The organism is Stenotrophomonas sp. TWI169 (assembly GCF_039674705.1).
Taxonomy (GTDB): Bacteria; Pseudomonadota; Gammaproteobacteria; order Xanthomonadales; family Xanthomonadaceae; genus Stenotrophomonas; species Stenotrophomonas maltophilia_P.
Genome location: NZ_JBDJOB010000030.1, coordinates 1 through 41,324, shown reverse-complemented (window position 1 = coordinate 41,324; position 41,324 = coordinate 1). Strand labels below are relative to the sequence as shown.

The 41,324-nt window shown below is 67.3% G+C and carries 32 protein-coding genes and 7 tRNA genes; 15 read left to right on the top strand and 24 right to left on the bottom strand.

From position 1 onward, the window contains the following. The first annotated feature begins 258 nt into the window (after window positions 1–258). From ABE543_RS17355 to ABE543_RS17340, 4 genes are all read left to right on the top strand, one after another. Window positions 259–474, top strand: a complete 216-nt coding sequence (locus ABE543_RS17355; protein ID WP_005410085.1) for a hypothetical protein — start codon at window positions 259–261, stop codon at window positions 472–474. A 205-nt stretch (window positions 475–679) separates the two neighbouring features. Beyond that, entirely contained in the window at window positions 680–3,067 is a 2,388-nt protein-coding gene (locus ABE543_RS17350) for a Tex family protein (protein WP_346475943.1), read from the top strand. A 208-nt stretch (window positions 3,068–3,275) separates the two neighbouring features. Continuing rightward, window positions 3,276–5,471 (top strand): PAS domain S-box protein, encoded by a 2,196-nt coding sequence (locus ABE543_RS17345; RefSeq protein WP_262219148.1) that lies wholly within the window; start codon window positions 3,276–3,278, stop codon window positions 5,469–5,471. Window positions 5,472–5,533: 62 nt separating this feature from the next. After that, complete coding sequence (locus ABE543_RS17340; protein WP_128990489.1) at window positions 5,534–5,773, top strand: hypothetical protein; 240 nt, start codon at window positions 5,534–5,536, stop codon at window positions 5,771–5,773. 9 nt (window positions 5,774–5,782) lie between these two features. Here the strand turns inward: ABE543_RS17340 and ABE543_RS17335 are convergent, their stop codons facing one another. Next, window positions 5,783–6,871 (bottom strand): DUF5694 domain-containing protein, encoded by a 1,089-nt coding sequence (locus ABE543_RS17335; protein WP_322523162.1) that lies wholly within the window; start codon window positions 6,869–6,871, stop codon window positions 5,783–5,785. A gap of 425 nt (window positions 6,872–7,296) precedes the next feature. Here ABE543_RS17335 and ABE543_RS17330 point away from each other — a divergent pair, with 425 nt between their 5' ends. After that, window positions 7,297–9,132, top strand: coding sequence for a methyl-accepting chemotaxis protein (locus ABE543_RS17330; protein ID WP_346475942.1), 1,836 nt, complete (start codon window positions 7,297–7,299; stop codon window positions 9,130–9,132). On the opposite strand, the gene ABE543_RS17325 is transcribed toward ABE543_RS17330, so the two are convergent. Continuing rightward, window positions 9,129–10,565 carry a GGDEF domain-containing protein gene (locus ABE543_RS17325; RefSeq protein WP_197601000.1) on the bottom strand — a complete coding sequence of 479 codons (1,437 nt, stop codon included), beginning with the start codon at window positions 10,563–10,565 and terminating at the stop codon, window positions 9,129–9,131. The two genes, ABE543_RS17330 and ABE543_RS17325, sit on opposite strands and share 4 nt — an antisense overlap. A 205-nt stretch (window positions 10,566–10,770) precedes the next feature. Continuing rightward, window positions 10,771–10,856, bottom strand: a tRNA-Leu gene (locus tag ABE543_RS17320). Between the two features lie 140 nt (window positions 10,857–10,996). On the opposite strand from ABE543_RS17320, the gene ABE543_RS17315 reads away from it, so the two are divergent. Further along, complete coding sequence (locus ABE543_RS17315; protein ID WP_053520434.1) at window positions 10,997–11,377, top strand: response regulator; 381 nt, start codon at window positions 10,997–10,999, stop codon at window positions 11,375–11,377. Between the two features lie 40 nt (window positions 11,378–11,417). Here the strand turns inward: ABE543_RS17315 and ABE543_RS17310 are convergent, their stop codons facing one another. After that, window positions 11,418–12,374 carry an SOS response-associated peptidase family protein gene (locus ABE543_RS17310; RefSeq protein WP_053520435.1) on the bottom strand — a complete coding sequence of 319 codons (957 nt, stop codon included), beginning with the start codon at window positions 12,372–12,374 and terminating at the stop codon, window positions 11,418–11,420. Window positions 12,375–12,451: 77 nt separating this feature from the next. On the opposite strand from ABE543_RS17310, the gene ABE543_RS17305 reads away from it, so the two are divergent. After that, window positions 12,452–12,868, top strand: a complete 417-nt coding sequence (locus ABE543_RS17305) for a GNAT family N-acetyltransferase (RefSeq protein ID WP_065182734.1) — start codon at window positions 12,452–12,454, stop codon at window positions 12,866–12,868. Window positions 12,869–12,906: 38 nt separating this feature from the next. On the opposite strand, the gene ABE543_RS17300 is transcribed toward ABE543_RS17305, so the two are convergent. The 7 genes from ABE543_RS17300 to ABE543_RS17270 form a co-directional block, all read right to left on the bottom strand. Further along, window positions 12,907–12,982, bottom strand: a tRNA-Glu gene (locus ABE543_RS17300). A 48-nt stretch (window positions 12,983–13,030) separates the two neighbouring features. After that, window positions 13,031–13,106, bottom strand: a tRNA-Ala gene (locus ABE543_RS17295). Between the two features lie 42 nt (window positions 13,107–13,148). Continuing rightward, a tRNA-Glu gene (locus ABE543_RS17290) sits at window positions 13,149–13,224 on the bottom strand. Window positions 13,225–13,273: 49 nt separating this feature from the next. After that, window positions 13,274–13,349, bottom strand: a tRNA-Ala gene (locus ABE543_RS17285). Between the two features lie 180 nt (window positions 13,350–13,529). After that, window positions 13,530–13,605 (bottom strand) — tRNA-Glu (locus ABE543_RS17280). A gap of 54 nt (window positions 13,606–13,659) precedes the next feature. Next, window positions 13,660–13,735, bottom strand: a tRNA-Ala gene (locus tag ABE543_RS17275). A 110-nt stretch (window positions 13,736–13,845) separates the two neighbouring features. After that, entirely contained in the window at window positions 13,846–14,244 is a 399-nt protein-coding gene (locus ABE543_RS17270; RefSeq protein WP_065175310.1) for a heavy metal-responsive transcriptional regulator, read from the bottom strand. Between the two features lie 181 nt (window positions 14,245–14,425). Between ABE543_RS17270 and ABE543_RS17265 the strand changes: the two genes are divergently transcribed. The 6 genes from ABE543_RS17265 (at window position 14,426) to ABE543_RS17240 (ending at window position 22,888) form a co-directional block, all read left to right on the top strand. Continuing rightward, window positions 14,426–15,499, top strand: a complete 1,074-nt coding sequence (locus tag ABE543_RS17265) for a helix-turn-helix domain-containing protein (RefSeq protein WP_065182735.1) — start codon at window positions 14,426–14,428, stop codon at window positions 15,497–15,499. 83 nt (window positions 15,500–15,582) lie between these two features. Then, the gene (locus tag ABE543_RS17260; RefSeq protein ID WP_346475944.1) at window positions 15,583–16,386 is read left to right on the top strand and encodes a TlpA disulfide reductase family protein; all 804 of its coding nucleotides are present in this window, start codon (window positions 15,583–15,585) and stop codon (window positions 16,384–16,386) included. A 30-nt stretch (window positions 16,387–16,416) separates the two neighbouring features. After that, complete coding sequence (gene dsbG / locus ABE543_RS17255; protein ID WP_065182736.1) at window positions 16,417–17,259, top strand: thiol:disulfide interchange protein DsbG; 843 nt, start codon at window positions 16,417–16,419, stop codon at window positions 17,257–17,259. 459 nt (window positions 17,260–17,718) lie between these two features. Continuing rightward, a complete protein-coding gene (locus ABE543_RS17250) occupies window positions 17,719–19,149 on the top strand; it encodes a DcaP family trimeric outer membrane transporter (RefSeq protein WP_253120162.1) in 1,431 nt (476 codons plus the stop codon). 77 nt (window positions 19,150–19,226) lie between these two features. After that, on the top strand, window positions 19,227–20,579 hold the full coding sequence (gene adiC / locus ABE543_RS17245; protein WP_053517667.1) for an arginine/agmatine antiporter: 1,353 nt from the start codon (window positions 19,227–19,229) through the stop codon (window positions 20,577–20,579). 20 nt (window positions 20,580–20,599) lie between these two features. Beyond that, entirely contained in the window at window positions 20,600–22,888 is a 2,289-nt protein-coding gene (locus ABE543_RS17240; protein ID WP_065175308.1) for an Orn/Lys/Arg decarboxylase N-terminal domain-containing protein, read from the top strand. A 132-nt stretch (window positions 22,889–23,020) separates the two neighbouring features. On the opposite strand, the gene ABE543_RS17235 is transcribed toward ABE543_RS17240, so the two are convergent. The 8 genes from ABE543_RS17235 to ABE543_RS17200 all read right to left on the bottom strand — a co-directional run bounded on the left by ABE543_RS17235 (window position 23,021) and on the right by ABE543_RS17200 (window position 30,309). Beyond that, a complete protein-coding gene (locus ABE543_RS17235; RefSeq protein ID WP_193396824.1) occupies window positions 23,021–23,734 on the bottom strand; it encodes an energy transducer TonB in 714 nt (237 codons plus the stop codon). Next, a complete protein-coding gene (locus tag ABE543_RS17230; protein ID WP_065182739.1) occupies window positions 23,727–24,503 on the bottom strand; it encodes a ChaN family lipoprotein in 777 nt (258 codons plus the stop codon). Before ABE543_RS17230 ends, ABE543_RS17235 begins: the two co-directional genes overlap by 8 nt. Window positions 24,504–24,513: 10 nt before the next feature. Continuing rightward, a complete protein-coding gene (locus tag ABE543_RS17225) occupies window positions 24,514–26,985 on the bottom strand; it encodes a TonB-dependent receptor (RefSeq protein WP_346475941.1) in 2,472 nt (823 codons plus the stop codon). A gap of 64 nt (window positions 26,986–27,049) precedes the next feature. Continuing rightward, a complete protein-coding gene (locus ABE543_RS17220; protein ID WP_346475940.1) occupies window positions 27,050–27,976 on the bottom strand; it encodes a FecR domain-containing protein in 927 nt (308 codons plus the stop codon). Beyond that, window positions 27,973–28,482 (bottom strand): RNA polymerase sigma factor, encoded by a 510-nt coding sequence (locus tag ABE543_RS17215; RefSeq protein WP_346475939.1) that lies wholly within the window; start codon window positions 28,480–28,482, stop codon window positions 27,973–27,975. Before ABE543_RS17215 ends, ABE543_RS17220 begins: the two co-directional genes overlap by 4 nt. Window positions 28,483–28,616: 134 nt before the next feature. Then, window positions 28,617–28,841 (bottom strand): hypothetical protein, encoded by a 225-nt coding sequence (locus ABE543_RS17210; protein ID WP_053517658.1) that lies wholly within the window; start codon window positions 28,839–28,841, stop codon window positions 28,617–28,619. After that, window positions 28,838–29,539 carry a glutamine amidotransferase gene (locus tag ABE543_RS17205; RefSeq protein WP_053517657.1) on the bottom strand — a complete coding sequence of 234 codons (702 nt, stop codon included), beginning with the start codon at window positions 29,537–29,539 and terminating at the stop codon, window positions 28,838–28,840. The genes ABE543_RS17210 and ABE543_RS17205 overlap by 4 nt, the downstream gene beginning before the upstream one ends. Next, window positions 29,536–30,309 (bottom strand): YggS family pyridoxal phosphate-dependent enzyme, encoded by a 774-nt coding sequence (locus ABE543_RS17200; protein WP_164151873.1) that lies wholly within the window; start codon window positions 30,307–30,309, stop codon window positions 29,536–29,538. The genes ABE543_RS17205 and ABE543_RS17200 overlap by 4 nt, the downstream gene beginning before the upstream one ends. Before the next feature lie 76 nt (window positions 30,310–30,385). On the opposite strand from ABE543_RS17200, the gene ptsJ reads away from it, so the two are divergent. Further along, window positions 30,386–31,669, top strand: coding sequence for a transcriptional regulator PtsJ (gene ptsJ, locus ABE543_RS17195; protein WP_111185973.1), 1,284 nt, complete (start codon window positions 30,386–30,388; stop codon window positions 31,667–31,669). Window positions 31,670–31,683: 14 nt separating this feature from the next. Here the strand turns inward: ptsJ and ABE543_RS17190 are convergent, their stop codons facing one another. The 5 genes from ABE543_RS17190 to ABE543_RS17170 form a co-directional block, all read right to left on the bottom strand. Beyond that, complete coding sequence (locus tag ABE543_RS17190; RefSeq protein WP_053517653.1) at window positions 31,684–32,190, bottom strand: hypothetical protein; 507 nt, start codon at window positions 32,188–32,190, stop codon at window positions 31,684–31,686. Window positions 32,191–32,271: 81 nt separating this feature from the next. After that, on the bottom strand, window positions 32,272–35,382 hold the full coding sequence (locus ABE543_RS17185; RefSeq protein ID WP_180876980.1) for an error-prone DNA polymerase: 3,111 nt from the start codon (window positions 35,380–35,382) through the stop codon (window positions 32,272–32,274). A gap of 6 nt (window positions 35,383–35,388) precedes the next feature. After that, entirely contained in the window at window positions 35,389–36,798 is a 1,410-nt protein-coding gene (locus tag ABE543_RS17180) for a DNA polymerase Y family protein (RefSeq protein ID WP_197572373.1), read from the bottom strand. Window positions 36,799–36,807: 9 nt separating this feature from the next. Further along, a complete protein-coding gene (gene imuA / locus ABE543_RS17175) occupies window positions 36,808–37,422 on the bottom strand; it encodes a translesion DNA synthesis-associated protein ImuA (RefSeq protein WP_164151867.1) in 615 nt (204 codons plus the stop codon). Between the two features lie 210 nt (window positions 37,423–37,632). Continuing rightward, window positions 37,633–38,067, bottom strand: coding sequence for a glyoxalase/bleomycin resistance/dioxygenase family protein (locus tag ABE543_RS17170; RefSeq protein WP_053517644.1), 435 nt, complete (start codon window positions 38,065–38,067; stop codon window positions 37,633–37,635). A gap of 334 nt (window positions 38,068–38,401) precedes the next feature. Here ABE543_RS17170 and ABE543_RS17165 point away from each other — a divergent pair, with 334 nt between their 5' ends. Continuing rightward, window positions 38,402–41,197, top strand: coding sequence for a glycoside hydrolase family 3 C-terminal domain-containing protein (locus ABE543_RS17165; protein ID WP_111185970.1), 2,796 nt, complete (start codon window positions 38,402–38,404; stop codon window positions 41,195–41,197). Window positions 41,198–41,324: the final 127 nt, after the last annotated feature.

The window sequence follows — 41,324 nt, the reverse complement described above, 5'->3', positions numbered from 1 at the left end:
GCCCAATCACATGAAACGCGTTACACGACCGCCCGCGAGGGGCTGCGCCGTTGGCGGGAATTCCCTTGGAATTCGTTAGCTGGAAGTTAAAGATCCGTAAGCATTCTGCTGCGATCCCGCCGTCATCTGCATGCAACCGATCGTCATTAGCCTGCGTGACGTTCCAGTCAGGTACGACGCGGTAAGCTCCTCTCCGATGGGCTCGCAGCATCGCTCATCGAGTGCAGTACGCAGTAGCAATTTGGAGGAATACATCACATGGCAATCGTTCTCTATGTCGGTGGTAGCAAGGATGGCGAGAAGGGCGTGGTGCCCTATGGCTTCAGCAAATCGCGCGCCGACACCGCGCTGGGGCCGGAGTTCTACACCGAGCGGTTCATGGAACTGCAGGGTGTCGGCAAGGTCAGGCTGATGGCACTGGAAGGCATGCGTGACGAAATCGTCATGCAGCGCGCCGCCCGCCACTACCGCTGACCCTCGCAACACGCGGCAGGGCGCGGCCACCATCGCGCGCCCGCGCCGGCATCCCAGCCCCGGGCCAGTCCGAGCCCCCCTTGCCAGGATGCCGGCGTCCAGACCGGCCACGCCGCTGAACCCCGTCTGCTGTCAATGCCTTGTCCGGCTCCGTCGCGGATTGCCAGAATGGGGTCTTCCCGTAACGCGGCACAGACCTGAAGCAATGCACGACGCCAAGAACGCCCAGAGCGCGCTCGCCCAGCAGATCGCCCAGACCATCGCCGAGGAAATCGGTGCCCAGCCCAGCCAGGTGCGCGCCGCGGTCGGCCTGCTTGACGAAGGTGCCAGCGTTCCGTTCATCGCCCGCTACCGCAAGGAAGTGACCGGTGGCCTGGACGACACCCAGCTGCGCAATCTCGAAGTGCGCCTGACCTACCTGCGCGAACTGGAAGACCGCCGTGCGGCGGTGCTGGCCAGCATCGACGAGCAGGGCAAGCTCACCGACGAACTGCGCAACGACATCCTCGCCGCCGATACCAAGAGCCGGCTGGAAGACCTGTACCTGCCCTACAAGCCCAAGCGCCGTACCCGCGCGCAGATTGCGCGCGAGGCCGGCCTGGAGCCGCTGGCCGATGGACTGCTCGCCGATCCGACGCAGGACCCGCAGGCCTTCGCGGCCAGCTTTGTCGATGCCGATAAGGGCGTGGCCGATGCCAAGTCGGCGCTGGAGGGCGCGCGGGCGATCCTGATGGAGCGCTGGGGGGAAGATGCCGCACTGGTGGGCGAGCTGCGCACCTGGCTGGGCGAACACGGCGTGATCCGCGCCCGCGTGGCCGAGGGCAAGGAGACCGAGGGCGCCAAGTACCGCGACTATTTCGAGCACGCCGAAGCCTTGGCGAAAATTCCCTCGCATCGCCTGCTGGCGCTGTTCCGCGCGCGTCGCGAGGAGATCCTGTACCTGGAGCTGGACCCGGCCAGCGATGCCGAGGCAGGCCATCAGTACGCAGAGGGGCGCGTGGCCCGCAAGGCCGGCATCGCCGACCAGGGCCGTGCCGCCGACCGCTGGCTGCTCGATGCCTGCCGCCTGACCTGGCGTGCCAAGCTGCACATGCACCTGCTGCTGGATCTGTTCAACCAGGCCCGCGAAAAGGCCGAAGCGGACGCGATCACCGTGTTCGGTGACAACCTGAAGGATCTGCTGCTGGCTGCGCCGGCGGGCCCGAAGACCGTGCTTGGGCTGGATCCAGGCATCCGCACCGGCTGCAAGATCGCAGTGGTCGATGCCACCGGCAAGCTGGTCGCCACCGAGACGATCTATCCGCACGAGCCCCGGCGCCAGTGGGAGCAGTCGCTGCAGACGATCAGGCAGCTGTGTACCCGGCACAACGTGGAACTGATCGCGATCGGCAACGGCACCGCCAGCCGCGAGACCGACAAGCTGGCCGGCGAAGCGATCAAGGCGGTCGGCAATCCGAAGCTGCAGAAGGTGGTGGTCAGTGAGGCCGGTGCTTCGGTGTACTCGGCTTCCGAGCTCGCAGCCAGGGAGTTCCCGGACCTGGACGTGTCGCTGCGCGGCGCGGTGTCGATCGCGCGCCGCCTGCAGGATCCGTTGGCCGAGCTGGTCAAGATCGAACCGAAGGCCATCGGCGTGGGCCAGTATCAGCATGACGTCGATCAGTACCGCCTGGCGCGCGCGCTGGACGCCCGCGTGGAGGACTGCGTGAACGCGGTCGGGGTGTACGTGAACACCGCCTCGGCCGCGCTGTTGTCACGCGTGTCCGGCCTGTCGGCGACGGTGGCCGAGAACATCGTGCGCCATCGCGATGACAATGGTCCGTTCAAGCGCCGCAAGGACCTGCTGAAAGTCGCCCGGCTGGGTGAGAAGACCTTCGAGCAGTGTGCCGGCTTCCTGCGCATTGCCGACGGCGACGAGCCGCTGGACGCGTCCGCCGTGCATCCGGAAGCCTATCCGGTGGTCGAGCGCATCGTCGCCAGTACCCAGCGCCCGATCAAGGCGTTGATCGGCGATGGCAGCTTCCTGCGTGGGCTGAAGGCCGAGCAGTTCACCGATGCGACCTTCGGCGTGCCGACGGTGCGCGACATCCTCAGGGAGCTGGAAAAGCCCGGCCGTGACCCGCGCCCGGAGTTCAAGGCCGCACGTTTCGCCGAGGGCGTGGAAGACATCAAGGACCTGCGCGAGGGCATGGTGCTGGAAGGCGTGGTCAGCAACGTCGCCGCGTTTGGTGCCTTTGTCGATATCGGCGTGCACCAGGACGGCCTGATCCACATTTCGGCGCTCTCCGACACCTTCGTGAAGGACCCGCGCGACGTGGTCAAGGCTGGCGATATCGTCAAGGTGAAGGTGCTTGAGGTGGATGTGCCGCGCAAGCGCATCGCGCTGACCCGGCGCCTGGACGATACCCCCGGCCAGGCCACCAGCCGCCCCGGCAGCCGTGACGAGCGTGGTCAGGGACAAGGGCCGCGGCGTGACGCAGTCGGGCCGGGCCGGAGCCCGGGGCGGGGCCAGGGCAACGGCGGTCGGCCCGCCCCCTCGGCAGCCCCGGCCAACAACGCACTGGCTGAAGCCTTCGCCCGCGCCAAGCGCAGTTGAGGAGCGTGTCCCCCGTCACGGTTGAACCGGGGCGGGGGACTTGTCGATTTTCCCCGTGATTGCGCACACTTGCGCATCTGGGGAGGCGTGTGGCCGACCCGCTGTCGCTGGGGAGGACCATGACGCCAGCACGCCCCGTCCGATTCCGTGACAGCTGCAGCGGATTGCTGCGGCCCGTGCACGCCTGCGCGGGACGGAGAAGGGCTTGATGGCGGGTCAGGGCAACAACAGCAACGATCTGCTCGAACGCCGTCTGCATGCGCTGGCCGAAGAGCGTCGGCGGCTTGCGATGATCATCGAAGGCACCGCTGCCGGCACCTGGGAGTGGAACGTGCAGACCGGCGAAATGCGGGTCAACGCGCGCTGGGCCGAAATCGTCGGCTACCGGCTGGAAGAGCTGGAGCCGATCTGCCAGAAGACCTTCGCGGCACTGGTGCATCCGGACGACATCGCGCTGTCGGACGCCGCGCTGCAGGAGCATTTCGACGGGCGCAGCGACAACTACGCCTGCCTGGTGCGTATGCGCCACAAGAACGGCCAGTGGATCTGGGTCCATGACCGCGGTCGCGTGTTCGAATGGGACGGTCAGGGGCGGCCGCTGTGGATGGCGGGTGCCCACGCCGACGTCACCGAGCTGCAGCAGGCACGACAGGACGCGGCCGAGAGCCGCCAGCGCCTGCAGTCGGTGGTGGACGCCTCCGACGACGTCGCGGTGATCGCGACCGATACCGATGGCACCATCACCCTGTTCAACACGGGGGCGCAGCGCCTGCTGGGTTACAGCGCCGCCGAGGTGGTCGGCCTGCGGCGGCTGGATGCCTTCCATGAGCCGGATGAGCTGAAGGCCTGGCTGCAACCGCTGGCCGGCCCGCAGGGTCACCTGCCGGATGTGTTCGAGGCCCTCAGTGCGCATGCCGAAGGGCAGACCTATTCGCGGCGATGGACGCTGCTGCGCAAGGATGGCCGGCAACGCCAGGTGCGGCTTTCGATCAGCCGCATGGACGGCGCCGATGGCACGCGCATCGGCTATGTCGGCATGGCCATCGATATCACCGAGATCCTGCAGGCACGTGCGGAAGCACGCATGGCGGCGGAGAAGTTCGCAGGCGCCTTCACCTCGGCTGCGCTCGGCATGGCGCTGGTTTCGCTGGAAGGGCGCTGGCTGGATGTCAATGACGCGCTGTGCCGCATCCTGGGCTATGCGCGCGAGGAGCTGCTGCAGGTCGATTTCCAGCGGCTGACCCATCCGGACGATCTGCAGGCCGATCTGGCCCTGGTGCAGGACCTGCTGGCAGGCCGGTGCAGCCATTACCACCTGGAGAAGCGCTTTCTCGATCGCAACGGCAGGGTGATCTGGACGCGGCTGTCGGTATCGCTGGTGCGCAACGAACGCGGTGAGCCGGTGCATTTCGTCTCGCAGATCCAGGACATCAGCGCACAACGCAGCAGTGAACAGCGCCTGTTTGAAAGCGAGCAGCGCAGCCGCATCACCCTCGACGCCGTCGCCGACCTGGTGCTGAGCGTCAGCCTGGAGGGCCGCATCGAATATGCCAATGCCGCTGCCGTGCGCATGCTGGCCGGCGACGGCGCACAGGCGCTGGCCGGCTACAGGGTGCAGGACGTGCTGCAACTGACCACCGAGTACGCCCCCGGCTCGATGCTGGACGTGGCCGTACTGCTGGACCCGGAAAGCAACGCGGTCGACCTGCATGCCGACCTGCTGCTGCGGCTGGGCACGGCGACGGTGCCGGTGGACCTGACCCGCGCCTGGCTGCGCGACGATGAGGGCCATGTGCGCGGTGCGGTGTGGGTGCTGCGCGATGATACCCAGCAGCGTGCACGGCAGCGCGAAGCGCGCCAGCTGGCGGAGATCGATCCGCTGACCGAACTGAGCAACCGGCGGGGGTTCGAAGTCCATCTGCAGCAGGCCATCACCCGGGTCGAGCGGACAGGCCAGGCGGCATCGCTGATGTACATCGACCTGGACCGCTTCAAGCCGGTCAACGACACCTGGGGCCACCTGGCCGGCGATGCGGTGCTGTGGGCGGTGGCCAGCGTGCTGCGCCACGGCGTGCGCGATTCGGACGTGGTGGCCCGGCTGGGCGGGGACGAGTTCGCGGTGATCCTGTCCGGCTGCACGCCGCGCCGCGCGGCGCGGATCGGCGGCGAACTGCTGCAGACCCTGGCCAGCCTCTCCATTCCCTGGGACCAGCACCGCCTGCGGGTGGGCGCCAGCATCGGCATCGCGCCGCTGCTGGGCGGCATGGGGGTGGACCAGGCCGTGGCTGCGGCCGATGCGCAGTGCTACAGGGCCAAGGCAATGGGACGCAACAACGTGCAGGTGCAGGGGGAAGCCGGCGAATGGCCGGCTGAGGGCGTGGACAGCGACGCCGGTGGCGGCTGATCTCAGTCTGTGAGAGGGCGGCCGCGAATACTGCGCGCACACCCACCCCGTTGGAGAACGACATGCGTTTCTGGACCCCGGATGCCCTGCGTGCCTTCGCGCCGGCGATGGTCGGCTGGTGGCTGGCGGTAGCCGCCTGCCTGCGTTTGGAGCAACTGCACGGCGATGCCCGGGCGCAGGCGCTGCTGCCCACCCTACAGGGCGGCGTGGTGGTGCTGCTGATACTGACCCTGGGTGCGATCGTGGTCGCCTGCGTGCTGCTGTGGCGGTCGCGGCGCGGCGATGCGCCGGCCCCCTGCTAGCCCTGGCGCTCAGTCCAGCACGCTGTTGGCATCAACCAGCCGCACGTCGTGCATCTGGTTGAGGTAGGCCTCGTAGTAGCCCTTGTGCGAGGCGCCGACGAGGGTCAGCATGCGGGTGCCCGGGTGCTGGCCCAGCACCTCGCGCATATTGGCGACCATGCGCAGGTTGCGGGTTTCCCAGTAGCCGACGTAGTTGCGGCCGAAGCCTTCTGGCGATGGTTCGACCAGGGCCGCGCCGAAATCGCTGTTGTAGACCTGGGCGATGGTGTCGGGCGCGTTGTAGTTCCGATAGAGCGCCAGCAGGCCATCCGTGCTGCCGAGTTCGGCGTGCAGGGCCGTATCGGCGGCCCGTCGTGCCTTGCTGGCGGGATTGTTCCAGGCGTTCATGATGGCTTCGCCAGCCGCCTTCTCCAGTGCCGCAGGGGTGGGCGAATCAGCGGTGTGGTCATCGACTGCCCACAGGCGTTCCAGGCCCAGGCGTGCGGCAAGCTCGGCCGCGATCAGGCTGACTTCGTTGCGTCGCACGGCGCGTTTGTCGAGGAACTGCACCAGTTGCGGTGACAGGCTGTCTGCGGCGCGACGCTCCTGCGGCGGCAGGCGCAGCCACTGCACCAGCGCAGAGCCGTTCTCACCTGCGGCCAGGAACAGTGCGGCCAGCCGGCGACGCTGTGCGTGCGTCGGTGTGGCGGGCCATGCCGCCAGCACGCGATCGACTTCGGCATTTGCCGCTGGAACATCCAGACCGGTGGCGGCCTGGGCAGGTGCAGGATCGACGCAGTAACTTCCCACGCTCTCGGCATAGCGGGCGGGATTGCGGCGCATGAAATCGCATTGCAGTCCGGACAGGTTCTCCACCGCGATCGCCGTCGGCCGCCATGCCTGCAGGCGCTGCAGCAGCGGCTCCAGCATTGCCGGCTGGAAGGTCGGGGGCAGGCCGGACAGGTGCGGTGAGCCCAGCACCAGCACTTCGTTGACGCGGCCGGCGGGCGGGCCCTTGAGCTGTGCGGGGTTGAAACTCGGCCGATAGCCTGCATCGGCGGCCAGCGCGCCGCTGCTGCACAGGCCGAGGGCGAAAAGAGCAGCCAGGCGTGAAAACATGCGATCTCCGTGTCGATGGACGGTCCGTGGTGGGCGCATCCTTGCCTGTCCACCCCCTTGCCGACAGCCCCGATGGTCATGGCAACCTTTTCGTTGCAGGCTGCATCGAGGGCGCCGTCAGGCGCTGCAGGGGGGAGGGGGCTGGACAGGGCCCGCTGCGGAGGGGCCTAAAGCCCGGAACGGAGGTGCCGATAACCTCACTGGATCCCGCTCCCGTCACCCGCTGCAGGACCCCAGGCTGCCCTGTCGGGCGGCCCGCGCAGTGTGTTCCGCCGCTCCCGGATGTCGATCGCACCCGCCCCCAGATGTTCTTGCCCGTTGCTCGAGAGGTGCCTGCCGGCACCTGTAGTCCAAGCAATTGATGTCGCCGTCGGGCATCCCGCCTGGCGGATCGCAACCGCTTACCGGACACCGAGGATCAGACAATGCTCATTCCAGGCCTTACGGCAGGCGCACAGGCGCCAGCCGAGCTGCACACCCGTTGGTCGCCGTGGCGTTCCCTGCTGGGGGCGCTGGCGGGACAGCCTCGGCCCGGCAGGGTCGACAGCGATCGCGGTCATGCCGAGCTGGCCGCCCAGGTGGCCGCACTGCATCGCGTGCAGGCGGTGATCGAATTCGATCTGGATGGCACCATCCTGCAGGCCAACGACAACTTCCTGCAGGCGGTGGGTTATCGTCTGGACGAAATCCAGGGCAGGCATCATTCGCTGTTCGTCGATCCCGATCAGGCGTCCAGCGCCGAGTATCGGGACTTCTGGGCCCGGCTGGGACGTGGCGAGTTCGACGCCGGACAGTACCGACGGCTGGGCAAGGGCGGGCGCGAAATCTGGATCCAGGCGTCCTACAACCCGGTGCTGGACCCGCAGGGCCGGCCCTTCAAGGTCGTCAAGTTCGCGACCGACATCACCGCGCAGAAGCTGCAGGCCGCGGACTCGGCGGGGCAGCTTGCCGCCATCGACAAGTCGCAGGCGGTGATCGAGTTCAGCCTGGACGGGCACATTCTCTCGGCGAACGCCAACTTCCTCGCCGCCACCGGCTACAGCCTGGAAGAGGTGCGCGGCCAACACCATGCGCTGTTCGTGGAGCCCGAGCTTCGCGGCAGCCTCGAGTACCGCCGGTTCTGGGAAAAGCTCGGGCGCGGCGAGTACGACGCCGGGCAGTACCGGCGGCTCGGCAAGGGCGGCCGCGAGATCTGGATCCAGGCCTCCTACAACCCCATCCTGGATGGCAACGGCAGGCCCTTCAAGGTCGTCAAATACGCTACCGACATCACCGCGCAGGTGCATGAGAACCAGGCCATGCAGCGTGCGGTGGCGCAGACCCGGGAGGTCGTGGCGGCGGCCAAGCAGGGCGACCTGACCCGAACCGTCGCCATTGCCGACAAGAGTGGCCCCATCGCCGAGCTGTGCGATGGCGTCAACGCGCTGGTCGAAGCCATGGCGGGCATCATCGGCCAGATCAAGTTCGCTGCCGATACCATCGCGGTCGGCGCGACCGAAATCGCGCAGGGCAACAGCGACCTGTCGCAGCGCACCGAACAGCAGGCGGCCTCGCTGGAAGAAACCGCCGTGTCCATGAAGGGCCTGGCCGATACGGTGCAGCGCACGGCGGCCAATGCGCGCCAGGCAAGCCAGCTGGCCGGCGGCGCAGCGGAGGTGGCTGCGCGTGGCGGCAGCGTGGTGCACGAGGTGGTGGCGACGATGGCCTTGATCAACGCCTCCTCGCGTCGCATCGTCGACATCATCGGGGTGATTGACGGCATCGCATTCCAGACCAACATCCTGGCGCTGAACGCTGCCGTGGAGGCGGCCCGTGCCGGCGAGCACGGCCGTGGGTTCGCGGTCGTCGCCACCGAGATCCGCGAACTTTCGCAGCGCTCGGCCAGCGCCGCCAAGGAGATCAAGCAGCTGATCGACACATCGGTGGCCAATGTCGGTGCGGGCACGGCGCAGGTGGAAAGTGCTGGCCGCACGATGGACGAGATCGTACTCAACGTGCGCAGGGTCAGTGACCTGGTCACCGAGATCAGCAGCGCCTCGCAGCAGCAGAGCGATGACATCCAGCAGATGAACCACGCGGTGGACCTGATCGACCAGGGAACCCAGCAGAACGCGGCGCTGGTCGAGGAAGCGTCCGCCGCGGCGCGCAGCATGGAAGAACAGTCGGCCCACCTGCTGCAGACCGTCGCCGGATTCCGTGTGCAGGGGGCGGCGGGCGGCGCTGCCCTGCAGCATGGCGTGCCGACCCTGCGCGTGGTCTAGGCGCGGAGGGCAGGGGCCGCTGTACGTTCCGGCAAAGCCTCGCCGCGGACGCAGTTGCGGCCCGCGCGCTTGGCCCGGTACAGGGCCTGGTCCGCACGTTCGACCACGCTGTCCGGTTCCTGCCGAGCATCGGCAGCCAACCATGCCACGCCGATGCTGACGGTTACGCTGGACGGGCCGGACGGCAGCGCGGCGTCTTCGACCGCCACGCGGATGCGCTCGCCCATGGCCATCGCATGGGCCACGTCGGAGGAAGGCAACGCAGCGATGAATTCCTCGCCGCCGTAGCGGGCGAGCAGGTCGTCACCGCGCTGCAGGCAGCCATCGATGATCGCGGCCACCGCCTGCAGGCGGCGATCGCCCTCCGGGTGTCCGTAGGTATCGTTGAGGCGCTTGAAGTGGTCGATGTCGATCATCAGCACCGCCAGGCCCAGGCCCTGGCGCCGCGCGCGCCGTTGGGCGCCCGGCAGCGATTCATCGAAACTGCGGCGGTTGCCCAGCCCGGTCAGCGGGTCACGCCGGGCCAGCGCTGCCAGCTCGTCGCGCTGGCGCTGGATGTCCACCTGGCTCAGCACGCTGCGCAGTGCATAGCCCAGCATGGCGCCGATGAAGCCCACCGTTGCCATCGTCTGGTTCGTGCGCGCCATCAGCAATGCGACCAGCATCAGCAGAAGCGGCAGCATCAACGGCACGCTGGCCTCGACGAAACGCCGCAGGTTGCGCGGGACAGGCGGCGCGGTCCTGCGCCGCGGACTGCCGGCGATCACCGCCAGCAGCAGGAACAGGCCGCTGATGAGCAGATCTGCCCATCCGCCGTCCGGGGTCTGCGGCCGATACCGGCTGACGTACTGCTCGATCAGGAAGTAGCCGAGCAGGAACAGGGTGAGGGTGCGGAAGAAGTCGCGGCGATCTGCGTTGTCCTCGGCCAGGTAGCGGATCAGCGCGAAGCTGAACAGCAGGCTGTTCTGCGTGGTGCTGATGGGGTTCAGGCCATGCGTCCACAGCGCGGTATCCAGCTGCGCAGTCGATTGCGCGTGCGTGTAGTACAGCAGCCAGAGCAGACCGATGATCGACAGGTCGACGCTGCGGACATGGCGGTTCCGGCTGTCGGCGCTGGCGGCCACGTAGGTCAGCGGGATGCGATAGAACACGTAGAGGATCAACGATGTCAGTGCGACCTGCGCCGGCCAGGCATCGGTGATGCCTGGAAACAGCAGTGGCAGCAGTGCGACCGGAAACAGGCTGACGGCGAAAGCGAAGGTCCTCCATTTGCAGGCGGCGTGGCTGTCACGCGCACGGCGCACGCATGCCATGGCCGCCAGCAGCGGCGCGGCGCTCGACATCAGGAACGAACCCACCGGATCTCCAGGGCCTGCCAGGCCGACGACGAATGCATGCGTGACCAGAAAAAACAGTGCAGCCGGCAACGTCATGCATTCCCCCGCCCCCAGGTACGGCCAGTCACGATAGGCAGATGCGCGTGCGCCTTGCAAGAATTCCGCAGCGTTGGCCTGCTGGCAACGTTGTCAGCTGCGGCGCGCACGGTGGCGGCGCTGGGCGGTCGCCGCGCGGGAGGGGCGACGCAGGTGACGGGCCGGAAATGCAGAAGGCCAGGTCGTGGACCTGGCCTTTGATGCATGGTGCCGGTGAAAGGACTCGAACCTTCATGGGGTTGCCCCCGGCTGATTTTGAGTCAGCTGCGTATACCATTCCGCCACACCGGCAGGCAGCGGGTGATTTTACCCGAGGTCGAGCGCACTTTCATAGAGGCTGCCCGGCGCGGGACGATTGCGGCCGAATCTGCCGGCATTGCCCCCGTGATCGCTATACTGCGCCGGCGTGATATGCACAGGAGCGGGAATCGATGGCGGCGTTGCAGGACCTGCGGGTACTGGTGGTCGAGAACGACGAGATGAGCGCGGCCCTGCTGCAGATGCAACTGGTGCAGGCCGGTGCACAGGTGGTGGGGCTGGCTGCGAGCGTCGGCGAAGCACTGAGGCTGCTGGAAGAAACCACGCCGGACGTGGCGCTGCTGGACTATCGCCTGGCCCACCAGGAAACCAGTGAGCCGGTCGCGGCGGCGCTGGCCGCCCGCGGCGTGCCCTTCGTGCTCGCGACCGGCATGTCGGCGGAGCAGCTGCCACAGGCCATGCAGTCGGGTGTGCTGCTGGTCAAGCCCTACCTGTCGGCGGAGCTGTCGCAGGCGCTGGCCCGCGCGGTCGGGCATTCCAGCGCCCGCGCCTGATCCAGGCGCGGTGCCCGGACGATCCGGCCGCAGTGCGTGCTCAGGCGGACTCCTCAAAGACGTAACGGATCTCCTCGCGATCGTCGAGGATGCGGTATTGGCTGGCCAGATCGCCAGGTTCCGGATTGAGCCATGCATCGAGGTGCTCGGGCCGGATCGGCACGATGCCGCGATCATGGCCGGCGGCGGAGATATCGGCCGGCGGCGTATCGGTGATGGTCGCAAATGAGAGGAGGCGTCCTTCGGGGCCGTCCCACTCGGACCAGAGGCAGGCTACCAGCAGGTCGCGGGGCGGGTCGGGGCGGAACTCAAGGACCACATCTCCCGTCCTGTCATCAGGGGCCGGTGCGCGTCCGCCAACCGCGTGCCGGGACACATGCTCGTAGAAGGCCTGGATGACGACCACGCCATGACGCTGCCCGAAAGCGCCGCGCCAGTAGCCTTCCAGGCTGTCACGGCGGGCGTTGTAACTGCCCGGATAGAGCACGTCGTTGCGCGCGGGCGCATCCGGCAGACGGCACCGGTAGCGCATCGGCTTGATCACCCGTTGCCCGTTCTCGCTCACCATCACCGGCGCGTAGGTGCCGGGGAAAATGCGGTTGTCGCGAGGCAGCAGCTGCACGCGATGCAGGTCGTCGAGCCGGGTCTGCGCGCGATCGATGCGGTTGCCGGCGATGCGCAGCTCGTTGCGCGCCTTCAGTGTGGGACGGGTGGCCAGGGCTGCGATTGCGATGTCGCGGCGTTCGCGCTGCTGGGCCAGCTCGGCTTCCAGCGTGGCCTGCTCCTGTGCATGCCACCGCTGGATCCGGGCCACGATGTCGCGGCCGAGCTCCGTGCGCGCGCCAGCGAAGCCGTCATCCATGGCCTTGGGCGTCCTGGGCTGCTTTTTGCCGGGGTCGTACGCGTACAGCGCGGCGAACTCCTCCAGCGACAGCACGGCACCGAACTCGCGCACCAGCTTGGCGTAGTCGGCCCGGATCAAAGCGGAGTAGCACATGCGATATCTGCCGGGGTGGGTCGCGGCGGCTGCGACGCGGATGCGGCAGGATAGCCTGACACTCAGGGAGATTCCGCATGAACGATCCTGCCCATTGCCATTTCCGTGAAGGCGTGCCCACGGTCGAGGCCTATTGCCAGCTCCGGGCGCTGGCCGGGCTCAGCGCCAAGACCGCCGAAGCGGCTGCACGTGCGCTGCCCAATACCCTGTTCGGTGTCTGCGCCTATCAGGGCAGTGAGCTGGTGGCGATGGGCCGGATCGTCGGCGATGGCGGCTGCCACCTGCAGGTCTGCGATATCGCCGTGCTGCCGCCGTTGCAGGGGCAGGGACTGGGCAAGGAGGTGATGCGGCGTCTGGACGAATGGATGCAGGCCAACCTTCCGCCTTCGGCCTATGTGAGCCTGCTCGCCGATGGCGAGGCACATCGGTTGTATGCGCAGTACGGATTCGCGCCGACGGCGCCAGCCTCGATCGGAATGTATCGACGCTTCTGAAAAGAAAAACCCCGGCCGAAGCCGGGGTTTTCAGAAATTGGCGTCCCCACGGGGATTCGAACCCCGGTCGCCACCGTGAAAGGGTGATGTCCTAGGCCTCTAGACGATGGGGACGCACGAAAACTTCAAGTTGTAGAACCTTCGACGGCCTGATGTCGAAAGTGGTGGAGCCAAGCGGGATCGAACCGCTGACCTCCTGCATGCCATGCAGGCGCTCTCCCAGCTGAGCTATGGCCCCATGAAACCAGGATGCCTGCCGGGAGCAGGGTCCTTTTGAAACTGGCGTCCCCACGGGGATTCGAACCCCGGTCGCCACCGTGAAAGGGTGATGTCCTAGGCCTCTAGACGATGGGGACGCACGAAAAACTTCAAGTTGTAGAACTTTCGACGGCCTAATGTCGAAAGTGGTGGAGCCAAGCGGGATCGAACCGCTGACCTCCTGCATGCCATGCAGGCGCTCTCCCAGCTGAGCTATGGCCCCGTGTTACCGAGCCGCCTATCATACCTGCGTGTTCACGTTTGTGGAAGCCTTTTGAGCTTTTTTCGTTCCGGCGCCCCGCATACGATCCGGGAGACCACCGTAACGCCACAACCTGAATGCCGGTTGGCGGTGAACAAAAAAGACCCGGTTATCGGCCGGGTCCTCGTTGTTCGTGATGAGTGGCGTCCCCACGGGGATTCGAACCCCGGTCGCCACCGTGAAAGGGTGATGTCCTAGGCCTCTAGACGATGGGGACGCAATTCTCATCAATGTTCTTTAGCGACCTTTCGACGGCCTAATGCCGAAAGATTGGTGGAGCCAAGCGGGATCGAACCGCTGACCTCCTGCATGCCATGCAGGCGCTCTCCCAGCTGAGCTATGGCCCCACGTCGCTGAGGAGCGAAATAATAGCGATGCCCCCTGGGGTTGGCAAGCATTTGTTGCACTTTTCTTCACGTCCGCGGCCGGGTGCGCCATCGTTCCGCCGGGTGCCTGGTCACTCGCCGTCTTCGGTCAGCGCCGCCAGGATCGGGCAGTGCACCAGCGCACCGTGGCCAGGGCAGGCCTCGACCAGTTGCGACAGTGCAGCATGCATGCGCTGCAGTTCGTTCATGCGCTGCTCGATGTCGCGCAGGCGCGTCCGTGCGGTGTCACGCACGCTGCCCATGTCGTGCTGGTGCTGGTCGCTCAGTGCGAGCAGTTCAGCGATCTCCTCCAGGCTGAAACCCAGCGCCTTCGCACGGCGGATGAAACGCAGGCGACGCAGGTCCTGCTCGCCGAAGATGCGGTAGCCACCGGCCGAACGTGCCGCGGTGGGCAACAGCTGCTGGCGCTCGTAGTAGCGGACCGTATCGATCGGGACGCCGGCCCGGCGCGCCAGCTGACCAATGTTCATGGCGGAATTCCTCGGGTTTCCGGTCGCCATTCTGAACCCTTGAGTCTGGTCCAGGGTCAATGCGATGTGTGAGATACGCATCCAGTGCACTTTGCAACTTTCTTCATAGCCTCGCCGATGGAGCACTTTCTACCCTGCACCTGAACCGGTCATTCGCTGGCCAGAACCGAGGAGGTGCACCGTGGAGGGAATCAGGAGCGAGGGGTTCGTTGAAGTGGGGGTGGTCGAGTACCCCGGTGGCGACCCGTCGGCAGCATCGGTACTGGCTGAAATGGCACATGTGGCCAACCGCGTGGCGCAGCAGCAGCGGCGCCCGTTCAAGCGGGTGCTGGTGACCCGCTGGATCGTGCCGGCCAGCCGCAGCGGGGTACATCGCATCGCGGGCGCGGACATGCTGGACGCGGCCATTCCCGCGGTGATCGCGGTTCCGGGCCAGGTCAGTTCGACGGCCTCTCTTCGTACCGATGAAATCCTGCTCGACTGGCTCCGTGCGCACTACGACGGCGGCAGTCTGCTGGCGGCCGCGGCGGATGGGGTGAGCGTATTGGCCCGGGCCGGCCTGCTGGCGGGCCGGACCGTGTCGGGTCCGGATCTCAGCCGCCATCCCGGACTGGTGGCGCAGGCTGTCAGCTGGGTACCCAGCGAACGCGCACTGGTGGACGATGGTGATCTGCTGACCGTCGCAGGTGTGCAGGCATGGCGCTTTCTCGGCCTGCGACTGCTGCACCGGCTGTTCGGTCAGGGCGTGGCCAGCGCGGTGGCCACGCAGCTCGCGATCACCGTTCCGGAACCGATCCAGCAGGATCTGGAGCGCTTCAGCGCCAACTTCGCCCATGGGGACCGCGACGTGCTGAAGGCCCAGCGCTGGCTGCACACCACGGCGGCGCGCGGCGCCACGCTTGCTTCGATCTGCGAAGTGGCCGGGCTGGAGCCGCGCACTCTGCAGCGCCGCTTCCTCAGAGCGACCGGGCTGCGTCCGATCGAATACTGCCAGCGACTGCGGGTGGCCAAGGCGCAGACATTGCTGCAGCAGGGGGCGGGTATCGATGAGGTGGCCTGGGGGGTCGGCTATGCCGATCAGAGTGCGTTCCGGCGTCTGTTCCTGCGCATCGTCGGCATGACGCCGGCGAACTATCGACGTCACGTCAGCAACAAGCGCCGCGAACGCCCGCTGCTGCCCTCCGTGGCAGGGAGCCTGCGCGGATTGGCGCCGGCGCCGACGCCGGGCATTCAGATGGGGCGCAGCGCGGCTTGACGATTGACGGTCGGTCGTCGCGCTTGCATCGCAGGCGCGACGCTTCGACCATGCGGTCAGTCGATCGTTGAGTGGGTGGAATGATGTCCAGCGTTGGGCCGGTGCCGATGCCGGTCGTTCTGATTCTGATCTGTGTACTGATTGCGATGACGATCGCCCGGCTCTGGCCCGGTCGCCGTGCGCAGGGACCGCAGCCTTCGGCGGCCGGCATGGTGCTGGATATGCTGCTGGTGGGGCTGCTGTGTGGCCGCATCAGCTTCGTCGCCGTCAATGCGGCGCTGTATCGCGACTCGCCATGGAGCGTTCTGCAGATCACCGATGGCGGATACCACCTGGTCGTCGTGCTGATGGCTGGGTTGGCGTGGGGATTGTGGCGGCTGCGTGGACATCCCGCGCTGCGCCGGCCGGTACTGGCAGCAGCGCTGGCAGGTACGCTGCTGTGGGGCGCAGCCACTCACGGCGTGTCCGGGTGGCAGGCGCGGCATATGCCGCTGCCCAGGCTGGAGGTGATGGACCTGCAGGGCCGTGTCATCGATCTGCAGCAGTTCCGCGGGAAACCCGTGGTCGTGAATCTATGGGCAACTTGGTGTGGTCCGTGCCGACGTGAAATGCCCGTGCTGGCAGCCGCGCAGGACGCACATGACGATGTGCGGTTCGTGTTCCTCAATCAGGGAGAAAGTCTGGACGAGGTCCAGGGTTTCATTGCCGGCGAACGCCTGCAGCTGCGCAACGTGCTGCTGGATGACGATGCTGCCGCATCTGCGGCGCTCGGGGTGCAGGCGTATCCTTCTACCCTGTTCTTCGATGCTGACGGACGCCTGCAGGAGCTGCATCTGGGTGAACTGACCATGGCAGGGCTTGAACACAAACTGCGCCGGCTGCGGTAGCCTGCGCTGGCATCCCACTATGGAGTTCCCATGTCGTTGATTTCCCTGCGCACCGTTCCTGCGGTGCTGTTGCTGCCGGCCCTGCTGGCCTTGGCCGCCTGCAGCCAGGCGCAGACGCCACCGGGCAAGGCAGGAGCTGCGCCGGCAACCGGTGCGCCGGCCTCCGCTGCCAAGGGGGATCGCCCGGCGGTCCTGAAGGGCATCGAGAAGCATGGTTTCGAGGTCGTCGCCGAGTTCGACGCACCGGGTGGGCTGCGCGGCTTTGCCGGCGTGGTCGGTGGCCAGCAGCCTGCCGCCGCTTACGTGACCGCGGACGGCAAGCACGTGGTGGTAGGCAGTCTGTTCGATGCCGAGGGTAACGATGTCGCCGCTGATGCAGTGGAAAAGCTGGTGGCCGCGCCGATGTCGGCCAAGATGTGGAGCAAGCTGGACGCCAGTGCATGGGTGCGGGATGGCAAGGCCGACGCACCGCGCGTGGTCTACACATTCAGTGATGCCAACTGCCCGTACTGCCACAAGTTCTGGGAGGCGGCACGCCCATGGGTGGATGCCGGCAAGGTGCAGCTGCGTCATGTGATGGTCGGTGTGATCCGCGAGGACAGCCCGGCCAAGGCGGCCGCGATTCTGGCCGCACGCGACCCCAGCGCGGCGCTGCTGGAGAACGAGCGCCAGTTCGACCGCGGTGGCATCAAGCCGCTGCCGAACATCAGCCGCGAGATCGCGGGGAAGCTGGATGCCAACCAGGTCCTGATGATCGAGATGGGCTTCCAGGGTACGCCGGGGATCCTGTTCCAGGATGCGCAGGGCCAGGTGCAGCGTCGCTCCGGTCTTCCACAGGGTGCCGATCTGCAGACGGTGCTGGGTCCACGCTGAAAAGCGATCCTGCATGCAGGGTGTCATCGACAGGCCCGTACGGAAACGTGCGGGCCTGCTGCGTTTGCATGGCCACGACGACGTGAACGGCTGCGCAGTGCTTGTTCGCCGTCACGTCTGAATCGTGACTGAGATCAAGCATCGTGCCTTGATTCCAATCAAGGCCAAAAACGACGTGCGCACTAGCCTGTGACGCATGAAATACAGCGATATCGCTTCTGCACTGCTGCACACGCAGGGCTCTACCCAGAGCATGCCTGCATCGCAATTCACGACACTCTCACTCTGCGCTTGCTACCCAGACTGCTCCGGTCGCTGCCTCATCGGCGGTGCGAACCTGCCGGCGACCGTCTGTCTTAATCGCAGTATCCGTATTTCCAGCAACGGCGGAGCGAAGCCAGGACGGCGCACGCGTGCGGTCCGGCATCGCGTGGCGAGTGTTCGTGCACGGGGGATGCAATGCGCATGGCAGTACTGACTCTTGCCTGCCTGGCCGCGCTGGCCGCTGCGCCGCTGCAGGCGCAGGCGGTTGCCGACGACGACGCGCAGGCGCTGCGCCGTGAGATTGCGGCGATGCGACAGGCCCTGGAAGGCATGCAGCAACGCCTGGACCAGCTCGAGCGGCATGATGCGGGCGTCGCGCCTGCTGCTACGGCTACGCCCGTGTCCCCAGCTCCGGCGACGACGGCCGCCACATTGCAGCCCACCCGCGTGCCCGGCGTGGCGCAACCGGTGCTGCCGGCGCGCGAATCAGTGGCGGACCCGTCGACGGCCGCCTCGCGTCCAGACAACGCTGCCAGCCCCACCGACGCTGATCTGAAAGGCTTCTTCGCCATCCCCGGAACCGACACGGTCATCCGCATCGGCGGCTATGCCAAGCTCGATGCCATCGCCGACTCGCGCCGGGCGGGGGACGAGGACCAGTTCATCCCTTCATCGATGCCGGTAGGGGACAGCCATCGCGATGTTTCCAACTTCAACATCCACGCCAAGCAGACGCGGTTCAGCTTCGAGGCGCGCCGGCCGACCACGCACGGCAACCTGCGCTTCTATCTGGAGAATGATTTCTTCGGCAGCAGCGACGGATACCAGTTCCGCCTGCGCCACGCCTATGGGCAGCTTGGCAATACCTATGCCGGCTATGGCTACTCCAGCTTCATGGATGCCGACAGCCTGCCCGATACGCTGGATTTCGCAGGCCCGGGAGGTGCTGGCTACCTGCTGGTGGCCGGCATCCACCACAGTTTCGCGCTGGGCAAGGGAAGCACGCTGACGATCGCCGCCGAAGACCCGGAGACGGAACTGGCCGGGGCCAGCGAGACGCTGGCGGCGGTGAACCGGCTGCCGGATGTCACGGTAACCGCGCGCATGGAGCGCGATTGGGGCCACCTGCAGATGGGTGCGGTGGCCCGCAGTCTGGCCTATGACGGCCAGGACCAGCGCGACCGGCGCATCGCCGGCGGCCTGCAGCTCAGTGGTTCTGCTTCCGTGGGCGCGCGCGACCTGCTGCTGTTCGGCGTGCTGGGCGGCCGCGGCCTGAGCCGCTACACCGCTGATCTGACCGGCTCCGGCCTGGATGCCGTGGTGGATGCGGACGGTCGCCTGGAGGCACTGGATCTGCACGGCGGCTTCGTCGGTTACACCCATTACTGGTCCGATCTGTGGCGCTCGAATCTGATTTTCGGACAGCTCACGCTGGAGCGGAACACCGCTCTTGCCAGTGACGCGTTCCGGCAAAGCCGTTACGGCGTCTTCAACCTGATCTGGAGCCCCGCGCCCTCGTGGACGATGGGCATGGAGCTGCTTTACGGCCGCCTGCAGCAGCAGGACGGTGCACGCGGCGACACAGTAAGAGTGCAGGGCAGCCTGCAGTACAACTTCATCAAATAGGCGCCAGCGGCAGCACGCCAGCGCAGCCAACCCCCATGCCCGGCGCAACCGGGCTGATGCCGGTACAGGAGATTGTCATGGCAGAAGCAAAGAAGATCGGTGTGGTGGGAGCCACCTTCCTCGTCGCGGGCAACATGATGGGCTCAGGCGTATTCCTGTTGCCCTCCAGCCTGGCCAAGATCGGTACCGCCTCGATCTGGGGCTGGCTGATCACCACGGCGGGTGCGCTGCTGTTGGCGTTCGTGTTCGCCAAACTGGGCAAGCTGGCCCCGAAGGCCGGCGGCCCCTATGCCTATGCGCGCGACTGGTTCGGCCCCTACATGGGCTTCCAGACCAATACCATCTACTGGTTCGCCAACTGGATCGGCAATGTCGCCATCCCGATCGCGGCGGTGGGTTACTTCAGCTACTTCTTCCCGATCCTGTCCGAGCCGCTGGTGCGCTGCATCGCGGTCCTGGTGCTGGTGTGGGCGCTGAGTTTCGCCAATGTGATCGGTCCGGCCTTCGTCAGTCGCGTGCAGACCGTCACCACCAGCTTCGCGCTGGTGCCGATCCTGGGCATCGCCATCTTCGGCTGGTTCTTCTTCGATGCCGACATCTTCAAAGGGGCCTACAACGTCTCCGGTGAATCCAACTTCGGTGCGATCTCCAGTGCAGCCGCACTGACGCTGTGGGCGTTCATCGGCGTGGAGTCAGCGTCGGTGACCGCCGGCGTGGTCGAGAACCCTGAGAAGAATGTCGCGCGCGCTACGCTGGCCGGCGTGTTCCTTGCGGCCATCGCCTACATCGCCAGTTCGTCGGTGATCATGGGCATGGTCCCCAACGGTGAACTGCAGACTTCGGACGCGCCGTTCGCCTTGGCGGCGGCCAAGGCCGTGGGGGGGTGGGGCGGTGCGCTGGTCAGCCTGTGCGCGTTCATCGGTGCGGCCGGCTCGCTCGGTGGCTGGATCCTGCTGACCGCACAGAGCGCGAAGGCCGCATCGGATGATGGCCTGTTCCCGAGCATCTTCAGCAAAACCAACAAGGATGACGTGCCGGTCAAGGGCGTGCTGATCGTGGCGGTGCTGATGACGCTGGCCGTGCTGGTCACTTCCACCTCGGAAACGGCATCCGCGCAGTTCGATGTGATCACCTCGGCCGCGGTGGTGCTGACCCTGCTGCCCTACATCTATTCCTGCGTGGCCTGCTACTTCGTGGTCGAACGCTCGCACACCCTGGTGCATACCGGCGCGTTCTGGACCTTGACCAGCCTCACCGTCGTGTACTGCCTGTGGGCGATCTATGGCTCGTCGGGAACGATCGTGCAGTACGCCTTCCTGTTCGTCCTGTTCATCACCGTGTTCTATCCCTTCTTCAGCGAGGAGCGCCGCCAGCAGCGGCAGCGTGCCCGCGAGGCGGCGGCGATTTCTGCCGGCGCGCAGCATTCCTGATTCGGACAAGGAGAAGCAACGTGTATTTCAAGTCATTGGACTATCCGGTCATAGTCATCGACGGTGATTACGACTCACCTCGCATCGGCGGCATCCTGATCCGCGCTCTGGTGGAAGAGCTGCGCAGCAACGACCAGCGCGTGCTGTGCGGGTTGAACCTGGATGATGCCCGTGCAGGAGCACGCACCTATGTCGCGGCGTCGGCCGTGCTGATATCGATCGATGGCAGCGAGGAGGTCGATGGCGAGTTCCAGCGCCTGACCGCGTTCCTGCGCGAGCAGAGTGCGCGCCGCGCGAATCTGCCGGTCTTCCTGTATGGCGAGCGCCGTACCATCGAGAAGGTACCGAGCAAGCTGCTCAAGTACATCCACGGCTTCATCTTCCTGTTCGAGGACACCAAGAACTTCATCTCCCGGCAGGTGATGCGGGCCGCTGAAGACTACATGCAGCACCTGCTGCCGCCGTTCTTCAAGGCGCTGATCCATCACGCCGCCGAGTCGAACTATTCCTGGCATACGCCCGGCCATGCCGGTGGCGTGGCCTTCACCAAATCACCGGTTGGCCGTGCATTCCACCAGTTCTATGGCGAGAACACGCTGCGCAGTGATCTGTCGATCTCGGTGCCGGAGCTGGGATCGCTGCTGGACCACACCGGGCCGATCAAGGACGCCGAGAACGAAGCGGCCCGCAACTTCGGCGCCGACCATACGTTCTTCGTGACCAATGGCACCTCCACGGCCAACAAGATCGTATGGCACGGCACGGTGGCGCGGGGCGATGTGGTGTTCGTCGACCGCAACTGCCACAAGTCGCTCCTGCATGCGCTGATCATGACGGGCGCGGTACCCGTGTACTTCACGCCCAGCCGCAACGCGCACGGCATCATCGGCCCGATCAGCCTGGACCAGTTCACTCCGGAATCGCTCCAGCAGCGCATCGCCGCGAACCCGCTGGCGAGCAAGGCATACACGGCGGGCTCCAAGCCGCGTATCGCCGTGGTCACCAACTCCACCTACGATGGCCTGTGCTACAACGCCGAGAAGATCGCCGACGAGATCGGCAGTGCGGTGGACTTTCTGCACTTCGATGAGGCCTGGTATGCCTACGCCGCATTCCATCCCTTCTACGAGAACCACTACGGCATGGCCAAGGGCAAGCCGCGCGAGCAGGATGCGATCATCTTCACCACGCACTCCACCCATAAGCTGCTTGCCGCGTTCTCGCAGGCCTCGATGATCCATGTGCGCAACTCGGCACAGCGCAATCTGGATGCGGAGCGTTTCAACGAATCATTCATGATGCACACCTCCACCAGCCCGCATTACGGCGTGATCGCTGCCTGTGATGTCGCGTCGAAGATGATGGAGGGCGAGGCCGGTCGCTCGCTGGTGCAGGAGATGCACGACGAGGCGATCGCATTCCGGCGCGCCATGCTGCATGTGCGCGACGATCTCGGCCGTGATGATTGGTGGTTCAGCGTATGGCAGCCGACCAAGGTCGAGCGCAGCCTTGACAAGGGCGACACGCCGGCGCCGATGGTGGCCAAGCGGGAGGAGTGGTACCTGCAGCCGGATGGGCACTGGCATGGTTTCGAGAACCTGGTGGACGACTATGTACTGATCGATCCCATCAAGGTGACCCTGCTGACCCCCGGCCTGTCGATGGATGGCGGAATGGGCCGGCTGGGTATTCCAGCGGCGGTGCTGAGCAAGTTCCTGTGGGGTCGTGGCATCACTGTGGAGAAGACCAACCTCTACTCGGTGCTGTTCCTGTTCTCGATGGGGATCACCAAGGGCAAGTGGAGCACGCTGGTCACCGAGCTGATGGCGTTCAAGGAGCTGTATGACCGCAACGCCCCCCTGAGCCAGGCGCTGCCGACGCTGGCGGCGGACTATCCCGTTGCCTACGCCGGCTGGGGACTGCGCGACCTCTGCGATGCGCTGCACGCCTTCAACCAGGAGTTCGCAGTGGCCCGGGTAATGCGCGAGATGTACGTGGACCTGCCGACGCCGGTGATGACCCCGGCCGATGCCTACAACCATCTGGTGAAGGGGGAAATCGAACGGGTGGACATCGAACAGCTCAGTGGCCGCATCGCGGCGACCATGCTGGTGCCGTACCCGCCCGGCATTCCCACCATCATGCCGGGCGAGCGCTTCGGTGCCAGCGATGAGCCCATCATCGAGTCGCTGCGCATCGCACGCGAGCAGAATGCGCGCTTCCCGGGCTTCGAGTCGGACGTGCACGGACTGATCATCGAGCACGACGGCGAGACCGTTTCGTACAAGGTGGAAGTGCTGAAGGCCTGAGCCACTCCGTGGTCCTCCGCACGCGTCGCGGTGCGGAGGACTGCCAAGGAGGGGGCCCGGTGCACCGTCGCGTTGATCCGGTTGCCGCATCTGGCAGTGGTTGGCCGAGATCGTAGCGGAGGCGCGGACCGTCTAGCGCAGGTAGTACTCCACGGGCACCACCAGTTCCTGCGGTGCCTTCATTTCGTCGGGAATGCGTGGCAGCGGCTGTGCGCGGCGGAAGGTCTGCAGCGCCGCGTCATCGAGCAGGGACTGGCCGCTGGACTGCTCCAGGCGCAGCGCCAGAAGGCGTCCGTCGCGGTCGATGCTGGCGCGGACCCAGCTGGTGCCCTGCTGGCGCCGCGATCTAGCGCTGGAGGGGTAGTAGCGGTATCGCTCCAGTCGTGCCATCAGCCGCGCTTCCCACTGGTCGCTGGCAGCGCCGGCCTGGACGTCCGCGGGTGGGGCGTCCGGAGCAGGCGGCGCGGCCGTGATCGATGCCGGTGCGGGACGGGCATCGGCCGCGGCCGCAGGTGGGGCGACCTGCGTGGGTTGCCGGCCGGCGCCGGCGATCTCGCTGGCGGCCAGTTCGCCTTCACGCGCGTGGGTCGGCGCGGGTGGCGGCGGCGATTTCCGTGGCTGCGCGGCGCGCGCCTGTTGCGCCTGGCTGGGCTGTTCGGCCTGGCGTTCCTCCACAGGCTGTGGCGGTGCAGCCGGCGCAAGCAGGCGCAGGCTGATGCGCACATCCTGCTCTGGCGGCGGCAGCGTAGGCGGGGCTGCCACCCAGTGCACGAGCAGCAGCAGCGGCAGCAGGTGGACCCCGACGGTGATCGCCATTGCCTGCCAGTGTTGCCTGCGTTCACTCATCTGCGATCACCCACAGCAGGTCGGCGTCGCTGGCGTCGATGGCTTCTTCCGCCGATGCCAGAGCGACCACCAGCGCAGGCGCGGATGCGGGCAGATAGCCCGGTACGCCGGTGCCGCGCAGCACATGCCAGCGGCCGGCAACCAGCAGCGCGGGTGTCTGTGCGGCCGCCAGTACCTGCGCCATACGCGAATCGCGGGCCTGCTGAACGGCCAGCATGCCTTCCAGCAGCGGTGCGGCGTCGGCGTGCTGGGCCAGCACTACGTTCGACAGGCGGTGGCGTGCGCCAGGCACCGGGAAGCGCGCCGGTGCCGACGAAGCGAGCAGCGCGTCGACCTCCGCACGCGAGAGGTTGCCACCGTGCAGGGCGATGCCTGCAGCGGCGGCATCCTGCACCAGTCCGCCATAGGCCGACCACGGCCAACGGGGGTCCCAGCCCAGCAGTTCCTGCAGGTGTTGCCCGTCGGCACGGTTGCCCTTGTCCAGCCAGCGCTGCACGCGCTGCAGGCGGGGCTGGCGTTCACTGCCGATCATCTCCAGGACCAGCGCACCCTGTGGTCGCTGCTGGTGCAGGGCCTGCAACAGCCAGCGTTCGGCGGCATGGTCGGCGGCGACGTCGTGGCGTTCCCCCAGCAGCAGGTGCCGGGCGGCGGCGACGCGCTGCACGAACGCCGCTTCCTGCAACGGCCGGCCGCTGGCCAGGTCGATCACCGTGCCGGGCATCGACTGGGCCTGCCCGGTCGCCAGCACGGCAAGCAGGCACAGCGGCAACCAGCGTCGGCTAGAACGCCACGTTGACGCCCATCGAGACGGTGCGGCCGCGGCCGTTGCCGCGGTCCAGGATCGGGCTGAAGATGCTGTCGATCGAGGCATTGTTGTCATAGGCTTTGTTTTGCAGGTTTTCGATGTTCAGCCATACGGTGGTGCTGGCCTGTGGCTTGAAGCTGGCGTAGAAGTCCAGCAGCACACCCGTGCCGCGGGTCTTGCGGGTCTGGAAGAAGTCGTAGCCTTCCTCAGTGGGGCCGGAGTATTCGGCGCGCACGCCGGCCTGCACGCGCTGCTGCCACCAGCGACCGCCGACGTCCAGCGTCCAGTAGCGGTCGGGAAGCGTGGTGATGTCTTCCAGGTTGACGAACTCGATGGTGGGCGCGCTGGTGTGTGATCGTGTCCAGCTCAGCGTCGCGTGATAGTGCACGCTGGCGTAGTGGGCCTCCAGCTCGATGCCACGCATGCGCACCACGCCCGGGTCGTTCATCCAGCGGGTGGTGACGCTGAAGTCGTCCACATCCAGCGCATCGGTCCAGGCCGAAAGCTGCGGGTCGCTGTCGATCGGTACCACGACGGGCTCGATTTCCGGTGGATGCACGATCAGCAGGTACTGCGGCTTGATGTAGTCGCGGATGCGGTTGTCGAAGCGGGTCACCCGCAACTGGGCCAGGTCGCCGTCGCGCAGCAGCGAGTCGGTGCTGAGATTGGCGCCGAACTGCAGGTTGCGCGAGCGTTCGCGACGCAGGAATGGATTGGCGCCTACGCCATCGGCATCGCTCATGCCTTCCAGCGGAATCTTCTCGAAGAACATCTCCTGCACGCGTGGGGGCCGCGACGTCCGCGAGGCCTCGGCGTACAGCTGCAGCCAGTCGGTTGCCTGCAACGAAACCGAGAGGCTGGGACTGAGTGCATGTTGGCGGCGGTGGATGTCGATGCCCCCGCCGTTGATCCGGGTGCACTGTCCCGGCACATCCGAACAGGTCGGGATATGCCCGCGGATGCCGTAGCGATCCTGGTGCAGCCCGGTGGTCAGTGCGTAGATGCCGTACTGCAGTTCGAGCGTACTGAACACGCTGTCCAGCTGGCTGCGCCCCTGCGGGTTGGCGCCGCGCAGGGTGGGTGTATCAGCAACGAAAATGTCCGACTGGTGCTTGAGGCCTGTGTTCCAGCGTGCCTGCAGCGAGCCGATCTCGAAGCGGCTGGTGTTGTCGATGTTCCAGCTGCTCAGGCTGCTGTGGGTACGCCGGCCGATGTAGCTGGACACTTCCACCGGCGGATAGAACAGCCGCGTCTTGTTGGCGGCGAAGCTGGCGCGCAGATCGATCCAGGGCGTGTAGGGCGTGTAGTGATAGCTGGCGCGCTGGTTGCGTGCCGAAATCTGCCACGGGTAGTTGTGATAGAAGTCGTTCTCGTAGCGCATGTGGCTCAGGTCCAGCCGGTGCAGCTCACTGGGTTGCAGGCGGGCCTTGAGCAGCCAGCTTCTGGGGTGCTGGCTGCCCGGGTCGGCGCTGTTCTTCTGCCCGTTGGCGGTCGCGTACTCGCTGCTGCGGCTGCTGCTGGCCGCCGCAAGCAGGCCGAACTGACGGTCACCGCCTTCCTCGCTGTGGCGCCAGGCGCCGGCGAAGGTGCGGCCAGTGCCATAGCCGTTGTCGCCGTGCCGGTAGCCGGCGCGCAGGCCCCAGTCGCGGCTCTCACCCAGCAGGTCATCGATATCCAGCGTGCGGAAGTTGGCGGTACCGGCCAGGGTGCCAGCGCCATCGCCGCCAGCGACGGCACCGCGCTGCACATCCACCCCGGCCAGCAGGAATGGATCGACATAGGCGAACGGGCCCCCGGAGCCGTGCCCGGCGTTGTTGCGGAAGGTCTGGGTGACACCGTCGATCATCGTGTTGACGCGGCCGGCGCCGGTCATGCCACGGATGTTGACCTGGAGGCCGGGCTGGCTGCGCGAGTGGAAGCTGTGCGTGCCGGGCATCGAGCGCAGCAGGCTGTTGCCCTCCTGGCGTTCGGCCATCGCCACGCGTTCACTGCCAACGGCTGGCGCGAAGCCATCGCGGGTGGCGGGGACGTACTGGCTGGCGCCGGTGCCGGGCGCATGGCCCTGCGCAGGAGTGCCCTGCACGCGCAACGGACCGGTGCGGCGGCTGCCATCGCTGGACTCGGCAGGCGCCGGCTCGAGGGTGGCACGCCTTGCATCGATGAAGCGGGGCCGCAGGCCGGTGCCGACCAACAATTGTGACAGCGCCTGCCTGTCGTCGAAGTTGCCGCGCAGCGCGGGCGCCATCTGGCGCTGGGGCAGCGCGCCACCGATCACCAGATCGATGCCGGTGAGCCGGCTGTAGGCATCCAGTGCGCCGGCCAGCGGCTGTGCAGGCAGGTCGTAGTGGCGGGTTGCGGTCTGTGCCTGGGCATGGTCGGACAGGAATGGAACCGGGCTGGCGCAGGCCAGCGACAAGGCCAGGACAAGGGGGCGGTGGGACAGCATCGAGGTCTCCAGGGAGTGACGCAGAGCGTCGTCAGCCTGGGAAGACGCACGGGCAGGGACGATGTCAGGGTGCATGGCCGGTGCCCTGCGTTGATGACAGCCACAGCTGCAGTCCGGGACCGATGCGCAGCACGCGGACCTGCAGTTGCCGGGCGAGCTGGTCGCGGGTGCCGGTGGCGCCGGTGGCATTGCCCAGCACGGTGACCCGCTGCTGGCGCAGGCGCGCGCCCATGATCCAGGTGTGCCCGCCGTCCCAGCGGTCCAGCCCCCGGGCGACATCCTCCAATGGTGCCGATACCCACTGCAGGCGCCGCTCGCGCCAGGCGAGCACGCCTGCCGGTGCGGCCGACGGGGTGCCGGGTGTCTGGCCATCGAAGCGCAGTTGTTCGCCCTGGCTTGCCTCTCCGCTGCCGCTGCCGCTGTCCACCCGCACCTGGTGTTCGGTGACGGTCACCACGCTGCTGCCGTTCTGCACGGCGACATCGAATGCGGTGCCCAGCGCGGTGACCCTGCCATGCGGCGTGCGCACCTGGAACGGCCGGTCGGCATCGGCGGCAACCTGGAACCAGGCCTGTCCCTTCTTGAGCTGCAACTGCCGGCGCTGCCCGTCGATGCGGACGCGCACCTCGCTGCCCGGAGACAGCACGACGCGCGAACCGTCCTGCAAGGGTGTCTCGCGGATCTCGCCGACGGTGGTGCGCAGCACCAGTTCTGGCGGCGGTGCGTCCTGGCGGAGCGACAGGCCCAGCACGCACAGCAGCACGGCGCCGATGCCCGCCTCGCGCAGGGCGCGCCGGCGGTGACGCTGCTGCTGGCGTTGCAGGCTGGGCAGGCCGGCACCGGCCTGCCACAGCTGCTGCAGGTGCCGGTACTGTGCTGCATGGCGCGGGTCTGCCTGATACCAGTGGGCGAACGCGCGCTCGTCGCGCGTACCGTCATGGCCGTCGAGCCACCAGCGTGCGGCTTCGCGTGCGATCGTGTCCTGACTCATGGGCCGGGCACCTGTTGCAGCGCGACCAGCGCGCGCATCAGGTGTCCATGCACGGTCTGCCGGCTGATGCCGAGCTGGCGACCGATTTCGGCCAAGGCCATCTGTTCGACCCGGGCCAGCAGGAACACCTGCCGCGAGCGCGGCGGCAGAGCGGCGATGATCGCGTCAAGGTGACGCAGTTGTTCGAGATCGAGCAGGCGTTGTTCCGGCAGGGGCGCCGGATCGGCGAGGGTGGTCAGAGAGGCTTCGTCCAGCGGGTCTTCCCGGCGGCGCTGGCGTTGCCGGTAATGGTCGGCGATCAGGTTGTGGGCGACGCGGTACAGGTAGGCGCGGCCATTGCTGAGCAGGCCACTGGCGGCGACCTTGACGAAACGCAGCCAGGTCTCCTGGACGACGTCATCGGCATCGCTGCGTTGCGGGAGTTTGCGGCGGACGTGGGCGTGCAGCGGCCGGTAATGGGCGGCGCACAGATGCGCGACATCCGTCGGTTCGACAGGCGTGGACACGGGGCGGGCTACAACTGGGAAAGGGAACAGCCCGCGGCGGCAAGGGCAGCGCCTGCACCTTACAGTAAAAGAGAATCATTTGCATCCATGGTGCCGGCGCATCGAAGGCGAGCGGGCCGGCAGCGCTCTCTGCGTCAGAGGTCGCGGTACTGGATCTGTGCAGCGAGCACGCGCAGGCCTTCGGCATTGCTGGACAGGATGCGTTCCTCGCCAATGCCCTTCTGGCGTTGCAGCTGGAATCCCGCTGCGTTGGGCAGGTGCGCGGCGATGGTCTCCAGGCGTTGCAGCGCATCGGCCCCTTGGCAGTCGAAATGACCCCAGTAGGCGCCGTGACGGTGGACCAGCAGGCGGTAGTTCATCGTGCGTTCTCCGGTAGTTCCTGCAGCCAGTGGTTGAACATCGCAGTCGCGGCTGCGGCCAGCGGGGCGCCATAGCGGCGTGCCTGCGCGCGAAGACCGTTCGGGTCGATGCCCGCCTGGGCCAGCTCGAGCGTGTGGCCGATCAGCCAGCGTTCGAACTGCCGCGCGTCCAGTTCCGGGTGGCACTGCAGGGCCAGTGCATGCTTGCCGATGGAAAAGGCCTGGTGGCGGCAGGCGGGTGTGCTGGCAAGACGGTGCGCACCGTCCGGGAGTTCGAAGGCTTCGCCATGCCAATGCAGCACAGGAATGCCCTGCAATGCCAGCAGGGGAGAACGCTGGCCCTCGTCGGTCAGCAGCAGTGGCGCGAATCCGATTTCCTTGCCTCCGCTGGGCGCCACCTCCGCCCCCAGCGCACGTGCCATCAGCTGCGCACCCAGGCAGATGCCGAGGGTCGGCCGCTGCAGGTGCAGGCGCCGTTGCAGCAGCGCGATGCTGTCAGCCAGGAAGGGGTAGAGCAGGCCATCGTTGACGCTGACCGGGCCTCCCAGTACGACCAGCAGATCAGCCGCTTCGGCCGCGTCAAGCGCATCGATGCCGGCCTGCAGCACGTGCAGCTGCCAGCCCTGGGCCAACAGCAGCGGCTGCAGCGTGCCGAGGTCTTCGAAGGCGATGTGTTGCAGGACGACCGCGTGCTTCATGCGGCCCCTCCACGGGTGGGCCAGTAGGCGCTGTCCGGTGTCGCGCGTGCTCCGAAGATGGCCTGGCCGACGCGGACCACGGTGGCGCCCTCCTCGATGGCGACCTCGAAGTCGCCGGACATGCCCATCGACAGCTGCGACAGGTCGATGCCGGTCGGCGCGCTGCGCTGCAGCTGGTCGCGCAGCGTGCGCAGGCGGACGAAGCAGGCGCGTACGCGTTCCACCTCCGGAGTGAAGATGGCCAGGGTCATCAATCCGCGTACGCGCAGGCGGTCGAACATGGGCAGCTGCTGCACGAAAGCCTCGACGGCGCCGGGCTCCAGGCCGTACTTGCTGGGTTCGGCGGAGGTGTTGACCTGCACGAACACGTCCAGAGTGCGGTCCTCCAGCAGCAGGCGCTGCTGCAGCGCTTCGGCCACGCGCAGGCTGTCCAGCGCCTGGAATTCACTGGCGAAGCGCGCCACATGGCGGGCCTTGTTGGTCTGCAGGTGGCCGATCACAGACCAGTGCACGCCAAGGTCGGCCATCGACTCGGCCTTGCGCTGTGCCTCCTGCACCTTGTTCTCACCCAGCTCATGGCAGCCGGCAGCCACGGCCATGCGGATGCGCGCCTCATCCACGGTCTTGCTGACCGGCAGCAGGCGCACGCTCTGCGGGTCGCGGCCCGCGCGGGCACAGGCCCGCGCGATGCGCTGGCGCACCGTGAGCAGGTTGCGGGCGATCTGTTCGACGGACTGGGCGACAGGCCAGTCGGCGGCGGCAAGGGGCATGCGTGCACCTCCAATGCAGGGTGGCCAAGGTGGGATACACTGGCACAGGACAAGATTTATTTTGGCATAGGACAAAATGAAAATCACCGGGCACAGTGCCGAATCGATCTTCGACAGCATCCGCGAGGGCATCGGCGACGGGCGGCTGACCGCGGGCAGCGTGCTGCCGCCGGTACGCGAACTGGCCGAGCGGCTGGGCGTCAACCGCAACACGGTGGCGGCCGCGTACAAGCGGCTGGACGCGGCGGGCCTGGCCAGTACGGGGGGGCGGCGCGGTACCACGGTGCGTGGCGTGCCGGCCCCCGTCGCGCGCGAAGGCAGTCCGCCGGGGCTGGCGCTGCACGATCTGGCAGGTGGCAATCCGGACCCACGGCTGTTGCCGAGCCTGCGCCTGGCACCGGCGCCACCTCGGCTGTATGGCGTGGGTACGGTCGACCCGCGCATGCAGCGGCTGGCACGTGCGTCGCTGGATGCCGATTGTCCGCAGGGCTATGCCCTGGAGCTGAGCCACGGTGCGGTCGATGGCATCGAACGCCTGCTGGCTGCCTGGCTGCTGCCCGGCGACCGCATCGCTGTAGAGGATCCCTGCTTCCTTGGCAGCCTCAACGTGCTCAATGCCGCTGGCCACACGCCGCTGCCCGTGGCGGTGGACACGCATGGGATGCAGGTGGCGTCGCTGCGGCGGGCGCTGGAGGCTGGCGCACGCGCGGTACTGCTGACGCCGCGCGCACACAATCCTACCGGCGCCAGCCTGGATGCGAAGCGGGCGCGGGCACTGCGCCAGCTGCTGGCCGGCTACCCGCAGGTGGCGGTGCTGATCGACGATCATTACGCGTTGCTCTCGCAGCAGGCCTACCACTCGGTGCTGCCCGTCGATGGCCGGCGCTGGGCACTGCTGCGCTCGCTGTCCAAGCCGTTGGGCCCGGATCTGCGCCTGGCGTGGCTGGCCTGCGATGAGGAAACCGTGGTACGGCTGCGCCTGCGGCTGGCAGCGGGAACCGGCTGGGTCAGCCACCTGCTGCAGGACGCGGCGGTCTCGGTGCTGGAATCAGCCACGCAGCGGGCGAAGATCGCTTCGGCCGGCGTGCGTTACCAGCAGCGGTTGCAGTCGCTGCAGATGCTGCTGCAGGCGCGGGGCGTGCAGCAGGCCGTGCCGATGGAGGGGTTGAACCTGTGGTTGCCTCTGCCGGATGACAGCCGCCCGCAGGTACTGGCGCTGGCCGCCCGCGGCTGGCATGTGCGTGCCGGCGAAGTGTTCGCGGTTTCCGCCCCCGGTCATGGCCTGCGCATCACCTGTGCGGCGCTGGGAACACCGCAGCAGCGACAGCTGGCCGATGACCTGGCGGCCGTGCTGGGATGATGAACCCGCGTCCTTCAGGGCGCGGCACTGACGCCGGGGCGCACGTAGTAGGACTGCCCGCTGTCATCCACGAACATCAACTCCGGCTTGCCCTGCCAGGAGGTGAGCATCGCGCCGGTGTTGTTCTGGTGTTTGACCATCAGGCTGGCGCCGCGGTCGGGGTTGGCGACCACCTTGAACACTTCGGTGGTGCCGGCTGCATCGTCAAGCGTCAGCAGGGCTTCGCCACCGTGGTCGGTCGTGCCGTAGCCGCCGCGTTCGGAGCCGTCCGGACCCAGCAGAACCAGGCCGGACAGGGCGCTGGCACGTGTTCCCTGCACCTGGCCGCGACTGCGCGGGTCGGGCACCGGGGCGCCCAGGATCACCCGCGCCTGACCGGCGCCATCGTGGATGACCAGGCCCCGGGCTTCGATCACCCGCTGCGGCGATTGGCTGCGATGCAGGCTCCAGGCAGTCCAGCCGGAAACGAGCAGGGCGAGGGTGGAGACCAGCAGCGTGGTCAGCGTGAGTGCACGGGGCATCGGATCGTCCTTCCTTGGATGTGCCGACGATAACGGAAGCGGGCCGCTCATGACCAGTTCGCTGTGTGACGCGGTGTGTCCTCAGTGGAAGTCGCGGCTTCGGCTGCGCAGGCCCTGCAGCAGTTCATCCAGGCAGTGCATGCGTTGCACGATCACATGCTGCACGCCATCGACACGCTCCAGTCGGCCGTCGATCTGCATCAGCTGGGTATCGACCAGTACACGGTGCTGCCGGTCGGCCAGGTGCCGCCAGACCACGGCATTGACCATGCCGGTTTCATCTTCCAGGGTAAGGAAGGTGACGCCGCTGGCGGTCTGGGGACGCTGGCGCATGCGTACCAGCCCGGCGATGCGTACGCGGCGGCCATGGCCGTGGCCGGCCAGTTGTGCGGCGTCGAGGCAGCCGCGGCTGCGCAGCTGCGTGCGCAGGAATGACATGGGATGGCGACCCAGGGTAGTGCCGATGCTGCGGTAGTCGGCCTGCATGTCTTCCCACGCACTGGGCAACGGCAATGGCACGCGTGCTTCAGCGGTGGTGCGGGCCTGATCGAACAGCGGCAGGCGGTTTTCCACGCCGGAGACATCCCAGCGCGCACGATGACGATGCCCGCTGAGGCCGCGCAGCGCGCCGGCATCGGCCAGCAGGCCCTGATGGCGCCGGTCCAGGACGGTGCGCTGGCACAGATCGCCGACATCGTCGAATGGCCGTCGCGCGCGTTCGCGCATGATGGCCTGTGCCACCTGTTCGTTGCAGCCATCGACCAGGCGCAGGCCCAGCCGGATCGCCGCGGGACCCCTGCTGAAATCCAGCGTGCAGTCCCAGTCGCTGTGGCGCACGTCCACCGGCAGCACGATGATGCCGTGCCGGCGCGCATCCTGCAGCAGCTGGTCGGGGCTGTAGAACCCCAGTGGCTGGCTGTTGATCAGGCTGGCGGTGAACGCGGCCGGATGATGGCACTTCAGCCAGCAGCTGTTATAGGTCAGCAGGGCGAAGCTGGCGGCGTGGCTTTCCGGGAAGCCGTAATCGCCGAAGCCCTTGATCTGCTCGAACAGGTGCTCGCCGTATTCGCGACTGAAGCCGTTCTCCAGCATGCCGGCCAACAGCTTCTCGCGATGCGGCTCCAGCCCGCCGCGGCGCTTCCAGGCCGCCATCGAACGGCGCAGGGCATCGGCCTCGCCCGGGGTATAACCGGCCGCATCCACCGCCAGCTGCATCACCTGTTCCTGGAACAATGGCACGCCCAGCGTACGTGCGAACACGCGTTCCAGCCGCGGTGGGTAGAGCGGATTGTGTGGATCGTTCAGTGCATCAGGGCCGTGTTCGCGCAGGATACGCCTCCGCTCCAGATAGGGATGCACCATGTCGCCCTGGATCGGACCGGGCCGCACGATCGCGACTTCGATCACCAGGTCATAGAACGTGCGCGGCTGCATGCGCGGCAGCATCGCCATCTGCGCGCGCGATTCGATCTGGAACACGCCGATGGTGTCGGCGGCGCAGATCATGTCGAAGGTCTTCGCATCCTTGGGCGGGATCGCATCCATGCGTCCTTCGTGCAGGCCATGCTGCTTCAGCATTGCCAGGCATTTGCGGATGGCGGTGAGCATGCCCAGCGCCAGGCAGTCGACCTTCATCAGGCCTGTGGCATCCAGATCGTCCTTGTCCCACTGGATGACGGTGCGGTCGGCCATCGCTGCGTTCTCCACCGGCACCAGCGTCGACAGCGGGTGTTCGGAAATCACGAAACCGCCCGGATGCTGCGACAGGTGGCGCGGGAAGTCGATCAGCTCGGCGGTCAATGACAGCAGTCGCCGCATCAGCGGCGTCTCCGGGTCGAAGCCGCGCTCGCGCAGGGTTTCCGGTAGCGGAATGTTGCCACCCCAATGGTCCATCGCCGCGCCCAGTTCATTGACCTGGTCCATCGGCAGTCCCAGCGCGCGGGCGACATCACGGATCGCACTGCGGCCGCGATAGCTGATCGCCACCGCCGTCAACGCGGCGCGTTCGCGGCCATAGCGCTTGAACACGTACTGCAGGACTTCCTCGCGCCGTTCATGCTCGAAATCGATATCGATATCCGGTGGTTCATTCCGCTCGGCGGAGATGAAGCGCTCGAACAGCAGATTGCTGCGCGCGGGGTCGATCTCGGTCACGCCCAGTACGAAGCACACCGTTGAATTGGCGGCCGAGCCGCGGCCCTGGCAGAGGATGTCCTGGCTGCGGGCGAAGCGCACGATGTCGTGCACGGTGAGGAAGTAGGAGGCATAGTTCTTCTTCTTGATCAATGCCAGCTCGTGCTCGATCTGCCTGCGCTGTGGTTCCTGGATGCCCTCCGGCCAGCGCCAGGGAATCTTTTCTTCCACCAGCTCGCGCAACCAGCTGTCCGGGTCATGACCTTCCGGCACCAGTTCACGCGGGTAGGTGTACTTCAACTGGTCCAGGGTGAAGTGGCAGCGCTCGGCGATGCGCACGGTCTCGGCCAGCAGTGCAGGGGGGTACAACCGGGCCAGCGCGGTGCGCGGGCGCAGATGGCGTTCGCCATTGGGGAACAGGCGCCAGCCGGCTTCGGCCACGCTGCAGCGGTGACGGATCGCGGTCAGCGTGTCCTGCAGCGCGCGGCGGCGGCGCACATGCATGTGCACATCGCCGCTGGCGACCAGCGGCAGGCCGTGGCGTTCGCCGAACGCCTGCAGCTGCTGCAGGCGGCGCGCGTCGTCGTGCTCATGATGCAGTTCCACCGCCAGCCACAGGCGGTCCTTGAAGGCTGCGCGCAGCAGTGGCAGATCGGTGGCGGCGGGCTGCCGGTCCAGCCACAGGCACAACAGGCCGTCGGGCAGGCCGGACAGGTCATCGCGCAGGCAGCGGTACTCGCCCTTGCCGGCCCGCCGCCGGCAGGTGGTGATCAACTGGCACAACCCGGCGTAGGCAGCCTGGTCGGTGCACAGCAGCGCCAGCTTCGGTCCCTCTTCGACCTGGAACTCGGCACCGACGATGAGCGCCACGCCCTGTGTCTTCGCTGCCTGCCAGGCGCGCACGATGCCAGCCAGCGAACACTCGTCAGTGATCGCCAGCGCGCGGTAGCCCTGGCCGCGGGCACGTGCGAACAGTTCCTCGGCGGTGGAGGCACCGCGCTGGAAGCTGAAGGCCGACAGGCAGTGCAGTTCGGCATAGCCGGGCAGTTCATCATGCATGGTGGTTCAGCCGAACCAGCCGTGCAGCATCCACGGTGCATGTGGATCATTGCGCTCGCGGAAGGCCCAGCCGCGCTGGCCGTGTGCGGTTTCCACCACGTAGTAGTCACGGCGCGCATCGGCGTGGTCCCACCAGCCTGATTCGATCCGCTCCGGCCCGGTGACGATGCGCAGCCGCGGGTCACGCAGCACCTGTGGTGTGTCCAGCAACCAGCCGGGGCGCAGCGGCCAGTACGCCGGTGGCCTGGCGGGTGCCTGGGTGCCACTGGCGCGTTCGGGGCGATGGTCGGCCTGCACGGCAAGGGGCTGCACGGCGTCATCGCCGAGCCGTGCACGCAGGCGCTCGCGCAGCTGGGTCCACGGCATCGCCTGTGCCGGGCGGGTGTCGAACAGATCGCGTGCGGCGGGCACGAAGGGCGGCAGCTGTTCGGCCTGCAGGCGCAGGGCCCGGCTGCCCGCCGGCAGCGGGAAAGCCTCTAGGCGGTTACGGGCGATCTCGAACAGCAGCGCGGCATCGCGCTCGGGTGCGAGCAGGCCGATGGTCAGCACGCTGGCAGGCAGCAGGTCGTGTTCGAAATGCAGGTCGAAACGCTGCACGCCGCCATCGCGCGAGCACAGGAAGGCCGCCAGATCCAGCAGCAGGCGCCGCAGCGGAAACAGCAGGGCCTGGCTGGATTCGATCTCGTACTCGAATTCGATGCGTGCGTCGAAACGGTCTGGTGGCTGGTAGTAGCGCAGGGGTGCGGTGGGCTGGCCACGCAGCGCGTCCAGCTGCTGCAGCACGTCCGGCGCGAAGCGACGCGCCAGGCTTTCGCGCGGCAGGTCGAACACTGCCCCCAGCGTACGCAGCCCGGAGCGGCCAAGCACGGTCACCGCATCGGCCGGCAACCCGCTGCGCGGCAAGGGCAGCTGCGCCAACAGGGCTGGCAACTGTCCTGCATCGATACCGAGGCCATCATGCACGTTGGCCAGCACCCGTGCGGCATGGGGATTGGGCGCCGCGACCAGGCGGTGACGGAATCCAAGTTCATGCAGGCCATCACGCAGGCGCCGTTCGATCGCCAGCCAATCGCCGAACAGGGCACGGCTGGCACCGATCTCCAGGACCAGGGCATGGGGAAAGTCGAGGCTGACCTGCGAACTGAAGCCGTACAGCCAGCTGGCCAGCAACTGGCGGGTGTGCAGCTCGGTGGCCGGATCGTAGTCATGCAGCTGCAGGTCCTGCACCAGTACCTGTGCGGCCGACAACAGCATGCCCGGACGCAGGCCGGCTGCACGCGCAGCAGGGCTGACGGCGCGCAGCACGCGACGCTGCGCCGGCCCCTGCAGCAGCACCAGTGGCCGCTGCGGATCCGCTTGCAGGCGCAGCACGCAATCCAGCGCCAGCTGCGGCAACAACAGGCAGGCCCAGTCCATGCGGCCGCCTCAGTGGGCGATGGCCAGTGGCAGCGGCTGTGCCGGCGGCAATCCACCACGGCACTTCAGGACCCGGACCTGGCCGTGGTCGAGCTGCAGGCGCAGGCTGGCCGGGGACGGGTTGCGGGCTGCACGCGCCTCGCGGAACACGAAGCCCAGGCACTGGCCACTGTCGGCGGCTACCTGCAGGCGGCGCAGGGCGCGGTCGTCGGCCTGCTGTGGCCAGCACAGCACTGCCGCGCAGGCCGCCGAGCGCAGGCATTGTTCGGTGGCCCACAGCGCCTGCTTCGGCCCGGCCTGGATGATCTGCAGCTGCGCCAGATCCAGCCCGGCCGCGGCCCAGGCCGGCGCATGCGGCCGGTAAGGCGGCGCGACCAGCACGATCGGCCGCTCGCGGCGGCTCAGCTTTGCCAATGCCGGCCAGACCAGCGCCAGTTCGCCTACACCCGGCGCGCCCTGCAGCACCTCGCACAGCCCGCTGGCCGGCCATCCCCCCCCGGGCAGGCGTGCATCCAGGGCGGGGTGGCCACTGGCCAGATGGTCGCTGGTTAGGCCGTGCCGCGCCGGACCGCGCCATAGCTGGCGACCGTCCAGGAGACGGTCGAGGGCAATGACCGCACCCATCAGCCCACCGTCCGGAAACGCGTGGGGGCTGGCTGAGAGCGACAATAGTTGTCGGAAACGGCTGGCATGGAGCGAGTATCGACAGGCCGGTATCAAGGGCTGAGACCGGACATGCTACTCGCCTCGTGAGTAGAATTACTAATGAATTCGAGCGCCGCGTTTCAGGTTGCTGAAGAGCGGGCGCGGTTCATCGATCAACGTGCCCCGCACTCACCGCCCCTGCGGATCCGGGCGGTGGTGCACGTACTCGACCACGGTGCCATCGGGATGTACCGCATTGAACGCCGCACCGGTCGGGACGATCTGCAGCGGGAAGATGATCTCGGCTCCGGCAGCGATCAGTTTGTCGTGATAGGGCCGGACATCGTCGACCAGCAGGGTGCCCGTGGTCGAGGTGAAGGGTGCCAGTGCGGTCTCGCTGCCTTCGATCAGCAGGAAGGCACCGACCATGGCCAGGCGCAGTCCTGCATCGGGAAACGGAAACCCGGCATCGGCGACCACACCCTGCAGCTGCTCGTAGAACGCCACACTGCGCTCCAGTTCGCCGGGAGCGACGAATACGCGGATCAGCACGCGCGGGCTGCGTTGGCTGGAGGTGTCACAGCGGTCGCGCCAGAGATGGTCGAAGTCGCGATGTACGTTCATGGGCGTGATCCGTGGCCAGGGGCTTCCATTATCGGCAGCGCCACGCACCCCACTGATGACCGCCGGTGATGGACTGATAACCGGCGTGCAGGGGTTGGCCTGTGCCTTAGGTCCTGTTGACAGGCATGAACGCCCTCGCACAATCTTCATAGGTTGGGCCACGTGCGTGGCCCGGGCAGGCAGGTTGTCACGCCGGGAGGAGGGTCCCGCGCGCAGACCGGTCCGCCCTCCGGCCTGAGGTGTTGCCCGGCAACGCCTGTACGGCATGAACGCTGCACCCTTCGGCGGCATTTTCCCTGGACCGATTGCCTTGGCAACGGAATTACGCCCGTCGATGAAAACGTTTACAAAGCCGCTTGCCCTGTCCCTCGCCGTGTCCGCCGCCGTCATCGCGCCGGCGTGGGCCGATCCCGCCGCGTTCACCGTGTTGACCCTGGAGCAGGCGCCGCCGGCCGAAGCGATGCCGGCCCTGGCCACCCAGCTTGGATCCCTGCAGGTGGATGCCGTGAGCGTGCGGCAGGTGCAGCGCAGCATCGACCAGGTCGATCCGCTGCAGCTGCTGGCTGATGGCCTGGGCTACGAATACCGCTTCATCGCCGCCGGGAAGGACGATGGCCGGACCCAGCGCGGTCAGGCCGTGCTGACCCGGTTGCCGATCGCGGCGGAATCCGGCCCGGACCAGCCGGGGCTGAACTACCTGCGCCTGGATGACGGTCGCCACACCGTTGCGGTCTACACCGATGCCGGCGCGGGTGCCCTGCAGTTGCCGGCCCTGGTGTCGCGTTCGCGGCTGGGTGCGCCGGCGGTGCTGCTCGGCGCTGTTGCTGGCGATTCCGCCAAGGCTGCCGGTTTCGATCCGGCGCGGGTGGCCCCGGAAGCCGATGCCAGCTACTTCAGCGATGGCTTCCAGGCCGCCAGCAGTGCGCCGTTCAAGGTTGAGGGCAGCGCCCTGCGCGCGACCCTGCTGACCCTGGCCTATGCCGCCGACAAGGGGGGCGATGCGCCGTGGATGGACACCACCCTCAACGCCGACGCCCGCGCTGCGCTGCTGCTGAAGGCGATGACCGAGGATGAGAAATTCCAGATGCTGCACAGCTACTTCGGGCTGGGCAAGGACGGCGGCCCGCTGCCGGACGGCGCGGTCGGTTCGGCCGGTTTCGTGCCGGGCGTGCCACGCCTGGGCATTCCCTCGCAGCAGTCGGCCGACGCCGGCGTCGGTGTGACCAACCCCGGCGGCATCCGGCCCGGCGACTTCGCCACCGCCATGCCCTCCGGCCCGTCCACCGCATCGAGCTGGAACCGCGAAGTGGCTTTCGCAGGCGGCGCGACGATGGGCCGCGAGGCCTGGCAGCAGCGTTTCAACATCCTGCTTTCCGGCAGCGTCAACCTGCAGCGCGATCCGCGCAACGGCCGCAACTTCGAGTACGCCGGCGAAGATCCGCTGCTGGCAGGCTCGATGGTCGGCGCGTTGATACAGGGCGTGCAGAGCCAGCACGTGATCTCCTCAATGAAGCACTTCGCGCTGAACGACATGGAGACCCGCCGCAACTTCCATGACGTACGCATCGGCGAACAGGCCATGCACGAGTCCGACCTGCTGGCCTTCGAGATCGCGCTGGAGACCGGCCGCCCGGGCGTGGCGATGTGCTCGTACAACAAGATCAACGGCACCTACGGCTGCGAGAACGGCTACCTGATGAACCAGGTGCTGAAGCAGGAATGGAAGTTCCCTGGTTTCGTGATGTCCGACTGGGGTGGCGTGCACAGTGGCTCAAAGGCGGCGCTGGCCGGCCTGGACCAGCAGTCGGCCGGTGAAGTGTTCGACGCGGCGGTGTTCTTCGACGAGCCGCTGCGCCTGGCCGTGCACGGCGGCGTGGTGCCGCAGGCGCGCCTGAACGACATGGTGGCGCGCATCCTGCGCACGATGTTCCTGCACGGCAACTTCGACAACCCGCCGCAGCACCAGAAGGTTGATGCCGAGGCCGGTTTTGCCGTGGCACAGCGCACGGTGGAAGAGGGCAGCGTGCTGCTGCGCAATGAAGGCAACCTGTTGCCGCTGGCCGACAGCGTGAAGCGCATCGTCATCATCGGCGGCCATGCCGACAAGGGCGTGATCGGTGGTGGCGGTTCGTCGATGGTGGGCGTGACCGCCAAGGGCACCAACGCGGTGCCGGGCGTGATGCCGACCACCTGGCCGGGCCCGGTGATGTTCCATCCGTCCTCGCCGCTGGAGGCGCTGCGTGCAGCGCGCCCGGACGCCACCATCGCGTATGTGGACGGCAACAATGCCGCGGCTGCAGCCAAGGCCGCCGCACAGGCGGATGTCGCCATCGTGTTCGCCACGCAGTGGGCCGCCGAATCGGTGGATCTGCCGGACATGCAGCTGCCGGACAATCAGGATGCGCTGATTTCGGCGGTGGCCAAGGCCAACCCGAAGACCGTGCTGGTGCTGGAAACCAACGGCCCGGTGCGCACGCCGTGGCTGGCGCAGGTGCCGGCGATGCTGCAGGCCTGGTATCCCGGCATCCGCGGTGGCGAGGGCATCGCCGCACTGCTGACCGGCCAGGCCAATCCGTCCGGCCGCCTGCCGGTGACCTGGGTGACGGACGAGTCGCAGCTGCCGCGCCCGCATATCGATGGCCTGGGCTTCAAGCCGGCCAAGCCGTTCGGTGATGTGTTCGATTTCGATATCGAAGGTGCCAACGTCGGCTACAAGTGGATGGCGGCCAAGGGCCTGACCCCGACCTTCGCCTTTGGCCATGGCCTGTCCTACACCTCGTTCGCCTATGACAACCTGAAGGTGAGCGTGGAAGGTTCGCGCCTGGTCGCCAGCGTGGACATCCGCAACACCGGCAAGCGCGCCGGTGCCGACGTGGCCCAGCTGTACCTGAAGCTGCCGGCGGGCAGCAGCACGCCGATCCGGCTGATCGGCTACGACAAGGTGCAGTTGCAGCCGGGTGAGCAGCGCCGCATCCGTATCGAAGCCGAGCCGAAGACCCTGGCCCACTACGATGCGCAGGCCCGCCAGTGGAAGATTGAAGGTGGCACCTACCAGGTGCAGCTGTCGCGCAATGCCGCCGAACCGCTGCAGAGCGCGGACGTGCAGCTGGTGGAGCAGGTGCTGCGCTGACACCGCGTGGTACTCACGCTTGCAGACACGGCCCCGCAAGGGGCCGTGTCTGTTTACGGCCTGCCGCTGCGCTCGCCGGGCATGGCCCGGCGCTACCCCATGACCCGCACGAGCGCTAGCGCCAGGC

Excerpts from the sequence above, each read along its gene's own strand:
- ABE543_RS17185 (WP_180876980.1), bottom strand. The coding sequence starts at position 35,382 with ATGCATGATGAACTGCCCGGCTATGCCGAACTGCACTGCCTGTCGGCC.
- ABE543_RS17235 (WP_193396824.1), bottom strand. The coding sequence starts at position 23,734 with ATGAGTGAACGCAGGCAACACTGGCAGGCAATGGCGATCACCGTCGGG.
- ABE543_RS17210 (WP_053517658.1), bottom strand. The coding sequence starts at position 28,841 with ATGAACTACCGCCTGCTGGTCCACCGTCACGGCGCCTACTGGGGTCAT.
- ABE543_RS17165 (WP_111185970.1), top strand. The coding sequence starts at position 38,402 with ATGAAAACGTTTACAAAGCCGCTTGCCCTGTCCCTCGCCGTGTCCGCC.
- ABE543_RS17205 (WP_053517657.1), bottom strand. The coding sequence starts at position 29,539 with ATGAAGCACGCGGTCGTCCTGCAACACATCGCCTTCGAAGACCTCGGC.
- ABE543_RS17340 (WP_128990489.1), top strand. The coding sequence starts at position 5,534 with ATGCGTTTCTGGACCCCGGATGCCCTGCGTGCCTTCGCGCCGGCGATG.
- ABE543_RS17225 (WP_346475941.1), bottom strand. The coding sequence starts at position 26,985 with ATGCTGTCCCACCGCCCCCTTGTCCTGGCCTTGTCGCTGGCCTGCGCC.
- ABE543_RS17270 (WP_065175310.1), bottom strand. The coding sequence starts at position 14,244 with ATGAACATTGGTCAGCTGGCGCGCCGGGCCGGCGTCCCGATCGATACG.
- adiC (WP_053517667.1), top strand. The coding sequence starts at position 19,227 with ATGGCAGAAGCAAAGAAGATCGGTGTGGTGGGAGCCACCTTCCTCGTC.
- ABE543_RS17345 (WP_262219148.1), top strand. The coding sequence starts at position 3,276 with ATGGCGGGTCAGGGCAACAACAGCAACGATCTGCTCGAACGCCGTCTG.
- ABE543_RS17310 (WP_053520435.1), bottom strand. The coding sequence starts at position 12,374 with ATGTGCTACTCCGCTTTGATCCGGGCCGACTACGCCAAGCTGGTGCGC.
- ABE543_RS17260 (WP_346475944.1), top strand. The coding sequence starts at position 15,583 with ATGTCCAGCGTTGGGCCGGTGCCGATGCCGGTCGTTCTGATTCTGATC.
- ABE543_RS17335 (WP_322523162.1), bottom strand. The coding sequence starts at position 6,871 with ATGTTTTCACGCCTGGCTGCTCTTTTCGCCCTCGGCCTGTGCAGCAGC.
- imuA (WP_164151867.1), bottom strand. The coding sequence starts at position 37,422 with ATGGGTGCGGTCATTGCCCTCGACCGTCTCCTGGACGGTCGCCAGCTA.
- ABE543_RS17170 (WP_053517644.1), bottom strand. The coding sequence starts at position 38,067 with ATGAACGTACATCGCGACTTCGACCATCTCTGGCGCGACCGCTGTGAC.
- ABE543_RS17330 (WP_346475942.1), top strand. The coding sequence starts at position 7,297 with ATGCTCATTCCAGGCCTTACGGCAGGCGCACAGGCGCCAGCCGAGCTG.
- ABE543_RS17350 (WP_346475943.1), top strand. The coding sequence starts at position 680 with ATGCACGACGCCAAGAACGCCCAGAGCGCGCTCGCCCAGCAGATCGCC.
- dsbG (WP_065182736.1), top strand. The coding sequence starts at position 16,417 with ATGTCGTTGATTTCCCTGCGCACCGTTCCTGCGGTGCTGTTGCTGCCG.
- ptsJ (WP_111185973.1), top strand. The coding sequence starts at position 30,386 with ATGAAAATCACCGGGCACAGTGCCGAATCGATCTTCGACAGCATCCGC.
- ABE543_RS17250 (WP_253120162.1), top strand. The coding sequence starts at position 17,719 with ATGCGCATGGCAGTACTGACTCTTGCCTGCCTGGCCGCGCTGGCCGCT.
- ABE543_RS17220 (WP_346475940.1), bottom strand. The coding sequence starts at position 27,976 with ATGAGTCAGGACACGATCGCACGCGAAGCCGCACGCTGGTGGCTCGAC.
- ABE543_RS17305 (WP_065182734.1), top strand. The coding sequence starts at position 12,452 with ATGAACGATCCTGCCCATTGCCATTTCCGTGAAGGCGTGCCCACGGTC.
- ABE543_RS17190 (WP_053517653.1), bottom strand. The coding sequence starts at position 32,190 with ATGCCCCGTGCACTCACGCTGACCACGCTGCTGGTCTCCACCCTCGCC.
- ABE543_RS17325 (WP_197601000.1), bottom strand. The coding sequence starts at position 10,565 with ATGACGTTGCCGGCTGCACTGTTTTTTCTGGTCACGCATGCATTCGTC.
- ABE543_RS17200 (WP_164151873.1), bottom strand. The coding sequence starts at position 30,309 with ATGCCCCTTGCCGCCGCCGACTGGCCTGTCGCCCAGTCCGTCGAACAG.
- ABE543_RS17355 (WP_005410085.1), top strand. The coding sequence starts at position 259 with ATGGCAATCGTTCTCTATGTCGGTGGTAGCAAGGATGGCGAGAAGGGC.
- ABE543_RS17315 (WP_053520434.1), top strand. The coding sequence starts at position 10,997 with ATGGCGGCGTTGCAGGACCTGCGGGTACTGGTGGTCGAGAACGACGAG.
- ABE543_RS17180 (WP_197572373.1), bottom strand. The coding sequence starts at position 36,798 with ATGGACTGGGCCTGCCTGTTGTTGCCGCAGCTGGCGCTGGATTGCGTG.